The 56,709-nt window shown below is 66.7% G+C and carries 51 protein-coding genes, 1 tRNA gene and 1 pseudogene (2 of these 53 running past the window's edge); 36 read left to right on the top strand and 17 right to left on the bottom strand.

The annotated features are described in order from the left end of the window. Positions 1-650 carry the 3' portion of a tyrosine-type recombinase/integrase gene (locus QE379_RS10140; protein ID WP_307003164.1) on the top strand. 247 nt of this gene lie to the left of the window's left edge, so the window shows 650 of its 897 coding nt (coding positions 248-897); the start codon falls outside the window, past its left edge; its stop codon occupies positions 648-650. An 11-nt stretch (positions 651-661) separates the two neighbouring features. Continuing rightward, on the top strand, positions 662-1,612 hold the full coding sequence (locus QE379_RS10145) for an acetyl-CoA carboxylase carboxyltransferase subunit alpha (RefSeq protein WP_307000118.1): 951 nt from the start codon (positions 662-664) through the stop codon (positions 1,610-1,612). 296 nt (positions 1,613-1,908) lie between these two features. Here the strand turns inward: QE379_RS10145 and QE379_RS10150 are convergent, their stop codons facing one another. Further along, on the bottom strand, positions 1,909-2,082 hold the full coding sequence (locus QE379_RS10150; protein ID WP_307000120.1) for a Flp family type IVb pilin: 174 nt from the start codon (positions 2,080-2,082) through the stop codon (positions 1,909-1,911). Positions 2,083-2,208: 126 nt separating this feature from the next. Next, positions 2,209-2,400, bottom strand: a complete 192-nt coding sequence (locus QE379_RS10155) for a Flp family type IVb pilin (protein WP_307000122.1) — start codon at positions 2,398-2,400, stop codon at positions 2,209-2,211. A gap of 33 nt (positions 2,401-2,433) precedes the next feature. On the opposite strand from QE379_RS10155, the gene QE379_RS10160 reads away from it, so the two are divergent. Beyond that, positions 2,434-2,913: a (deoxy)nucleoside triphosphate pyrophosphohydrolase gene (locus QE379_RS10160; RefSeq protein WP_307000125.1), complete on the top strand. Its 480-nt coding sequence runs from the start codon at positions 2,434-2,436 to the stop codon at positions 2,911-2,913. Here QE379_RS10160 and QE379_RS10165 read toward each other — a convergent pair. Next, a complete protein-coding gene (locus QE379_RS10165) occupies positions 2,859-5,606 on the bottom strand; it encodes a DUF5695 domain-containing protein (RefSeq protein WP_307000127.1) in 2,748 nt (915 codons plus the stop codon). The two genes, QE379_RS10160 and QE379_RS10165, sit on opposite strands and share 55 nt — an antisense overlap. 100 nt (positions 5,607-5,706) lie before the next feature. On the opposite strand from QE379_RS10165, the gene QE379_RS10170 reads away from it, so the two are divergent. The 9 genes from QE379_RS10170 to QE379_RS10210 all read left to right on the top strand — a co-directional run bounded on the left by QE379_RS10170 (position 5,707) and on the right by QE379_RS10210 (position 16,025). Further along, positions 5,707-8,082 (top strand): glycoside hydrolase family 127 protein, encoded by a 2,376-nt coding sequence (locus tag QE379_RS10170; protein ID WP_307000130.1) that lies wholly within the window; start codon positions 5,707-5,709, stop codon positions 8,080-8,082. Positions 8,083-8,093: 11 nt separating this feature from the next. Then, complete coding sequence (locus tag QE379_RS10175) at positions 8,094-9,089, top strand: Ldh family oxidoreductase (protein ID WP_307003165.1); 996 nt, start codon at positions 8,094-8,096, stop codon at positions 9,087-9,089. A gap of 16 nt (positions 9,090-9,105) precedes the next feature. Then, complete coding sequence (locus QE379_RS10180) at positions 9,106-10,911, top strand: DUF885 family protein (RefSeq protein ID WP_307000131.1); 1,806 nt, start codon at positions 9,106-9,108, stop codon at positions 10,909-10,911. A gap of 69 nt (positions 10,912-10,980) precedes the next feature. Beyond that, on the top strand, positions 10,981-11,895 hold the full coding sequence (locus QE379_RS10185; RefSeq protein ID WP_267432605.1) for a dihydrodipicolinate synthase family protein: 915 nt from the start codon (positions 10,981-10,983) through the stop codon (positions 11,893-11,895). An 8-nt stretch (positions 11,896-11,903) separates the two neighbouring features. Then, positions 11,904-12,605 (top strand): GntR family transcriptional regulator, encoded by a 702-nt coding sequence (locus tag QE379_RS10190; RefSeq protein ID WP_307000133.1) that lies wholly within the window; start codon positions 11,904-11,906, stop codon positions 12,603-12,605. Between the two features lie 51 nt (positions 12,606-12,656). Continuing rightward, positions 12,657-14,060: an amino acid permease gene (locus QE379_RS10195; protein WP_307000135.1), complete on the top strand. Its 1,404-nt coding sequence runs from the start codon at positions 12,657-12,659 to the stop codon at positions 14,058-14,060. A gap of 80 nt (positions 14,061-14,140) precedes the next feature. Next, positions 14,141-14,749, top strand: a complete 609-nt coding sequence (locus QE379_RS10200; protein WP_307000137.1) for a TetR/AcrR family transcriptional regulator — start codon at positions 14,141-14,143, stop codon at positions 14,747-14,749. 186 nt (positions 14,750-14,935) lie between these two features. Continuing rightward, entirely contained in the window at positions 14,936-15,355 is a 420-nt protein-coding gene (locus QE379_RS10205; protein WP_307000139.1) for a hypothetical protein, read from the top strand. A 76-nt stretch (positions 15,356-15,431) separates the two neighbouring features. Continuing rightward, positions 15,432-16,025 carry an alpha/beta hydrolase gene (locus QE379_RS10210; RefSeq protein WP_307000141.1) on the top strand — a complete coding sequence of 198 codons (594 nt, stop codon included), beginning with the start codon at positions 15,432-15,434 and terminating at the stop codon, positions 16,023-16,025. A gap of 111 nt (positions 16,026-16,136) precedes the next feature. On the opposite strand, the gene QE379_RS10215 is transcribed toward QE379_RS10210, so the two are convergent. Then, positions 16,137-16,364: a hypothetical protein gene (locus QE379_RS10215; RefSeq protein WP_307000144.1), complete on the bottom strand. Its 228-nt coding sequence runs from the start codon at positions 16,362-16,364 to the stop codon at positions 16,137-16,139. Positions 16,365-16,434: 70 nt separating this feature from the next. On the opposite strand from QE379_RS10215, the gene QE379_RS10220 reads away from it, so the two are divergent. The 3 genes from QE379_RS10220 to QE379_RS10230 all read left to right on the top strand — a co-directional run bounded on the left by QE379_RS10220 (position 16,435) and on the right by QE379_RS10230 (position 20,042). Beyond that, positions 16,435-17,682 (top strand): hypothetical protein, encoded by a 1,248-nt coding sequence (locus tag QE379_RS10220; RefSeq protein ID WP_307000146.1) that lies wholly within the window; start codon positions 16,435-16,437, stop codon positions 17,680-17,682. Between the two features lie 64 nt (positions 17,683-17,746). Continuing rightward, on the top strand, positions 17,747-18,751 hold the full coding sequence (locus QE379_RS10225; RefSeq protein WP_307000148.1) for an NAD(P)-dependent alcohol dehydrogenase: 1,005 nt from the start codon (positions 17,747-17,749) through the stop codon (positions 18,749-18,751). Positions 18,752-18,761: 10 nt separating this feature from the next. After that, positions 18,762-20,042 carry an NAD(P)/FAD-dependent oxidoreductase gene (locus tag QE379_RS10230; protein ID WP_307000150.1) on the top strand — a complete coding sequence of 427 codons (1,281 nt, stop codon included), beginning with the start codon at positions 18,762-18,764 and terminating at the stop codon, positions 20,040-20,042. Positions 20,043-20,047: 5 nt separating this feature from the next. On the opposite strand, the gene QE379_RS10235 is transcribed toward QE379_RS10230, so the two are convergent. After that, positions 20,048-20,692 carry a GntR family transcriptional regulator gene (locus QE379_RS10235; protein ID WP_307000152.1) on the bottom strand — a complete coding sequence of 215 codons (645 nt, stop codon included), beginning with the start codon at positions 20,690-20,692 and terminating at the stop codon, positions 20,048-20,050. Between the two features lie 105 nt (positions 20,693-20,797). After that, a complete protein-coding gene (locus tag QE379_RS10240; RefSeq protein ID WP_307000156.1) occupies positions 20,798-22,852 on the bottom strand; it encodes an NAD(+) synthase in 2,055 nt (684 codons plus the stop codon). A gap of 855 nt (positions 22,853-23,707) precedes the next feature. On the opposite strand from QE379_RS10240, the gene QE379_RS10245 reads away from it, so the two are divergent. From QE379_RS10245 to der, 5 genes are all read left to right on the top strand, one after another. Next, positions 23,708-24,052, top strand: a complete 345-nt coding sequence (locus QE379_RS10245; protein WP_307000158.1) for an ArsC family reductase — start codon at positions 23,708-23,710, stop codon at positions 24,050-24,052. Between the two features lie 51 nt (positions 24,053-24,103). Continuing rightward, positions 24,104-24,970, top strand: a complete 867-nt coding sequence (gene panB / locus QE379_RS10250) for a 3-methyl-2-oxobutanoate hydroxymethyltransferase (protein ID WP_307000160.1) — start codon at positions 24,104-24,106, stop codon at positions 24,968-24,970. Positions 24,971-25,086: 116 nt separating this feature from the next. Then, entirely contained in the window at positions 25,087-25,755 is a 669-nt protein-coding gene (locus tag QE379_RS10255) for a tetratricopeptide repeat protein (RefSeq protein WP_307000161.1), read from the top strand. Beyond that, on the top strand, positions 25,752-27,074 hold the full coding sequence (locus tag QE379_RS10260; RefSeq protein WP_307000164.1) for a PQQ-binding-like beta-propeller repeat protein: 1,323 nt from the start codon (positions 25,752-25,754) through the stop codon (positions 27,072-27,074). Before QE379_RS10255 ends, QE379_RS10260 begins: the two co-directional genes overlap by 4 nt. An 83-nt stretch (positions 27,075-27,157) precedes the next feature. Then, the gene (gene der, locus QE379_RS10265; protein ID WP_307000166.1) at positions 27,158-28,528 is read left to right on the top strand and encodes a ribosome biogenesis GTPase Der; all 1,371 of its coding nucleotides are present in this window, start codon (positions 27,158-27,160) and stop codon (positions 28,526-28,528) included. Between the two features lie 293 nt (positions 28,529-28,821). Here the strand turns inward: der and bfr are convergent, their stop codons facing one another. The 4 genes from bfr to QE379_RS10285 form a co-directional block, all read right to left on the bottom strand. Next, positions 28,822-29,343 carry a bacterioferritin gene (gene bfr / locus QE379_RS10270; protein WP_261267856.1) on the bottom strand — a complete coding sequence of 174 codons (522 nt, stop codon included), beginning with the start codon at positions 29,341-29,343 and terminating at the stop codon, positions 28,822-28,824. Between the two features lie 512 nt (positions 29,344-29,855). Further along, positions 29,856-29,931: transfer RNA gene (locus QE379_RS10275), tRNA-Ile, on the bottom strand. 144 nt (positions 29,932-30,075) lie between these two features. Continuing rightward, the gene (locus tag QE379_RS10280; RefSeq protein ID WP_307000168.1) at positions 30,076-30,342 is read right to left on the bottom strand and encodes a hypothetical protein; all 267 of its coding nucleotides are present in this window, start codon (positions 30,340-30,342) and stop codon (positions 30,076-30,078) included. A gap of 203 nt (positions 30,343-30,545) precedes the next feature. Continuing rightward, positions 30,546-31,943, bottom strand: a complete 1,398-nt coding sequence (locus tag QE379_RS10285; RefSeq protein WP_307000171.1) for a M20/M25/M40 family metallo-hydrolase — start codon at positions 31,941-31,943, stop codon at positions 30,546-30,548. Between the two features lie 105 nt (positions 31,944-32,048). Here QE379_RS10285 and ettA point away from each other — a divergent pair, with 105 nt between their 5' ends. Beyond that, positions 32,049-33,728: an energy-dependent translational throttle protein EttA gene (gene ettA / locus QE379_RS10290; RefSeq protein WP_307000174.1), complete on the top strand. Its 1,680-nt coding sequence runs from the start codon at positions 32,049-32,051 to the stop codon at positions 33,726-33,728. 179 nt (positions 33,729-33,907) lie between these two features. Continuing rightward, positions 33,908-35,092: a sensor histidine kinase gene (locus tag QE379_RS10295; RefSeq protein WP_307000176.1), complete on the top strand. Its 1,185-nt coding sequence runs from the start codon at positions 33,908-33,910 to the stop codon at positions 35,090-35,092. Between the two features lie 104 nt (positions 35,093-35,196). Here the strand turns inward: QE379_RS10295 and QE379_RS10300 are convergent, their stop codons facing one another. The 4 genes from QE379_RS10300 to QE379_RS10315 all read right to left on the bottom strand — a co-directional run bounded on the left by QE379_RS10300 (position 35,197) and on the right by QE379_RS10315 (position 39,021). After that, positions 35,197-35,982 carry an NYN domain-containing protein gene (locus tag QE379_RS10300; protein WP_307000178.1) on the bottom strand — a complete coding sequence of 262 codons (786 nt, stop codon included), beginning with the start codon at positions 35,980-35,982 and terminating at the stop codon, positions 35,197-35,199. A gap of 25 nt (positions 35,983-36,007) precedes the next feature. Beyond that, complete coding sequence (locus QE379_RS10305; protein ID WP_307000181.1) at positions 36,008-36,388, bottom strand: DoxX family protein; 381 nt, start codon at positions 36,386-36,388, stop codon at positions 36,008-36,010. A 113-nt stretch (positions 36,389-36,501) separates the two neighbouring features. Next, positions 36,502-36,987: a transcription elongation factor GreB gene (gene greB, locus QE379_RS10310; RefSeq protein ID WP_307000184.1), complete on the bottom strand. Its 486-nt coding sequence runs from the start codon at positions 36,985-36,987 to the stop codon at positions 36,502-36,504. 27 nt (positions 36,988-37,014) lie between these two features. Then, positions 37,015-39,021 carry a lytic transglycosylase domain-containing protein gene (locus tag QE379_RS10315; RefSeq protein WP_307000186.1) on the bottom strand — a complete coding sequence of 669 codons (2,007 nt, stop codon included), beginning with the start codon at positions 39,019-39,021 and terminating at the stop codon, positions 37,015-37,017. 91 nt (positions 39,022-39,112) lie between these two features. Here QE379_RS10315 and dapA point away from each other — a divergent pair, with 91 nt between their 5' ends. From dapA to QE379_RS10370, 11 genes and pseudogenes are all read left to right on the top strand, one after another. Next, positions 39,113-40,012: a 4-hydroxy-tetrahydrodipicolinate synthase gene (dapA, locus tag QE379_RS10320; RefSeq protein WP_307000189.1), complete on the top strand. Its 900-nt coding sequence runs from the start codon at positions 39,113-39,115 to the stop codon at positions 40,010-40,012. Positions 40,013-40,040: 28 nt separating this feature from the next. Then, positions 40,041-40,412 (top strand): hypothetical protein, encoded by a 372-nt coding sequence (locus tag QE379_RS10325; RefSeq protein WP_307000191.1) that lies wholly within the window; start codon positions 40,041-40,043, stop codon positions 40,410-40,412. A gap of 78 nt (positions 40,413-40,490) precedes the next feature. Further along, entirely contained in the window at positions 40,491-40,970 is a 480-nt protein-coding gene (smpB, locus tag QE379_RS10330; protein WP_007403364.1) for an SsrA-binding protein SmpB, read from the top strand. Then, positions 40,970-41,545 (top strand): DUF2062 domain-containing protein, encoded by a 576-nt coding sequence (locus QE379_RS10335; protein ID WP_373461766.1) that lies wholly within the window; start codon positions 40,970-40,972, stop codon positions 41,543-41,545. Before smpB ends, QE379_RS10335 begins: the two co-directional genes overlap by 1 nt. 95 nt (positions 41,546-41,640) lie before the next feature. Next, entirely contained in the window at positions 41,641-43,698 is a 2,058-nt protein-coding gene (locus tag QE379_RS10340) for a M13 family metallopeptidase (protein ID WP_307000201.1), read from the top strand. 75 nt (positions 43,699-43,773) lie between these two features. Beyond that, positions 43,774-46,179: a response regulator gene (locus QE379_RS10345; RefSeq protein ID WP_307003166.1), complete on the top strand. Its 2,406-nt coding sequence runs from the start codon at positions 43,774-43,776 to the stop codon at positions 46,177-46,179. A 43-nt stretch (positions 46,180-46,222) separates the two neighbouring features. Next, positions 46,223-46,573: a response regulator gene (locus QE379_RS10350; RefSeq protein ID WP_307003167.1), complete on the top strand. Its 351-nt coding sequence runs from the start codon at positions 46,223-46,225 to the stop codon at positions 46,571-46,573. A 199-nt stretch (positions 46,574-46,772) separates the two neighbouring features. Continuing rightward, positions 46,773-48,498: pseudogene (gene ilvD, locus QE379_RS10355) on the top strand (dihydroxy-acid dehydratase). Then, positions 48,485-48,862, top strand: coding sequence for a hypothetical protein (locus tag QE379_RS10360; protein WP_307000204.1), 378 nt, complete (start codon positions 48,485-48,487; stop codon positions 48,860-48,862). The pseudogene ilvD and the gene QE379_RS10360 overlap by 14 nt, the downstream one beginning before the upstream one ends. Beyond that, positions 48,859-50,241, top strand: coding sequence for an NAD(P)H-hydrate dehydratase (locus QE379_RS10365; RefSeq protein WP_307000207.1), 1,383 nt, complete (start codon positions 48,859-48,861; stop codon positions 50,239-50,241). The genes QE379_RS10360 and QE379_RS10365 overlap by 4 nt, the downstream gene beginning before the upstream one ends. A gap of 4 nt (positions 50,242-50,245) precedes the next feature. Continuing rightward, positions 50,246-51,442 carry a class I SAM-dependent RNA methyltransferase gene (locus QE379_RS10370; protein WP_307000210.1) on the top strand — a complete coding sequence of 399 codons (1,197 nt, stop codon included), beginning with the start codon at positions 50,246-50,248 and terminating at the stop codon, positions 51,440-51,442. Here the strand turns inward: QE379_RS10370 and truA are convergent. Both truA and fmt read right to left on the bottom strand, forming a co-directional pair. Beyond that, positions 51,424-52,173, bottom strand: coding sequence for a tRNA pseudouridine(38-40) synthase TruA (truA, locus tag QE379_RS10375; protein WP_307000213.1), 750 nt, complete (start codon positions 52,171-52,173; stop codon positions 51,424-51,426). The two genes, QE379_RS10370 and truA, sit on opposite strands and share 19 nt — an antisense overlap. Then, positions 52,170-53,075: a methionyl-tRNA formyltransferase gene (fmt, locus tag QE379_RS10380; RefSeq protein ID WP_307000217.1), complete on the bottom strand. Its 906-nt coding sequence runs from the start codon at positions 53,073-53,075 to the stop codon at positions 52,170-52,172. Before fmt ends, truA begins: the two co-directional genes overlap by 4 nt. Before the next feature lie 54 nt (positions 53,076-53,129). Between fmt and recR the strand changes: the two genes are divergently transcribed. From recR to rmuC, 3 genes are all read left to right on the top strand, one after another. Continuing rightward, the gene (gene recR, locus QE379_RS10385) at positions 53,130-53,726 is read left to right on the top strand and encodes a recombination mediator RecR (RefSeq protein ID WP_307000221.1); all 597 of its coding nucleotides are present in this window, start codon (positions 53,130-53,132) and stop codon (positions 53,724-53,726) included. A gap of 45 nt (positions 53,727-53,771) precedes the next feature. Further along, on the top strand, positions 53,772-54,293 hold the full coding sequence (def, locus tag QE379_RS10390; protein ID WP_307000223.1) for a peptide deformylase: 522 nt from the start codon (positions 53,772-53,774) through the stop codon (positions 54,291-54,293). Between the two features lie 99 nt (positions 54,294-54,392). Next, positions 54,393-55,859 (top strand): DNA recombination protein RmuC, encoded by a 1,467-nt coding sequence (rmuC, locus tag QE379_RS10395; RefSeq protein WP_307003168.1) that lies wholly within the window; start codon positions 54,393-54,395, stop codon positions 55,857-55,859. 305 nt (positions 55,860-56,164) lie between these two features. Here the strand turns inward: rmuC and QE379_RS10400 are convergent, their stop codons facing one another. After that, positions 56,165-56,709, bottom strand: the 3' portion of a protein-coding gene (locus tag QE379_RS10400) for an RNA methyltransferase (RefSeq protein WP_307000226.1). Its footprint extends 268 nt past the window's final position; 545 of the gene's 813 nt are visible here — the last part of the coding sequence; the start codon falls outside the window, past its right edge — the gene reads right to left on this strand; the stop codon is at positions 56,165-56,167.

Below are 56,709 nucleotides of genomic sequence, written 5' to 3' on the forward strand. Positions count from 1 at the left end.
AGGGGCTGCGCCAGGACGATCCCTCGACCGCCTTGCCGCGCCCCGGCCAGCGCCGGAGGCTGCCCAAGGTGCTGAGCCATGCCGATATCGACCGGCTGTTCGCCGCCATTGCCGAGCGGACCTCCATGCCGCATCCCTTGCCCAATGATCTGCGACTCGGGGCGCTGATCGAACTGCTTTACGGGTCGGGACTGCGCGCGAGCGAACTGGTCGCGCTGCCGCGCAACGCGGTCCATCCCGACCGGCCTTTCCTGATCCTGAAGGGCAAGGGCGGGGCGGAGCGGATGGTGCCGATCTCCGACCGCGCGCGCGCGGCGGTCGCCGCGTGGCGGAACCATGTACCCGCCGACACGCCATGGCTGTTTCCCGGCGGCAAGAAGCATCTGACCCGCATCCGCCTCTATCAATTGGTCAAGGCGCTGGCGGTGGAGGCCGGGATTCCGCCCGACCGGGTCAGCCCGCACGTGCTGCGCCACGCCTTTGCCACGCATCTGCTGGGCGGGGGGGCGGATTTGCGCGCGGTACAGGCGATGCTGGGCCATGCCGATATCGCCACCACCGAAATCTACACCCATGTCGAGGCGGCGCGATTGGTCGAACTGGTCAACGCACGCCACCCGCTCGTTGATTTTCGGAACAAGCGCCCTTAGGCGCTAGGCCCATGTCAACGACCTTCCTCGATTTCGAGAAACCGATCGCCGAGCTTCAGAGCCGGATCGACGAACTGCGCGACACGACCGCCGAAGGGACGGTCGATATCGGCGCGGAGATCGCCAAGCTTCAGGCCAAGTCGGACAAGCTGCTGCGCGACACTTTCGCCAGGCTGACCCCCTGGCAGAAGACTCAGGTAGCGCGCCACCCGCAGCGCCCGCACTTCAAGCATTATGTCGCCGGGCTGTTCGACGAATTCGTGCCGCTGGCAGGGGACCGCGCGTTCGGCGACGATCAGGCGATCATGGGCGGTTTCGCCCAGTTCCGCGGCCAGCGCGTGATGGTGCTGGGCCATGAAAAGGGCGAGGATACCGCCAGCCGCCTCCGTCACAATTTCGGCATGGGCAAGCCCGAGGGCTATCGCAAGGCGATCCGCCTGGTCGAGCTGGCCGACCGATTCGGCCTGCCCATCGTGACGCTGGTCGACACGTCCGGTGCGTTCCCCGGCATCCAGGCCGAAGAGCGTGGCCAGGCGGAGGCCATTGCGCGTTCGACCGAAGCCTGTCTGGCGGCGGGCGTGCCGGTCGTCTCGGCGATCGTCGGCGAGGGTGGCTCGGGCGGTGCGGTGGCGCTGGCGGCGGGCAACCGGGTGCTGATGTTCGAGCACGCCGTCTATTCGGTGATCTCGCCGGAGGGCTGCGCCTCGATCCTGTGGCGCACGGCGGACAAGGCGGCGGAAGCGGCCGAGGCGATGCGCGTCACGGCGCAGGATCTGAAGAGCTTCGGCGTCATCGACACCATCGTGCCCGAGCCGGTGGGCGGCGCCCATCGCGACCCGGCGGGCGCGATCACCAATCTCGGCGATGCGATCCAGAAGGCGCTGGGTGATCTGGGCGGCGTCGGTCGCGATGAGCTGAAGCGCGGTCGGGCCGCGAAGTTCCTGGCGATGGGTCGTCTTTAAGCGGATCGGGGACGGATGACGCCGCGCGCGTCATCCCGGACCTTGCCGGGGCGGCGCCGTAACGCGCGAACATTTCGACAGGCCCCAGACAAAACTTCGGTCGCTGGTGACGATCGCATCACCGCGATCGGTCGGGCGGGGGATATCTCGACCCGTTGCTCTGTCTTAAAAAACACTTCGGCCGGATTGCGTGCTGTCCGTAAAGGCGCAATCCGACCGAAGGGAATTTCCGCAATGTGGCGGACCCGGGCTGAACCGATGGCGACGACGTCAAGCCATGCGGTCAGCCCACCGGATCAGCCCGTCGGATTCGCCAGCTTGCCGCTGATGTTGTTGAACGAGGTGTTCAGCTGGGTACCGAGACCCTTCATGGCGCCGATGGCGGCGACGGCGATCAGGGCTGCGATCAGGCCATATTCGATGGCCGTCGCACCCTTGTTGTTCTTCAACATCTTGCGGATCGTCTTCATTCCGGTCTCCGTTGTCTCTAGTGCTTTGTCGATCACCCGGCTGAGCCGGAGAGCCGGATCAGCTTCGGGCCATTTAAGCGCTAAGTGGTTGACGAAGGCTTAAGTTTGCAGCCTTCGTCATGAAATCTAACCGGTGGCGTTCTGGAGGTGATCGGTCAGCGTCTGCATGACGCCTTGCAGGCTTATCCCCAGTTGAGACAGGCCCACGATCAGGACCAGCATGATGCTGGCGATGATGAGGCCATATTCCACAGCGGTCGCGCCGCGCGTATCGGCGCAAACACGTCGCATGGTGCGGAGGATCGTGAACGCTTTCATGGTGTCACCGGCATAAGGGGGAAGAGTTAAGAAATGGTCGATAGAGCCGAAGCGGAGCCGATCGCGGCCACGCCTCTGTTTCCCGTCGTGGCCGCGGCCCTGGTCGATGAAGCAGGACGGGTCCTGCTGCAACAGCGTCCGGCGGGAAAGAGTTTGGCCGGGCTGTGGGAGTTTCCGGGGGGCAAGATCGAGTCGGGGGAAAGTCCGGAGGCGGCGCTGATCCGCGAACTTCACGAGGAACTGGCGATCACGGTCGAGCCCGTCGCCTTGGAGCCCGCCGGGTTCGCGACCGAGCCGCTGCCCGGTCGCCATCTCCTGCTGCTTCTCTATGTCATACGACGCTGGTCGGACACGCCGGTCGCGCTGGAGGCGGACGGCCTGATCTGGTGCGAGCCGGCGGCGATGGACGCATGGCCCATGCCGCCCGCCGATGTACCGCTGGTCCGCCAGCTTAGCGCCTACCTTGCCGACAGCACCAGTTGCGTCGGCGACGTGGACAGCGGAACGCTGTAACCGCCGCGCTCCATCATGCCGCGATCGGGGCGATAGGTCCGGCCACCGGGCGTCGTCGTCTCGACGAACAGCCGCGCTGTCGGTGTCGCGGGATCGGCGGGGTCCAGGGTCAGGCGAACCGTCCGCGTCGCCGGATCATAATCGACCGCCGCGATCTTGCCCGCTTCCAGCGTCAGCCAGAGTCCGGCGGGCGCGACGAAGAAGCGGCTGCGCGCTCCGTCGCGTGGCTCGACATGGATCGTACCGCCGCTCTGCGACAGATTGCCGCCATAGCTCAGCCAGCCGAGCGCGGGGTCGTCGACCAGATAGGTCGCCGCCGCATAGGCATGGCCGAAAAAGCCCATGCCGTAGTCGCCGCTATACGGGTCCCACTCCATCCGGTCGGGCCAGCTATGGAAGGCCGCCGAAGAGGCGCCCTGCTGATCGATATTGGTAATCCCGCCGAGCAGCCCGCCATAGGCGACGCGCAGCAAATGCGTGTCGCGCGGATCGCGGCGGAAGGAATCGAACAGCGGAATGGCGTTCAGCGTCGATCCGTAATGATGGATCTGCCGCTCCAGCCGGGGATATTTGCCGCCGTAGAGAAAGTCCCAATAGCGGCGCGCATTGCCGTTATAGCCCCAATGCGGGATCGACGGGTCATAGCCCAGTATCACCTCGCGCGTGACGTCCGCCTGCGGTCCGTATCCGAAATAGCGCATCCAGGCATAGACTTCCGCCTGGCCGGTCGAGTCCCAGGCCATCTCGCTACCGAACGGATATTTCAGGGTGCGCCAATGGTCCGCGCGCCCCTTCATCAGCCGCTCGACCCCGTCCGCCTTGGTCGTCCAGCCTTCGCGTTTCAGGTCGGTCAGGATGTCGACGAAGACATCGCCCTCCATCAACCCGAACTGCGCATAATGCGGCGCGTCGCGCATCATCGCGACGATGGTTTGATAGGCATGGTCGAGATACCAGTCCCAGCCATGCACCTTGGTCATGCCGGGATGGTTGCGGGCGATGCGGTACAGCACCCAATGCCCCGCCGCGACATGGGGGTAGTTATAGGCGCGACCCAGATCGTCGGCCTGATCCTTCTTCCATGAGGTCCAGCTCTGCCAGTCCTTGGCGGGCTGATAGCGATCGGGGAAGGCGGCGGGGTCGTAATAGAACAGGCTCTTCTTCACCCCGCCCGCATGGGGGCCGTCGGCGACCTGGAGGCGGCCGACCACCGTCTTGTCGACCAGCTGCTCGATCCGCGCGATCTCGGCGGCATCGGGATTGTCGAGCTGCTTCATCACCGCCGCGACCCAGCTTCCCGCGCCGCCCTCGTCGCTCATTCCCGAAATCCAGACGCGGGGATCGTCGGTGACGATCCGGTTCGCCTCGCGGTCATAGGTCAGGATGGCGGGGGAGCGGCCAAAGGGGTCGCCCTTGCCCTCGAACCACTGTCGCGTGGTCGAGAAGCGGCCCAGATCGGCCATGGTCCGCTCGAGCGGCTTGGTGACGAAATACTGCACCGTCTGGACGCTGCCATCGGCATAGTTGAGGGTCAGGCGCGCGCGGCCCCATCGCCGTCCGCGCACCGACAGCCTGGTCCAGCCGGGCTTGCCGGTCTGGCGCGTCACCTCCAACGCACCCGCCGGATAGCTGGCGATGTTGGTGATGGCGGAGGCTGCGCGGACGAACAGCGTGGCGTCGAGGTCGGTCGGTACGACATAGCCGGGCACGCCGACCACCACCGGGCGCGCCTGCGCCGTCAGCGTTTGCTCTATCCCGCGAATGCTGGGCGAGGCGGCGAAGCGCAGGCCGATCTGGCGGCTCTCGCCCGGCGCCAGGCGGAAGCTGGTCGCCTCGTTCCAGGGTTGCCCCGCCTTGGCCCAGTCGGTCCGGGCATAGGCCGCGCTGGCGACCGTCCAGTCGTAAAATCCTTCCGAGGTCTGCGCACGCGGGCTCGCCTCCACGATCACCGCCTTGCCGCCTGTCTCCCGCATCGTCGGGACGGGGACATAGGCCTCTAGCGGAGTGTTCCGCTCGGGCAGGACCAGCAGCGCGGGGCCCGCGCCGTTCAGGCGAGTGACCTGAACATAGCCCGCATCCTGCCCGATATAGGGATCGGCGAAGCTCGCCTGGGCATGGGCCTGTTCCAGCGTGCGATCGGAGATGATGTTGTCGAACACCATCGGCATACCCAGTCCGCCGACCTCCACCGGATCGCGCGATGCGTTGGTCAGGATGAAGCGCAGGGCGGGCACGCCCCCTTCATTCACCCATTCGCGGGTGATGCGCAGCGGCAGGCCGGTGCCCATCGTCGCGGTGATGTCCGCCGCCGCCAGCACCTTGCCGCGCGCCGGGAGAGGCCGCACCGGCTTGCGGTCGCGAGAGGAGGAATAATCCTGCCACGGTCCCGCGCGGGTGCGGAGCCGCAGATGGATATCGCCCAAGTGATTATAGCCATTGCCCGCCCGCTCCTTCGACCGGCCGACCGGGAGGAAATCGAAGCCCGGCGTGCCGATGGGCGACAGGCTGCGCGCCGTCTGGCTGGCCGGGTCGAGCCGCAGGCGGAACGCGCCGACACGTAAGGTGGATGTGGCGGAACGCGTCGGAACCGCGCGGCGCTTGGGCGTTTCCGCCGACCCCGCGCCCTGCCAGGCCGCCGCCATCGACAGGGTCGCCAACGTGACCGGCAGGATCCGCAAGATCTTGTGACGCATCGAAATTCTCTCCCTATCGGGGTTCGCCGCGCCGCTATTCGTCACGATTGACCCCCATGTCATCGCCCGATATGGTATACAGTATAGGCTGGAGAGCAAGATGCTGCGGACAAATAGACGCGATTGGATGCGGGGAGCGGCGACGGCCGCATTACTGGGTGCGGCACCCCGTGCGGTGGCGGCGGGCGCCTCGATATTGCCGTCCAAGGCGGAGCCTCTGCCGCTGACGGCGGTACGGCTGCGCCCCTCGGTCTATGCGACCGCGGTGGAGACCAACCGCCGCTATCTCTATCGCCTGAGCCCCGACCGGCTGCTCCACAATTTCCGCGTCTATGCGGGGCTGGAGGCCAAGGCGCCCATCTATGGCGGGTGGGAAAGCGACACGATCGCGGGCCATACGCTGGGCCATTACATGTCGGCGCTGGTGCTGACCTGGCAGCAGACGGGCGATCCCGAGATGCGCCGCCGCGCCGATTACATCGTGACCGAACTGGCCGAGGCGCAGGACAAGCGCGGCAATGGCTATGTCGGCGCGCTGGGGCGCAAGCGGCCCGACGGCAAGGTCGTCGATGGCGAGGAAATCTTCCCCGAGATCATGGCAGGCAAAATCAAGTCGGGCGGCTTCGACCTGAACGGAAGCTGGTCACCGCTCTACACGGTGCACAAGCTGTTCGCGGGGCTGCTCGACATTCATGGCGGCTGGGGCAACGCCCAGGCGCTGGACGTCGCGGTCAAGCTGGGCGGCTATTTCGCGCGGGTCTTCGCCGCGCTGGACGATGCCCGGCTGCAAGAGGTGCTGGGTTGCGAATATGGCGGGCTGAACGAGAGTTTCGCCGAACTCTATCAGCGGACGAACGACCGCCAGTGGCTGGTGCTGGCCGAGCGCATCTATGACCGCAAAGTGCTCGACCCGCTGGTGGCGGGGGAGGACAAGCTCGCCAATTTCCACGCCAATACGCAGGTGCCCAAGCTGATCGGGCTGGCGCGTATCCATGAGATCACCGGCAAGGCCGAACCGGCCAAGGGCGCCAGCTTCTTCTGGGAAAGGGTGACCGGGCATCACAGCTATGTCATCGGCGGGAACGCCGACCGGGAATATTTCTCCGCTCCCGACACGATTGCGCGCCACATCACCGACCAGACGTGCGAGCATTGCAACACCTATAACATGATGAAGCTGACCCGGCATCTGTACGGGTGGAAGCCGGATGGGCGGCTGTTCGACTATTATGAACGCGCGCATCTGAACCATGTCATGGCGGCGCAACATCCGGAGAATGGCGGCTTCACCTATATGACGCCGCTGATGTCGGGGGCGGCGCGCAGCTTCTCCTCGACCGCCGACGATGCCTTCTGGTGCTGTGTCGGCTCGGGGATGGAGGCGCATGCCAAGCATGGCGAGTCCATCTTCTGGCAGGGCGGAGAGACGCTGTTCGTCAATCTCTACATCCCCTCGGAAGCGCGTTGGGAAAAGCGGGGGGCGCTGGTGACGCTCGACACCGCCTATCCGATGGAGGGGAGCAGCGTCGTGACCTTCACCCATCTGGCGCGGCCGGGGCGTTTCCCGCTGGCGCTGCGCGTGCCGGGCTGGACGAACGGACAGGCGGAGATTTCGGTCAACGGCCAGCCGGTCACGCCGGTGATGGAGCGCGGCTATGCCGTGGTCGATCGCCGTTGGAAGGCGGGGGACAAGGTGGAAATCCGCCTGCCGCTCGAATTGCGGCTGGAGACCACGCCGGGCGATGATACGGTCGTCGCGGTGGTGCGTGGGCCGATGGTGATGGCCGCCGACCTCAGCCCTTCGGAAACGCCGTGGGATGCGCCCGACCCGGCGATGGTCGGGGCCAATCCGCTGGCGTCCTTCACCGCCGCCGATGCGGCCAAGCCGCGCTATGCGGTGGGCGATGCGTTCCGCCCTAGGGGGCTGACCTTCGTTCCCTTCTACAGCCAGTATGACCGACGCAGCGCCGTCTATTTCAAACGCTTCACAGAAAGCGGCTGGAAGGCGGAGGAGGCCAATTACCTCGCCGAACAGGCGGCGGCGCGCGATGTCGCGGCCCGCTCGGTCGACGTCATGTATCTGGGCGAGATGCAGCCCGAGCGTGACCATGGGCTGACCTCGGATATTTCCTATCCGGTCTCCTATCTCGGCAAGCAGGGGCGCGATGCCCGCTCGGGCGGCTATTTCGAGTTCACCATGGCGGTGCGGCCAGGCCCGCTGATCCTACAGGCGACCTATTGGGGCGAGGAGCGCGCGCGCGACTTCGACATATTGGTCGACAATGTGAAGATCGCGACCCAGCATCTGGAGAATGACAAGCCGGGCAAGTTCTTCAACGTCGACTATCCGCTGGCCGAAGCCCTGACCAAGGGGAAGAAGAACGTCCGCATCCGCGTGGTGCCGCACGACCGCAGCACTGCCGGACCGATCTTCGGCATGCGCCTGTTCACCGCGAAGAAGGCGACGACCGCGTGACCGGTATCCGCATGACGCTGGACGAATTGCGGACGCTCGCCCGTGCCAAGCTGCTGGGCGCGGGGCTTGCCCCCGCTCATGCCGAGGCGGTGGCGGAGACGATGGTGGCGGGCGAGCGGGACGGTTGCGCCTCGCACGGGATCTACCGCCTGCTGGTCGCGGTTTCCAGCATCGACAAGGGCGTCGTCGTGCCCGATGCCGAACCGGTCCTGTCCGAACCGGCGCGTGCGCTGGTGCGGGTCGATGGCGGCGGCGGCTTCGCGCAACTCGCCTTCCAGACCGGCAAGTCGATGCTGGTCGAAAAGGCCAAGGCGAATGGTATCGCGGCGCTGGCGCTCAACAATGTCGTCCATTTCGCCGCGCTCTGGCCCGAGGTTGAGGAACTGGCCGAGGCGGGGTTGGTCGCCTTGGCCTTCACCCCCAGCCATGCCTGGGTCGCGCCGTCGGGCGGGGCGGAGCCGGTGTTCGGCACCAACCCGATCGCCTTTGGCTGGCCACGCCCCGATGGCCCGCCCTTCGTCTTCGACTTCGCGACGAGCATGGTCGCGCGGGGTGAGATCGAGCTTCACCGGCGCGCGGGCAAGTCGGTTCCCGACGACTGGGGCGTGGATGCGGACGGCCATGCGACGACCGATCCGGCTGCGATCCTGTCGGGCGCGATGCGGACCTTTGGCGGGCATAAGGGATCGGCGCTGGCGGCGATGGTCGAGCTGCTCGCCGGGCCGCTGATCGGCGACATGACCAGCCGCGAGTCGATCGAATGGGACGCGGGTCGGGGCGGTTCGCCCTTGGGTGGCGAGCTGATCATCGCCATCGATCCCAAGGGCTTTCTGGGCGATCTTCTGCCGGAGCATCAGGCGCGGGCGGAGGCGATGTTCGGGGCGATCACGGAGCAGGGGGCGCGTCTGCCCTCGGCGCGCCGCTATGCCGCGCGGGCGGTGTCACTGGTCGAGGGGGTGGAGATTTCCCCCGACCTGCACCGCGACGTGAGGGCGCTGAACGGTTGAAAAAGGGAAATCGAGCATGACGAACCGGACCATGATGCTGCTGACCGGTGTGGCGCTGGCGATCCTGCCGGTCGGGATCGCCGATGCGAAGGTCGCGGCTCCGGCGCGGTCGGGCAAGACGGTGGCGAAGGCGGGAGAGACGGCGGCGGACGCCCGCTTCCGCACGCTGGCGGAGGCGGAGTATAAATGGCGGATCAGCCAGAGCGCCGCCGATGATGACAGCGGCAGCGCCGGTTCGCGCAAGCTCCCCGATGTCGGCCCCGCCGCCCAGGCCGCGCGGCTGGCGCGGTGGGAGGCGACGGCCAAGGCGCTGGAGGCGATCGATCCCGCCGGCCTCTCGCCCGATATCCGCACCGATTACATGGTCTATCGCGGTCAGATCGACGCGCTGCTCGCCGCCCAGCGGTTCCGCGAATATGAAAAGCCGTTGAACGCCGACACCAGCTTCTGGGGCAATCTGGCGAGCTGGGCGCGGGGCAGCTTCACCAAGGAAAGCCAGTATCGCGACTATATCGCCATGCTGCACCAGATGCCGCGCTATTTCGATCAGCAGATCGCGAATATGCGCGCCGGGCTCGACCGGGGCTTCACCGTGCCGCGCGTCACATTGAAGGGGCGGGACATCGGCGTTGCGCAGGTGATCGATGCGGGAGCGGGCGAGGGCCAGCCCTTCTACGAACCGTTCAAGACGATGCCCGCCAATATGGCCCCCGCGACGGCGGCGGCGCTGAGGGCCGAGGCGAAGGCGGCGATCCGCGACGATGTGCTGCCCGCGCATCAGCGGCTGCTGACCTTCCTGCGCAACGACTATATGCCGCGCGCGCAGGTCAGCACGGCGGCCTATGACCTGCCCGATGGCAAGGCCTATTACCGGTCCAAGATTCGTGAATATGTGACCGCCGACATGACGCCCGAACAGGTCCACGCCATCGGCCTGTCGGAGATGCAGCGCATCCGCGCGCGGATGGACGGCGTAATGAAGGAAGTGAAGTTCAAGGGTGACTTCCCCGCCTTCCTGACCTTCCTGCGGACCGACCCGCAATTCTACGCCAAGACGCCGCAGGACCTGCTCGACCGGGCGGCCTGGCTCGCCAAGAGTTTCGACGGGATCGCGTCGGACTGGTTCGGACGCCTGCCGCGCAGCCGATTCGCGATCAAGCCGGTGCCCGCCGACCTCGCGCCCTTCTACACCGCCGGGCGTGGCGGGACGGGCATCTATCTGGTCAACACCTATGACCTGCCGTCGCGCTCGCTCTATGCGCTGCCCGCGCTGACCCTGCACGAAAGCGCGCCGGGTCATGCGTTCCAGATGCCGCTCGCCGCCGAGAACAAGGACCTGCCCGCCTTCCGCCGCGACAGCTATCTGTCAGCCTATGGCGAGGGCTGGGCGCTCTATTGCGAGGCGTTGGGCGAGGATATGGGTTTCTACAAGACGCCCTATGACCGGTTCGGCATGCTGTCCTATCAGGCGTGGCGCGCCGCGCGGCTGGTCGTCGATACCGGCATCCACGCCATGGGCTGGAGCCGGGAAAAGGCGCAGGCCTATCTCCACGACAATACCGCGCTGTCGGATCATGAGATCGAAACCGAGGTCGATCGCTATATCGCCTGGCCGGGACAGGCGCTGTCCTATTATATGGGGCAGCTCGCCTTTCAGCGGGCGCGGGCCAAGTCGGAAAAGGCCTTGGGGGCGAAGTTCAATATTCGCGCCTGGCACGATGCGATGCTGCAACTGGGATATGTGCCGCTCGGCGTGATCGACCAGCGGAACGACCGCTTCATCGCAGAGGGCGGCAAGGGGCCTTATCCCGATGAGGAATGACGATTGACCTGAGGCAAGCGCCGCGCTAAACAGTATACGATATCTAAAACAATAGCAGGAAGACAGATTGTGAGCATCGGCTGGCGCGGCGTATTCCCCGCAGTGACGACCCAAATCCGGGAAGATCTGTCGATCGACCTCGCCGATACGCAGCGCGTCGTCGACGACCTGATCCGCGACGGCGTGACCGGCGTGATCGCGCTGGGCACGGTCGGCGAGAACAACTCGCTCGACTATGATGAGAAGGTCATGGTGCTGACCGGGATCGTCGAGGCGGTGGCGGGCCGCGTGCCGGTCATCACCGGCGTGTCCGAGTACGACACCCGCCGCGCGGTCCGTTACGCGCAGGCCGCCGAAAAGGCCGGTGCCGACGGCCTGATGCTGCTGCCGCCGATGGTCTATGTGCCCAAGGCGCATGAGCTGGTGAACCACTTCAAGGGCGTGGCGGACCAGACCGGCCTGCCGATCATGCTCTATAACAACCCGCCCGCCTATCGCACGGTCATCGACCAGACGGTGCTGGAAGCGCTGGTCGATGTGAAGAACATCGTCGCGGTCAAGGAATCGGCCCCCGACACGCGCCGCTTCACCGATTTCCGCAACGCGTTCGGCGATCGCTACACCCTGTTCGCCGGGTTGGACGATGTGGCGCTGGAGGGGCTGTACCTCGGCGCTCAGGGTTGGGTCTCGGGCCTGACCAACGCCTTTCCGAAGGAGTCGGTCGAACTGGTCGCGGCGTTCGATCGCGGCGATCATGCCAAGGCGATGGAAATCTATCGCTGGTTCATGCCGCTCCTCCACCTCGATGCCGAGCATGATCTGGTCCAGTCGATCAAGCTGGCCGAGCAGGTCATGGGGCGCGGTTCGGAGCGCGTGCTGCCGCCGCGCTACGTGCTGGAAGGCGAGCGCCGCGCCGAGGTGATCGCGATGGTCGAAAAGGCCGCCGCGACCCGTCCGACGCTGGGCCAGGCCAAGGCCGCCTGATGGCGACGATGCCCTCGCCCCTGGACAATGCGCTCGATGACGGGCGTCATCGGGGCGAGGGCGTCATCGTCGTCCAGACGCTGGCGGACCGTATCTTCGCCATCGTCCGGGAACGGATCATCGCGGGGGCGATCCCGCCGGACCGTCCGATCCGTCAGGACGCGCTGGCCGCCGAACTGGGGGTCAGCAAGATTCCGCTGCGCGAGGCGATGGCCCGGCTGGAGCAGGAAGGGCTGCTCCACGGTGTCGCCAATCGCGGCTATATGATCGGCGCGCTGTCCGTCGAGCAGGCCGAGGATATCTACGGCCTTCGCCTGAAGATCGAGCCGATGGCGGCGGCGCAAGCCTCACTGATCGCCGATGACGAGGATCGCGCCAAGCTGGTCGCAGCCTTCGAGGCGTTGGACCAGGCCGCGACCAGCGACCTCGCGCGCGTCGCCATCTGCAACCGCCAGTTCCACATGGCCATGGTCCGCCCGGTGCGGCGGCCCCTGACCATCCAGCTCGTGCGCCAGCTCGCGGTCCTGGCCGAGCGTTACGTCGTCGCCCATCTGCAACCCGCAGGGCGCGATGCGCGGGCACATCTTGAACATCGCGAACAACTTGACGCCTTCATGGCGCGCGATGCGGAACGGCTTCAGGGATTGCTTGATGCCCATATCCGGTCCACGCTGATCGACTTGAAAGGCGGGTTCGCACCCGTCGTCTGACAATCATAAGCCCATGGGACATGGAGCCTTGGGGCGGGGGGATTTCCAACGATGTTCGGACCGTTGAAACCGCTGGGCAGCGCGACCCAGCATGGCGAGGGGCAGGCGCTGGCCAAGACGCTCAGCTGGCCGCACCTGATCGCCTTGGGGGTCGGCGCGATCGTCGGCACCGGCATTTACACGCTGACCGGCGTCGGCGCGGAACGGGCGGGGCCCGCCGTCATCCTGGCCTTCGCGATCGCGGGTGCGGTGTGCGCCTGTGCCGCGCTCGCCTATGCCGAACTGGCCACGCTGATCCCGGCGGCGGGCAGCGCCTATACCTTCAGCTACACCGCGCTGGGCGAGACGCTCGCCTGGATCGTCGGGTGGAGCCTGATCCTCGAATATTCGCTGGCCTGTTCGACCGTGGCGGTCGGCTGGTCGGGCTATCTGGTCGGCTGGATACAGGCGGCGGGGGTCCATCTGCCGCCCGAACTCCTGTCAGGGCCGCATGGCGGCGGCATCATCAACCTGCCCGCCGTGCTGGTCGCGCTGTCGGTCATGGGGATGCTGGTCGCGGGGACGCGGGAGAGTGCGACGCTCAACATCATCCTGGTCATCGTGAAGCTGGTCGCGCTGGGCGTGTTCATCGCCTTCGCCATGCCCGCGTTCAACGCCGACAACCTTCATCCCTTCATGCCCTATGGCTTCGCCGCGCATGAGGTGGACGGAGCCAAGCGCGGTGTGATGGCGGCGGCGGCGATCGTCTTCTTCGCCTTTTACGGGTTCGACGCGGTGGCGACCTCGGCCGAGGAAGCCAAGAATCCCGGCCGCGACCTGACCATCGGCATCGTCGGTTCGATGCTGGTCTGCACCCTGATCTACATGGCGGTCGCGGTCGCCGCGATCGGATCGCTGCCCTTCCAGCAACTCGCCAATTCGCCCGAACCGCTGGCGCTCGTCCTGCGCTCGCTGGGCCAGCCGACGGCGGCGCATCTGATCGCGCTCGCCGCCGTCATCGCGCTGCCCTCGGTCATCCTGGTCATGATGTACGGGCAGAGCCGCATCTTCTTCACCATGGCGCGCGACGGGTTGCTGCCCCAGTCGCTGGCGGTGGTCAGCAAGCGGAGCGGCGCGCCGACCCGCATCACGCTGGTCACGGGCGTGTCGATCGCGCTGGTCGCGGGCATCTTCCGTCTGGACGAGATCGCCGAGTTGGCCAATGCGGGCACGCTATTGGCGTTCATTTCGGTGGGCGCCTGCCTGATGGTGCTGCGGCGCAAGGCGCCCGAGGCCAAGCGGCTGTTCCGTTGCCCGCAACCCTATCTGGTCGGCACGCTGGCGATCCTGGGCTGCCTCTATCTGCTGTTCAGCCTGCCCAGCTCGACCATCGTCCGTTTCGCGATCTGGAACGCGGCGGGGCTGGCCTTCTATTTCGCCTATGGGCGGCGGCGCAGCGCCCTGGCGCGCGGCTGATCCCGATCGGGACGATCACCGGCGGGCCAGTCGCTCGCCGGGGCTTTCCAAACCGCTCGGATAATTCTATACCGAGTGTTATGAAAAACCTATTGCCCGTATGCAAGGGGCGGCCACGCGAATTCTGCACCGACAAGGCCCTGGCGGCCGCGCTCCGGGTGTTCTGGAGCAAGGGCTATGAAGGCGCGTCGATGGCCGACCTGACCGAGGCGATGGGGATCACCAAACCCAGCCTATACGCCGCGTTCGGCAACAAGGAAGCCTTGTTCCACAAGGCGCTGGACCTCTACGAAGCCGAAAAGCTCGCTTATATCCGCGAGGCGCTGGAACAGCCGACCGCGCGGACGGTGGCCGAGAATCTCTTACGCGGCGCGCTGGAGGCGATGACGAGCAGTAGCGAACCGCAAGGGTGCCTGGGTGTGATTCATTCGGTCGCGTGCGGGACGGAGGCCGAATCGATCAAGGCCGAGGTCGTGGCGCGCCGGGCATCGGCACAGGCTGCGCTTCTCGCGCGGTTCCAGCGGGCCAGGGACGATGGCGACCTGCGTGACGGCGTCGATCCCGAGGGGCTGACCCAATATCTCTACGCACTGTTTCAGGGGATGGCGGTGCAGGCCGGTTCCGGCGCGACGCGCGCGGAGCTGGAAACGCTGATCGAAACCGGCATGGCGCTCTGGCCGTCGCGTTAAGTACCATCCGGTATGAAAGTGCTTGACGGGCTTTCGATCCGTTAATATACCACTCGGTATGGAAGGCGCTTCGGGTCTTCCGGTTCGATAACAGGCGAGACAGCACGGCGGCGGACGAAGGACTGCCGATCGCGGCGGGCACATGGCCCGGCGTGCGGGATGTCGCGCGACGCAAGGGGAAGTCTCATGGCCTATGTCGCTTTTCAGGAAATCGGTGCAGCCCGCGTCGCGGTCGATGTCGCGATCGCGCAGCGGGGCGCATCCGCGATCCGCCCCGATGCCCGCCTCTCCGCGCTGGAGTGGCAGGTCGTGGCGCTGGCCCGGCGCGACCGCATCTCCAGCCTGCGCGCGCCGTCCAAGCTGGGCCGCGCGCTGGGCAGTATCTTCGGCGACACGCGCAACCCGCGCCTGGCCGATCCCTCGCTGGAGGCGCTGCGCCGCATGGCGGTACTGAGTTGGCATCACGGCTATAGCGTTCCCTCGCACGAGGTTCGGGCGTTTCTGGCGGCGGGCTATACTCCCGATCAATATGAGTTGATGGTCGACAGCATCGCCACCGCGCTGAGCAGCGCACGGCGTCCGGCGCGGCTCGCCACGTCGGAATGACCCTGGGATAAGGCGACGCCCTCTTGCCCTTCGTGGCGAGAGGCGTAGCTTAGGGGGCCCATCGACGGAGCAGACCATGACGGCCGTACTGCGTCTGAACGACCCCTTTTCGATCATCACCCTGCCGATGGCGGGGCCCGTGGCGGCTGCCGAGCGGGCCATGCCCTGGGAAAACCTGTTCGCCTGGCCGCGACAGGGCGATGTCCAGCTTCACTTCGATGATTCGTCACGAGAGGCGCGGGATATCTGGGCGACTCGGCTCGATCATGCGGTGGCGCAGGCCGACAAGGCGGTGCTGCTGGTCGCGGAAGGGGCGGCGTGCCTCGCCAGCATCTGGTGGGCGCGATTGTCGCCCAGCCATTACGTTTCCAAGGTTGCGGGAGCCTTGTTCTTCCAGCCTCCGGAGACGGCGGCGCTGGATCGCACCGGCGGGCATTTGTTCGCATCGCCCGAGGCGGCACTGCCCTTTCCCTCGCTGGTCGTCGATGGCGCGGACCATGGTTCCGCGCTGGCGACCATGTGCGGCGGGCGGTTGCTTCAGGCGCCCGCCACGGCCCCGCCGCCGACCGGCATGTGGCGTCAGGCCCAGCGTCTGATCGAGCGCTTCTCAGCGGGGGTCGTCGAGCAGGACCTTCGTGTCTTGCGTACCCTGGGTCATCCGGAACGCTGACAAAAAAAGGCCCGGCGGGTTCATCCGCCGGGCCAGTCGATCGCCGCTGGGAGCTTCCTTTGGCGAGCAGGAGCAGTGTGAGGCCCGGTCAGGGCCCGCCACCGAGGCAAATCAGTTGGCGTTGAGGGCGTCGGCCTCTACGGCATTGTCGCCCGCCACGTTGCCCAGCGCATCACTGTCGAGCAGGGCACCCTCGTCATTCGCCAGAACCTCATTGGTCAGCGCCGCCGACGACTCATTGTCGGTTGCCGTGATGTTCCCGGACCCGGAGGGGGAGCAGCCTGCCACGCCGACGGTGGCGGCGAGAAGGATCAACGGAAAGGCATGGCGTCGCAACATCGTATCGGTCCCCTGTGTTATCCGTGTATCGCCGCTTTCCGGCTTCCACTGAGTAATACATATCAAATCGATGGGATATAACCAACGCTATTCTTTTCGTGCCGATAGCTGGGCTTTGCCGTGGCTGATCGTGATGGTGGCCGTCGCGCTGGTTTGGGCAGGGCGGGCATCGGCGCAAGAGCCGGCGTCGGCTCCCCTGGGCAGTGCCGCCTCGCTGGCGCTAGACGCGGCGCAATATGGTTCGGTGTCCGGCCTGTCCGCCACGCAAGGCTTGCAGGAACTGGCGGTGCAGGAGGCGTCGGTGCCGGTGACCGATGCCTTGGCGGTCGAGTTCGCCGATCGGCTCGCGGGCCTGTCGGTGGGACACACGCCGTTTCGGATCGATGTTCTCCTGACCGGCGATGCACCGGTGGCGGACCGCATCGTGCCCTTGGCTGGCCAGCCGGTCGCCATCCGGTTCCGTACCGGCGCCTATGCGACGCATCACCAACTGGTGGTCGCGCTGGCGCTGCACCAGACCGAAATCCGCGCCAGCCTGACCCAGCCGCCGGGGATCGGTGTCGATCCGCGCATCGGGGCACTCGTCGTCATGGTCGGCCAGGCGGACCTGCTGGCCGAGCCGGTCGAGGCCATGCGCGACCGGATCGCGCGGATCGCGGGCGTGCCGGTCAAGATCGCCACGCTGGAGACGCCCGATATCGATCTCGCCGATCTTCAGGGCGGCATGCGGCTGGTCGGCGTCGATCCGGCCGATGGGCGACGCTATGCCTGTACCAGCGGCTTCGTCGTGCGGCGCGGTGTGGAGAGTGCGATCGTCACCGCCGCGCATTGTCCCGATGACCTGTCCTGGATCGACGCGGCGGGGGCCGCGCATCCGCTGCGCTATGCCGGGCAATGGGGCTGGGGCTATCAGGACGTGCAGGTGAATGTCGCCGACCATGGGCTGCCGCCCGCCTTCTGGAGCGATACGGCCAAGACGATCAGCCGGACAGTCACCGGCTCGCGGCCCCGCACCTCGACGCGCGCGGGCGATGTCGTCTGCCATCGGGGCGAGCGGACGGGCTATAGTTGTGCCGAGGTCTGGATGCCCGACTTCGCGCCCGCGGGCGATTTGTGCGGCGGTGGCTGTACCCCGACATGGGTCGCGGTGCGCGGTCCCACCTGTCGTAGCGGGGATAGCGGCGGCCCGGTCTTCCTGGGCGGCACCGCATTCGGAATCGTGAAGGGAGGCAGTTATCGCGGCGACGGCGGCTGCGCCTTTTATTATTATATGTCAGTCGATTTCCTGCCCAATGGGTGGGTGCTGGCGACCGGTTGAGGGATCGCATCGCGCCGCGCCCGCGTTTTTGCGCCATCCATATGACAGTGATGAAGGCGATGGCATGAAAGCGATGATCCTCGACGCGCCCGGCGGGCTGGACCGGTTGCGGATGGTCGAGCGGCCCGATCCCGGCGCGCCGGGGCCCGGCATGATCCGCGTTCGCCTGCACGCCACCTCGCTCAACTATCACGACTATGGCGTCGTCGCGGGCAAGATGCCGACCGAGGATGGCCGCATCCCGATGGCCGACGGCGCGGGCGTCGTCGAGGCGGTCGGGGAGGGCGTGGCCGACTTCGCCTCGGGCGACGCGGTGGTTTCGTGCTTTTTCCCCGATTGGCAGGAGGGCCCGCCGCGCGTCGGCGACTTTTCGCGCGTGCCGGGGGACGGGATCGACGGCTATGCCTGTGAGTTGGTGGTCGCCCCCGCTACGGCCTTCACCCGCGCGCCCAGGGGCTATGACCATGCCGAAGCGGCGACGATCACCACCGCCGGGCTAACCGCCTGGCGCAGCCTGGTGGTCGATGGCGGGCTCAAGGCCGGGGATACGGTGCTGGTCCTCGGTACCGGTGGCGTGTCGATTTGGGCGCTTCAGATCGCGCGGATGATGGGCGCTCGGGTGGTCGTGACCTCCTCGTCGGACAAAAAGCTGGCGCGCGCCCGCGAACTCGGCGCGGCGCATGTCATAAACTACCGGACCCATGAGAATTGGGGGCAGCACGTCCATGACTGGGCGGGCGAGGGCGTCGACCATGTCATCGAGGTCGGCGGTCCGGCGACGCTCACCCAGTCGATCGACGCGGTTCGGATCGGTGGCCATATCGGGCTGATCGGCGTGCTGACCGGGATCGCCGGGGACGTGCCGACCGCCACGCTGATGCGCAAGCAGGCGCGGTTGCAGGGCTTGATCGTCGGCAGCCGACGGATGCAACTGGAGTTCGTCCGGGCGCTGGACGATGCCGCCCTTCGCCCCGTGGTCGATCGCCGCTTCGACCTTGCCGACCTGAGCGAGGCGTTCCGCCTGCAGGAGCGTGGCGGCCATTTCGGCAAGATCGCGGCGACATGGTGAGGGGAAGGGGATGAGCACCGCGACCGTCGATCCGAACTGGCCGCATGTCGTCATCGTCGGGGCGGGCTTTGGCGGGCTCGCCGTCGCGCAGGGACTGGCGAACGCCCCCGTCCGCGTGACGGTGATCGATCGCAACAATTATCATCTCTTCGTGCCGCTCCTCTATCAGGTGGCGACCGCCGCCCTGTCTCCGGCGGACGTGGCCGAGCCGATCCGCCATGTGCTGGGCCGCTATCCCAATATCCGCGTCGTGCTGGGCGAGGTGGCGCAGGTCGATACGGACCGGCGCGAGGTGGCGCTCGCGACCGGCGAGACGCAGACTTATGATCGGCTGGTCGTCGCGACGGGATCGACCAGCAGCTATTTCGGCCATGACGAATGGCGGCCCTTCGCCCCCGCCTGCAAGTCGATCGAGGAGGCGCGGGTCATCCGGTCGCGCGTGCTGGGCGCATTCGAGGAAGCCGAGCGCGACGGCACGGCGGATCGTCAGGCGCTGATGACCTTCGTCATCGTCGGCGGCGGCCCGACCGGTGTCGAGCTGGCGGGATCGGTGGCGGAACTGGCCCGCTATGCCCTGGCCTCCGATTTCCGCCGTATTCGCCCCGAAACGGCGAAGATCATCCTGGTCGAGGGCGGTCCGCGCATCCTGTCCGCCTTTCCCGAATCGCTCGCCCGCTATGCCGAGCGTGCGTTGGGGCAGTTGGGCGTGCAGGTGATGACCGATACGCCGGTCGAAGCGATCACGGCCGAGGGCTTGAGGGCTGGCGGACACTTCATCCCCGCGCGGACCGTCCTGTGGGGAGCGGGGGTGGCGCCGACCGGGGCCGCCAGGCTGCTGGGTATCGCGCCGGGGCCGGGCGGGCGGGTCCCGGTCGGCCCCGACCTGAAGGTCGAGGGGACGGACGGCGTCTATTCGCTGGGCGATGTCGCGGCCTGCCCGGACGAGGATGGCAAGCCGCTGCCCGGACTGGCGCAGGTCGCGCAGCAGCAAGGGCAGTATCTGGGCAAGGCGCTCCGCGATGAACTGACCGGGGGGCGGCCGGCCAAGCCCTTCCGCTTCCACAATCGCGGCAATGCGGCGATCATCGGCCGACACGCGGCCATTTTCGATTTCGGTCGATATCGGATGAAGGGCTATCCAGCCTGGATGCTCTGGGCGATCGTCCATGTCGTGCTGCTGGTCAGTTTCGCGCAGCGCATCCGGGTCGGCCTGCAATGGCTATGGCGTTACCTGACCTATCGCCGGGGTGCGCGGATCATCACCACGCCGTTCGTCCGTCCCCCCGGCTGAGCGGATCAGCGGCCCAGTTGCGCGCGCAGATCGACCAGCGTCGCGCCGATATGCTCGGTCAGGAAACCGGCGACCCGCGCCTCGTCGCGCGCCAGCCAGGCGTCGAGCAATTCCTGATGTTCCTTGTGCGCGCGGGTCTCGCGCCCGGCTGGCTTGAGATGCTGGACGACATAGCGCTCGGCCAGCACCTGCAACCGCTCGATCAACTGAAAGGTCAGCGCGGCCCCCAGCGGGCGGACCAGCGCCAGATGGAAGGCCCGGTTGCGCAGGGCGACCTCATGCAACGCCTCATGCGCCGCAACGTCCAGCGCAGCCAGCGCGTCCCTCGCGACCTGATGATCGGCGGCGGTGGCGACCCGGCTGGCGCGCGCGGCGGCATCGGGTTCGAGCGCCAGGCGGAGCTCATAGATTTCCTCCGCCTCGCTGGCCCCCAGCGAACGGACGAAGAAGCCGCGATTGGCCTGGCTGGTCAGCAGCCCTTCCTGCTCCAGGCGGGCCAGCGCCTCGCGCAGCGGGATCTTGCTGACGCCCAGTTCGTTGGCGAGCGCATCCTGGCGGATCGGCTGATCTTCGGTCAGGTCGCCGCTGATGATCCGTTCGCGAATGATCGTGAAGATCTGTTCGGACAGGGTGCGAACGACAAGGCTCATGATCTCTCTCGTGCCGACAGGCCAGGAGGAGCCTGTAATTCTGGAATAAATGTGACGAACAAGACAGCATAGACCTGTTCTAGGCCCACTGCCAAGTGTGTGATGTCAGTGGGGCGGCAGCGCGTCGCTCAACTCCGCCAGCCAGACCGATGCGCGACCGTCCGACGGCGCCCGCCAGTCGCCGCGCGGCGACAGTGCGCCGCCGGGCGAAACCTTCGGCCCGTTGGGCAGGGCGGAGCGCTTGAACTGGCTGGTCTGGAAGAAGCGGGTCAGGAACCGCTCCAGCCAATGCCGGATCGTCGGCAGGTCATAGGCGACCCGCGCGTCCGCCGGCAGATCCTCCGGCCAGCCGCCCGCCTCGACATCGCGCCACGCATGCCAGGCGAGGAAGGCGATCTTGGACGGCTTGAGGCCATAGCGGATGACATAATGCGCGAAGAAGTCGTTGAGCGCATAGGGGCCGATCATTGCCTCGGTCGACTGCATCGCGCCGCTGGCATCGGCGGGAACCAACTCGGGCGAGATTTCCTGCGCCAGGATCGCGGCGAGTACCGTGTTGGTCGCCACGTCATATTGCCCGGTTCGGATGCACCAGCGGATCAGGAACTGGATCAGGGTCTTGGGCACGCCCGCATTGACGGCATAATGGCTCATCTGGTCGCCCACGCCATAGGTGCACCAGCCCAGCGCCAGCTCGGACAGGTCGCCGGTGCCCAGCACGATCCCGCCCCGCTGATTGGCCAGCCGGAACAGATAATCGGTGCGAAGGCCCGCCTGGACGTTCTCGAAGGTGACGTCGTGGACCGGCTCGCCTTGCGCAAAGGGGTGGCCCATGTCCGCCAGCATCCGCTGTGCGGCGGGGCGGATGTCGATCTCCTCCGCGCTGACGCCCAGCGCGCGCATCAGCGACCAGGCATGGGCCTTGGTCCCTTCGCCCGTCGCGAAGCCCGGCATGGTGAAGGCCAGGATACGCTCGCGCCCCCAGCCCAGCCGGTCGGTCGCCTTGGCCGCGACGATCAGCGCATGGGTGGAATCGAGCCCGCCCGACACGCCGATGACCAGCGTCTTCGCACCGCTGGCATCGAGGCGCTTCGCCAGCGCCTCGACCTGGATATTATAGGCTTCGTAGCAATCCGCATCGCGCCGCGCGGGGTCGTCGGGCACGAAGGGGAAACGATGCACCGCCCGGCGCAGGCCTTGATCGGCGGGCTCGGCACCATGGACGAAGCCGATCCGGCGGAAGCGCTGCTCGGGATGGCCCGCAAAGGCGGCGGCATCGTTGAACGTCCCAAAGCGCAACCGCTCCTGCACGATCCGCTCGACATCGACATCGGCGATGGTCAGCGCAGGCTCGCGCAGGAAGCGTTCGGACTCGGCCAGCGCCTCGCCCAGTTCGTGGACCAGACCCTGTCCGTCCCAGGACAGGTCGGTAGTGCTCTCCCCGATCCCGGCGGCGGAATAGACATAGGCGCAGGCGGCGCGCGCCGACTGGGCGGCGGCCAGCATCGCCCGGTCCCGCGCCTTGCCGATGACGATATTGGACGCCGACAGGTTGCAACAGATGGTCGCCCCCGCCAGCGCGCCCGCGGTCGAGGGCGGGGTGGGGGCCCAGTAATCCTCGCAAATTTCGGCATGGATGACGAAGCCCGGCACGTCCTCCGCCGCGAAGATCAGGTCGGTACCGAAGGGCACGCTCTGCCCGTCCAGTTCGATGGTCAGGCCGGTCAGCCCGGCACCGCTGGCGAACCAGCGCTTCTCATAATATTCGCGGTAATTGGGCAGGAAGGTCTTCGGCACAACGCCCAGGATGCGCCCGCGCGCGATGACGACGGCGCAATTGTAGAGCCGCCCGTTGCGCGGCAGCGCCGCCCCGACCAGCATGACCGGCGACAGCGCCGCGCTGGCATCCACCATCTCGCCCAGCGCCTCCAGCGTCGCGGCGTGCATCGCACCCTGAAGATGCAGGTCGTCGATCGCATAGGAGGTCAGCGACAATTCGGGAAAGACGATCAGGTCGACCCCGTCCTCATCCGCGACCCGCGCCAGATCGAGCATCGCCGCCGCATTGGCATGCGCATCGCCGACCGAGGCGGCGGGCGTGGCGGCGGCCACGCGGATCAGACCGTGGGTGTGAAGCGCGTAGAAGGGATGGTCCTGCATGCGGACGGGATAGCCGGATGGGGGAGGGGGCGCCACCCCATGCGGCTTGCCACGGGTTAGGATGGCGTGGGGAGGTTCGCCCTTGGCCTTCGACTTCGCTCAGGCTGAACGGAGCGAGGGAGATGGACCATCCCACCAGCCGTTCAGCCTGAGCGAAGTCGAAGGCCACGCCCCACCCGATGCTGCTTTTTCCAGACACCCCGATTATGGACCGCGCATCCATATCATCCCGAGGCGCCTCATGACCGTCCAACTCTACGGCATCCCCAACTGCGAGCAATCTGCCATGGTTGTATGCAAAGGCGAATGTCGCACTTGCCTGCGATGCGGATGGATTGTCGCAATCTGCTGAAGCTGCCAACATACCTTTATGCCCCGATACGAACCGATCGAGACTGGCGTTCGAATCAACGCCATTGCCAGCGACCTGCTGTCCTTCCGTTGGCAAACAAACGGGGTATCGGCAGATTTCATCCTCCCAGGGGATGACGAGCATCTTCTTCGCGTGTCGTTCGATGGCCCCTGCATCGTTCGCTTGTTGGATGAAATGGCGTTGTCTACAGAGGCGGACGACACACCAGATAGTGGTCTCATCCCCAATCATTTTGCCTATCGACTGGGAGATGCACGGTTCGCTCGGTCTCAATCCGAGACATGGCGCGAAGTGAGCGCGCCTGTGGGCCAATCGGTCGCCCATTATCGCTTCGTCACTGGCTGGGCCTGTATGGACGTCTTATGCGGCGCAGCGCCCGTTTTCTCACTGGTCGACAAGACTGCTAGAATGGACGCGGATCGGTAGCGACGCAGCTGTTTTACGTACTCGCGCTGCCTCTGTCTTTGAGCAATGGGGTCATAATGACAACTACGGTATATGGGATTGTTAACTGCGACACGATGAAGAAGGCCCGTACTTGGCTGGACCAGCACGGCGTCGCCTATCGCTTCCACAACTACAAGACCGATGGCATCGACGAGGCCACCCTGCGTCGTTGGGTCGATCGGGTCGGGTGGGAAGTGCTGCTCAACCGCGCCGGCACCACCTTCCGCAAATTGGACGAAGCGGACCGGCAGGACATCGACGCAGGCAAGGCGATCCGGCTGATGCAGGCGCAGCCTTCGCTCATCAAGCGCCCCGTTCTCGACCGCGACGGCACGCTGACCGTCGGGTTCAAGCCGGAACGCTACGCCGAAATCTTCTGAGCGGAGCCAAGGGGGTGGAGCCGTTTGCGCGGGGGGAGTAAGGCCCGGTCCATGTCCACGACCTACACGCTCGACACCGCGACGAGTCGCGCCACGCCTACGCCCGCCCCGATGAAGCGGCTGACCGTCCCGGCCATCCGGCGCGCCAAGGGGGCGACGCCGCTGGTCATGCTGACCGCCTATACGGTGCGGTCGGCGCAACTGCTCGATCCGCATTGCGACATGCTGCTGGTCGGCGACAGCCTGGGGCAGGTGATCTATGGCCTGCCCTCGACCGTGCCGGTCACGCTCCAGATGATGGCGGCGCACGGTGCGGCGGTGGTGCGGGGCAGCTATCATGCGGTCGTGGTCATCGACCTGCCCTTCGGCAGCTATGAGGCGAGCCCCGAAAAGGCGTTCGAGAATGCCGCCTGGCTGCTCAAGGAAACCGGCGCGGCGGCGGTCAAGCTGGAGGGCGGCGTGGCGATGGCGCCGACCGTGCGCTTCCTGGTCGAACGCGGCATCCCGGTGATGGGCCATGTCGGCCTGACGCCGCAGGCGGTAAACGTGCTGGGCGGCTATGGCGCGCGCGGTCGTACGCCCGAGGAAGCGGAAAAGATCGTCGCCGACGCCGTCGCCATCGCCGACGCGGGGGCTTTTTCCGTGGTGATCGAAGGCGTGGTCGAGCCGATCGCGATCGAGATTACCGACCGCATCGCCTGTCCGACGATCGGCATCGGCGCATCGGCGCAGTGCGACGGGCAGGTTCTGGTCGGCGAGGATATGCTGGGCCTGTTCGATCGCACCGCGCGCTTCGTCCGCCGGTACGAGACGATGGGCGACCGGATCGGCGAGGCCGCGCGCGCCTATGCCGAGGATGTCCGTACCCGCCGTTTCCCCGGACCGGAGCAGATCTATGCCCCGCGTGACGGTGGATAAACCAAGGCCGCTTCCCACCGGGCCCGCTCCTCGCTAAAGGTCGCGGCTTCCAATTGCCTTGATCCAGAATAGCGGAGCCCGTCTTGGCCCTAACGCCCCAATCCAGCCAGGCCTTTATGAGCGAGGTCGACGACGAACTGCGTCGCGATCGGCTGACCCGTTTCTGGACCCGCTGGGGCCTTATCGTCGGTGCGCTGGTCGTCATCGTGCTCGCGGCATTCGGCGGCTATCTCTATTGGCAGCATCACCGGACCCAGGCGGCGGCGGCCGATGGCGAGCAGTTGCAGTCGGCCTACGACGCGCTGGCGGAGAACGACACCAAGACGGCCGACGCCAAGCTGAAGACGCTGGCCGCCTCGAACGTCGATGCGTACCGCGCGCTGGCGCAGTTCACCCAGGCGGACATTCTTCTCCAGAAGGACGACCTGAAGGGGGCTGCCGCGCGCTTCGCGACGATCGCCAACGACGCCTCGCTCGCCAAACCGTTCCGCGACCTGGCGCTGGTCCGCCAGACCATGGCCGAATATGACACCCTGAAGCCCGAGTCCGTGATCGCGCGCCTTGGCGGCATGGCGGTGCCCGGCAACGCCTGGTTCGGCAGCGCGGGCGAGATGGTCGCCATCGCCTATCTCCGCCAGAACAAGCGTGCCCAGGCCGGTCGCCTGTTCGGGCAGATTGCCAGCGAGAAGGATGTGCCCGATACGTTGCGGCAACGTGCGGTTCAGATGGCCGGCGTATTGGGGGTCGATGCCGTCGGCCAGAGTGAGGACACCAAGACCCAATGACGAAGCATTTCCGCACCTCGGCCGCGCTCGCCGCGTTGATCGCGCTCGGCGCCTGTGGGGTGTTCAAGAGCGCGCCGAAAAAGACCCCGACCGTGGGCAACCGGGTGCCGATCCTGGTGTCCGAAACCGGGGTCGAGGCGGACAAGACGATCGCCGATGTGCAGGTCCTGCTACCCGCGCCCGAAACGAACCCCGAATGGGCGCAGCCCGGTGGCAATGCCGCCAAGTCGATGGGCCAACTGGCGCTCGGCGAGCAGCCGCAGCGTCTGTGGGAAGCGACGATCAACGGCGGTTCGGCGCGCGACCCGCTGGGGGCCGCGCCCGTCGTCGCCGAGAACAAGCTGTTCGTCGTCGATGTCGAGGGCAATCTCCAGGCGCTGAACGCCGAGACCGGTGCGAAGCTGTGGTCGGCGGGGATTACCGAGGGCGACCAGAACCGGCTCGCGCGCTTCGGCGGCGGTGCCAGCTATGACAGCGGCACGGTCTATGCCACCGATGGCCTGGGCGACGTGATCGCGGCCAATGCCGCCGATGGCAAGGTGCTGTGGCGCGCCAAGCCGGGTGGTCCGCTGCGCGGATCGCCGACCATCGCCAATGGCAATGTCTATGTCCTGACCCAGGACAATCAGCTCTACGCGATCAACCAGGCGGATGGTAAGATCGTCTGGGCCGGGCAGGGAACGCTGGAAACGCAGGGCGTGTTCGGCGTCGCGGCCCCCGCCGCCAGCCAGGGCACGGTCGTCGCCGGATTCTCCAGCGGCGAACTGAACGCCTATCGCTACGAGAATGGCCGCATGTTGTGGCAGGACGCGCTGTCGCGGACCAGCATTTCGACCTCGGTGTCGACCTTGTCGGACATCGACGCCGCACCGGTGATCGATCAGGGCCGCGTCTATGCGCTGGGCCAGGGCGGCCGCATGGTCGCGCTGGAACTGTCGACCGGCCAGCGTCTGTGGGAACAGAATTTCGCCGGCATCTCGACGCCCTGGATCGCGGGCGAGTGGATCTTCCTCGTCACCGACGACGCCCGTCTGGTGGCGCTGGCCCGGTCGAGCGGCAAGGCGCGCTGGATTTCGCAGCTTCAGCGTTTCCATAACGAGAAGAAGAGGAACGGCGCCATCACCTGGTTCGGCCCGGTGCTGGCGGGCAATCGCCTGATCCTGACCAATTCGGAAGGGCAGATCGTCTATGCCAATCCGGGCGACGGATCGGTGCAGGCGACGGTCGAGGCCAAGACGCCCTTCGCCCTGCCGCCGATCGTGGCGAACGGCGTGCTGTACGTCCTGGATCAGAAGGGGCGGATCGCCGCCTATAAGTGATGGACGGCCGTCCCTCCGTCGCGCTGGGGGGACGGTATGTTTTGTACCGTGACGAAAGGCTCGCCTTTCGCTAACGGACGGCGATGGCAAAACTCCCTATCGTCGCGATCGTCGGCCGTCCCAATGTCGGCAAGTCGACGCTGTTCAATCGTCTGGTCGGAAAGAAGCTGGCGCTGGTCGATGACCGGCCCGGCGTGACGCGCGACCGGCGTGAAGGCGACGCGCATCTGCTGGGTCTCGATTTCCGTGTGATCGACACGGCGGGCTATGAAGACGAAGACCCCGATACGCTCCCCGGCCGCATGCGCCGCCAGACCGAGGCGGCGGTGGGCGAGGCCGATGTCGCCTTGTTCCTGGTCGATGCCCGCGCCGGGATCATGCCGCTGGACGAGGAAATCGCGCGCTGGCTGCGCAGTTCGGACACGCCGATCGTCCTCGCCGCGAATAAGGCCGAGGGGCGTGCGGCGGAACAGGGCATTCTCGAGGCGCTGGCGCTCGGCTTCGGCGATCCGGTCCAGCTTTCCGCCGAACATGGCGAGGGCGTGGGCGATCTGTTCGAGGCACTGCTGCCCTTCATCGATGTCGAGATCGAGGAAGAAGAGGAAGTCGACCTCGAAAACCCCTTCGCGCCGCTGAAGCTGGCGATCGTCGGGCGGCCCAATGCGGGCAAGTCGACCCTCATCAACCGTTTCCTCGGGCAGGATCGCCTGATCACCGGGCCGGAGGCGGGGATCACCCGCGATTCGATCGCGATCGACTGGGAATGGCGCGACCGCGACGGCGAGGTGCGGCAGGTTCGCCTGATCGACACGGCGGGGATGCGCAAGAAGGCCAAGGTTCAGGACAAGCTGGAAAAGCTGTCCGTCGCCGACGCCCTGCGCGCGGTGGACTTTGCCGAGGTCGTGGTGCTGCTGCTCGACGCGACCCTGGGGCTGGAGTCGCAGGACCTGCGCATCGCCGACCGCGTGCTGGAAGAGGGGCGGGCGCTGCTCATCGCGCTCAACAAATGGGATGTGGCGGAGAATCCGTCCTCGCTGTTCAACGGTGTTCGCAAGGCGCTGGAGGATGGGCTTAGCCAGGTGAAGGGCGTGCCGTTGCTCGCGGTGTCGGCGGCGACCGGCAAGGGGCTGGACACGCTGATCGAGGCGGCGTTCGAGACGCGCGCGGCCTGGTCGAAGCGCGTGCCGACCGGGGAGCTCAACCGCTGGTTCGAAAAGGCGGTCGACGCCAACCCGCCGCCCGCGCCCGGCGGCAAGCGGATCAAGCTGCGCTACGTCACCCAGATCAAGTCGCGTCCGCCGAGTTTCGTGATCTTCGGGACACGGGTGGACCAGTTGCCCGCGAGCTATGAGCGTTATCTGGTCAATTCGATGCGGCGGGAACTGGGCTTCGGCGCGGTGCCGGTGCGCCTGACGCTGCGGGCACCGAAGAACCCGTTCGCGAACAAGGACTGAGGGCAGGGGCGCAAGCCCCGCCTGATGCTCATTCCACCCTTGGGCTAGTCCGCACTTCCGCTCCGCTCCATACCCACCTCTGTTCCGTTCCAGCCCCACCTCCGTTCAGCCTGAGCGAAGTCGAAGGCCATGGGATGGCCTCGGCCAAGCTTGGAAGGGGCTTTATGGCGAAGGGTTTTCCGTGGCCTTCGACTTCGCTCAGGCTGAACGGGGGTGAGGGGATATGTGGGTTGGACGGGGAGGGAGTCCGAAAGCCGGAAGGGGGCGGGCTATCAAACCCGCCCCAGCCGCCATTACCCCTGCAGGTGCGGCGCTGCGCCCGACTTCGGGGCGTCGTTTTCCGCCATGGCGTTCAACTGGACATAGTTCTGGATGCCCATGCGCTCGATCATCTCGAACTGGCGTTCCAGGGTGTCGACATGCTCTTCCTCGCTGGCGAGGATGCGCTGGAACAGGTCGCGGCTGACATAGTCGCGGACTTCCTCGCAATAGGCGATCGCTCCCTTGAGCTGCGCCACCGCCTCGATCTCGATGGCGAGATCGCCCTTGAGCACCTCTTCCACCGTCTCGCCGATGCGCAGGCGACCGAGCAGCTGAAAATTGGGCAGGCCGTCCAGATACAGGATACGCTCGGCCAGCCAATCGGCGTGGCGCATCTCGTCGATCGACTCCTTATACTCGAACTGGGCGAGCTTGTAGACGCCCCAATGGTCGAGCAGACGGTAGTGCAGGAAATATTGATTGATCGCGGTCAGCTCGTTCTTGAGCGCCTCGTTCAGAAACTCGATGACCTTGGGGTCGCCCTTGACTGCCATTGCCTTCATCCTTCGTAAATCGGCTCGCTCGCCACATTACGGGAATATCCGTAAGGACGGCAAGGGGATTTTCACAAGTAAAACTGAGAACCATTTTCAGGCAATAAAAGTTGTGAGATTTGCGATTGAAGTTGAAAGGCGTTCGCAGCTTCCGGTGAGTGGCGGACCGGAGAAATTGAGTGGATTGCCGGAGATATTTCTCGAGGGGCTCATGATCGTTGATCGGAACGATCGGGGTTCTTCAGCCTGCCAATATCTCCCGACCGTGCGCGGTAGCTCGGCAAACACTATGTCTGCGGCGTTATCTCTGAACGGGGATTCCATTGGTTTGCGGCTGGCCAGAGCGTCGCGGAGATCGAATATGTATTGCGCGGGCCTATCGCGACGCCGAACGGTCGCCGGTGGCGGCCTATCGTGGGAGACCTCGGAAGTGCCGGTCGAGCAGGACAACGCGCAGGACGTCATTGGCCCAGGATGCACGTGGCCAGTGCGGATGATGCGCGAATGTGGATTGGTGGGCCCGGCAGGACTCGAACCCGCAACCTAGCCGTTATGAGCGGCCAGCTCTAACCATTGAGCTACAGGCCCCACCGAAAATGTCCGTAGCGTGACGGCGTGCGCGTTCGCAACGGGGGATTGGCGATCCCATAAAAGAAAAAGGGCACCTTCGCGAGGAAGGTGCCCTTTTCCGACAAGCAGTCGGCGCTTCGGACCCGAAGGTCCGAGGCGACATTACTGCATGTTGTCCGCCTTGGCGTCGGCAGCGTCACGGACGTTGTCGGCAGCGGCGTTCATGTTGTCGGCAGCGTTCTCGAGGGTCGCAGCGGCAGCACCGTTCGAGGTGTTGTCGGCAACCGCTTCGAGGTTGTCGGCCTGCATTTCCATGTTGTCAGCCAGCATGTCCGCGTTGTTTTCAACAGCGGCCGCCTCAGGCGACTTCGTGCAGGCGGCCACGGACATCAGGCCGGCGGCAGCGAGAACAAAGGCAATCTTCTTCATTCGAATGCTCCCAAGCATAAGCAATCATCGCGGCCGACCCGAATGCCGTCGCGAAGCGGCTCAAATAACGCGCGGTTCATCGCGGTCAATCCGCAAAATTCACATGACCGCAAGGTTCGCGACGAACCGATGGCACGGATCGGGCTTTTTCAAGGCGTTGGCGTTACCAAAACGTTACCGGCACAGAGCGATGCCAGCGGCCATCAGCGCGGCGTAACCGGGCCGATCGCCTCGGGCGCGTTGGCGACGACCGCCAGCATCGCGGTCCACGCCGCCACATTCTGCCGCAATGCCGCCGGATCGACCCGGTCCAGCACGTCGTCAGGCGTGTGATGGGTGTCGAAATAATCCCATCCCGACTGGTTCAGGTCGATCGCACCGGTGCCCAGCTTCAGCGTCGGGCCGATATCGGTGCCGTCGCCGCCCAGGCCGCTGCCCCGCGTGATGCCAAGCGGCGCAAGCGCGGTCTGGAGCCGGTCCGCAACGGGCTGTGCGGCGGCGGGCAGGTTGACCTCGAACCGCCAGACCCGGTCCGCGCCGAAGTCGCTCTCCGACGCCGTGGCGTGACGCTCATCGGCGTGCGCCTTGGCATAGGCCGCGCCCCCCATGCCGCCGACCTCTTCCGCGCCGAACCAGACGACGCGGATCGTGCGGCGCGGCGTGCCCGCGTCCATGATCCGCTTGGCGGCCGCTGCGGTGATCGCCACGCCGCTGGCATCGTCGATCGCGCCGGTGCCCAGGTCCCAGCTGTCGAGATGGCCGCCGACCAGCACGATGCCCGCCGACGGATCGCTGCCCGGCACCTCGGCGATGACGTTGCCCGATTCGCGCGTGCCCACCATGCGGGGGGTGAGGACCAGCTTCATGCGCACCGGCTGCCCCCGGCTGGCGATTCGCTCCAACTGCTCGGCATCGGGGACGGACAGCGCCGCCGCCGGGATCGGCTTCACGCCCTCGGGAAAATTGGTGGTGCCGGTGTGCGGGAAGCGGTGATGATCGGTGCCGATCGAGCGGATGACGATCGCCACCGCACCGCGCTGGGCCGCCAGCGCCGGGCCGGTGAAGCGCGCAGTGCCATAGGCGCCGTAGCCTGCGCCGTCCTGCGTCCGGGGCATGGCGTTGCCGATATAGACGATTCGCCCCTTGATCGCGCTGTCCGGCGCGGCCTGGAACGCGGCCATGCCGGGGAAGACGGCGACTTCGGCGGTCAACCCTGCCGCCGGGGTCGCCCCCGAATTGCCGAGCGCGGCGAGCGTCAGCTTCTGCGGGAAGGGGGCGAGGATCTCGGCGCTTTCCGCCCCGCGTTCCCAGACCGGCATTCGATAGGGTTCGATCCGCACATTCTTGAAGCCCAGCGCGGTCAGCCGCGCGACGGCCCATTGCCGGGCGCGCGCCTCCGCCTCGGTGCCCGCGAGACGCTGGCCGACCTCGGTGGTCAGCCCCTCGACAATGTCCCAGGCGACCGTGTCGGTCAGCGCGGCGTCGCGCAACCGCTCGACCTCCGGCGCGACCGTGGCGGGCATCGGCGGGGGCGTCCGCTGTGCCAGAACGGGAGAGGTCAGGGCGGAGGCGGCAAGGGCCGCAAGGAGAAAGCGCTTCATGATCCCGACTGTTGCCCAGCCAGTCCCGTTTGCCAACCGCCCGCCCACCGACTACATGGGCGCTAAACCATCCTACAGTCGAAAAGCACGGAGCCCCGCGCCGCCATGGCCGTCCAATATACCTATGTGATGAAGGGTCTGACCAAGACCTTCCCCGGCGCCAACAAGCCTGTCCTCAACAATATCCACCTCCAGTTCCTGCCGAGCGCGAAGATCGCGATCATCGGTCCGAACGGCGCGGGCAAGTCCACGCTGATGAAGATCATGGCGGGCATGGATACGGACTTCACCGGCGAGGCCTGGGCCGCCGAGGGTGTCCGCGTCGGCTATCTGGCGCAGGAGCCGCAGCTCGATCCGTCGAAGGACGTGATGGGCAATGTGAAGGACGGCGTGCGCCCGGTCGCCGATCTGGTCGATCGCTTCAACGCCATCTCGGCCGAGATGGGCGATCCCAAGGACGACACCGATTTCGACGCCCTGATGGAAGAGATGGGTGAGTTGCAGGCCAAGATCGATGCGGTTGATGGCTGGTCGCTCGACAGCCAGCTCGAACAGGCGATGGAAGCGCTGCGCTGCCCGCCGGGCGATGCCGATGTCACGCGCCTGTCGGGCGGTGAGAAGCGCCGCGTGGCGCTGTGCAAGCTGCTGCTCGAAAAGCCCGACGTGCTGCTGCTCGACGAACCGACCAACCACCTCGACGCCGAAAGCGTGTCGTGGCTGGAAAATTACCTGAAGGAATATGCGGGTAACGTCATCCTCGTCACCCACGACCGTTACTTCCTGGACAATGTCGTCAACTGGGTGCTCGAGCTCGATCGCGGTCGCTACTACACCTACGAATCCAACTATTCCGGCTATCTGGAAAAGAAGGCCAAGCGGCTGGAGCAGGAAGAGCGCGACGAGGCGGGCAAGCAGAAGGCAATCGCCGACGAACTCGCCTGGATGCGTCAGACGCCCAAGGCTCGCCAGACCAAGTCGAAGGCGCGTATCCGTGCGTTCGAGGAACTGATGGAGAAGCAGGAAAACCGCGTCGCGGGCAAGGCGCAGATCCTGATCCAGATTCCCGAGCGGCTGGGCGGCAAGGTCATCGAGGCCAAGGGGCTGACCAAATCCTATGGCGACAAGCTGCTGTTCGAGAATCTCGACTTCATGCTGCCGCCGGGCGGGATCGTCGGCGTGATCGGGCCGAACGGCGCGGGCAAGTCCACGCTGTTCAAGCTGATCACCGGCCAGGAACAGCCCGATGCGGGCACGATCGAGATCGGCTCGACGGTCAAGCTCGGCTATGTCGACCAGAGCCGCGACGACCTCGATCCCAACAAGAATGTCTGGCAGGAAATCTCCGACGAGCTGGAGGTCTTCCGCTTCGGCAAGCAGGAACTGGGCACGCGCGCCTATGTCGGCGCGTTCAACTTCCGTGGCCCCGACCAGCAGAAGAAGGTCGGCCAGCTTTCGGGCGGTGAGCGCAACCGCGTCCACATGGCCAAGATGCTGAAGGAGGGCGGCAACGTCCTGCTGCTCGACGAGCCGACCAACGACCTCGACGTGGAAACGCTGCGCGCGCTGGAAGAGGCGCTGGAGACGTTCGCGGGCTGTGCCGTGGTCATCAGCCACGATCGCTTCTTCCTCGATCGCCTCTGCACCCACATCCTGGCGTTCGAGGGCGACAGCCATGTCGAATGGTTCGAGGGCAATTACGAATCCTATGAAGAGGACAAGCGTCGCCGCATGGGCGATGCCGCCGACCGCCCGACCCGGTTGGCGTACAAGAAGCTGACGCGCTGATCGGGCGACAGGCTTTGCCGCGCCGTGATGCCCTTCCCGGGCGATCGGGGAGGGCATCATGCTATGGGCGATCGGGATTGCCGATGGCTCCGGAAGGGATTTTGATCGGGTTTAAAACGGTTAAGCGAATACCTACTCTCGGGCCGTGCGCAAAGGGGCGATAAGGGATTCGATGGCGAATGGCGGTGGTGGAACAGGCGCAGGGCGAGGATTCGGAAGTCGACCGCGCGGGACAGTTGCATTACCGGCTTCGCCAGCAATCGGTCCTCGCCGCTTTCGGTATCGAGGCGTTGCGTGCGCGGGATCTGGACCCGATGCTGCAACGCGCGACCGAATTATGTGCCGAGGGCATGCGTTCGCGTTTCTGCAAGTTTCTGGAATATCGGCCCGACCGCGACACGTTGCTGGTCCGCACCGGCGTCGGCTGGGGCGAGGGCGTGATCGGATCGACCGAGATGCGCACCGATCTGGGCTCTCCGGCCGGTTTCGCGCTCCAGACGGGGCTGGGGGTCATTTCCAACCATCTCGACCGGGAAGAGCGGTTTCGCACCCCGCAATTCATGGCCGACCACGGGATTCGGCGCGCGATCAATGTGATTGTCGAGGCATCGGGCCAGCGTTACGGCGTGCTGGAAGTCGACAGTACGGACGAAGGGCGGTTCGAGGAGGCCGATCTGGCCTTCATGCAGGGTTTCGCCAACCTGATCGGCGTCGCGATCGAGCGGCAAGAGGCCGAGCGTCGTCTGGCCGAGGCGGTTGAGCATCAGCAACTGCTGACCCGCGAGGCCAGCCATCGGGTGAAGAACAGCCTGGCGCTGGTCTCCGCGATGCTGAACCTGCAAAAGCAGGAGGATGACGACCCCCGCGTGTTGCGGATGCTGAACGATGCGCAGGCGCGAATCACCGCGATCGCGCAGACCCACGACCAGCTCTGGCGCGGCGAGCGGGTGGGGATCGTGTGCCTCGACGATCTGGCCTGCGGCATCGCCGAACAACTGGCGCAGCAGGCGCAGAACCATCAGGTTCACTGCGATATCGCGGCGATCGAAATGAACGCCGATACCGCCATCCCGATCGGGCTGATGCTGACCGAATTGCTGACCAATGCGATCAAATACGCCTATGACGAAGGCGGCGGCGCGATCGACGTGCGGCTCCACGCGCGGGACGGGCAGATCATCCTGTCGGTCCGCGACCGGGGCAGGGGCCTGCCCGAAGATTTCGACATGAAGGCGGCGTCGCGACATAGCCTGGGCATGCGGATGATCGCCAGCCTGGCGCGCCAGTTGCGCGGCGAGGTGCGGTTCGAGGATGCGGGGCCGGGCACTTGCGCGACGCTGACCATGCCCGATCCCAGGGACTAAAATCCTCCCCTGTAAGGGGAGGGGGCAGGCTGAAGGCCGGACGGAGGGGGGCTTTCAAACAGGTTGCCCTTCGCGGCGCTCCCCATCCCCGTATCTGGGAGGATTTAACGCATCCGCTTGACGAAGGTGCGCCCGTCCTCGCGCCGCTCGGTCTGGAAATTGGGGACCGCCTCGATCAGGTCGGACAGCCGCTTGAAGCCGTAATTGCGCGTATCGAAGCTGGAGCGATTGCCGGCAAGCTGCCCCATGGTGGACAGGCTGGCGAAACCCCGTTCGTCGCGCTTCACGTTGTTATAGGCGTCGACCAGCAGCTTGAGCAGTTCCTCGTCGATGGGGCGCGGCGTACCGGCGGTCCGCTTGGACGCCTCGATCGAAGGGGGCAGCGAATCGGCCAGGGGCACGTCGGCGGCCGTCGGCTTCGTCGCGGAGACGGCGGCGGAACGAGACGCTTCGCCGATCAGCGCGCCGACATCGATGAAGCGGCTGCACGCCTGCTGGAACGCCTCGGGCGTGCGGCTGTTGCCGAAGCCATAGACGGGGAAGCCGTCCTGCCGGATGCGGGTGGCCAGCGGCATGAAGTCGCTGTCGGACGACATGATCCCGAACCCGTCGATCCGCCCCCGAAACAGCAGGTCCATCGCATCGATGGTCATCTTCATGTCGGTGGCGTTCTTGCCCTTGGTCAGATCGAACTGCTGCTGCGGCTCGATACCATGTTTGACCATGACGTCGCGCCAGCCCTTCAGACCAGGCTTGGACCAGTTGCCATAGGCACGGCGGACATTGACCGTGCCCAACTCCGCCAGGACGGTGAGTACGGGGTCGATGGCCGCCGACTGGGCATTGTCGGCATCGATGAGCAGCGCGATATTGCGGGTCAGTGCGTTCATGCGCCCTGACTATCAGAGCGCCGCGTCAGCTTCCACGCCGCATTGCATCGACCCCGATCGATCCGCCGCCCGCCGCCGCGAGGTACAGGAAAGCGAAGCAATAGAGGATGGCCGCCTCACCGCCATTGGCGAGTGGCAGGAACCCTTGCGGCGCGTGCGCCATGAAATAGGCGACCGCCATCTGGCCCGACAGGATGAACGCCACCGGACGGGTGAACAACCCGATCAGCAGCAGCGCCCCGCCGACCAGTTCCAGCACGCCCGCCGCCGTCAGCAATGGGTTGAGCGGCATGGGGAAGGGCGGGAGCGCGAAGAATTTCGATACGCCGTGCGACAGGAAGACCAGCCCAAATACGGCCCGGAACACCGACAGCAGGGGGGCGGACCAGCGGGCGGGAATGGGCATGATCGATGACTTTCGCAAGCAGCCGCGCCGATCGCGGCCGCATGGCTCCATCATGGCCCATCCTTGATCCAAGGCAAGTATCGGTTGCGAAACGATTCGTTGCCTTACTGGGTTCAAGGGTCGGGATAGGTGATTGCGATCACCTCATATTCCCGCTCGCCCGCCGGCAATACGACCCGGCGGAGGTCGCCGACGCCTGCGCCCCGCAGCGCGCGGACGAGCGGCGCGTTCCAGCCGACCCGGCCCTGGCCCGCATCCGCCTCGTCGTTGCCGACCAGGGTCAGCACCCGTTCGTTGTCATCCTCATCGGCGATGGTGACGGTCGCGCCGAACCACACCTTGCTGCGGTCCTCCTGGCGCGCGGGGTCGATGACCTTGGCGGCCTTCATCCGCTTGGACAACCAGCCCAGCCGCCGGTCGATCTCGCGCAGCCGCTTGCGACCATAGATATAGTCGCCATTCTCCGACCGGTCGCCATTGCCCGCCGCCCAGGCGATGGTGTCGACCAGCTTGGGCCGCTCGACCGCGAACAGCGCCTCATATTCCTGGCGCAGCGCGGAATAGCCCGCAGGGGTGATATAGTTGGGACGGTCCATCATCCCGCTCTATCGCCTGGACGCCCCCGATCAACCCGGACGCGACTTGCCGAGATACCAGCTGAGCGGCGTCGTCCCCCGGCTGGTGGCGCGGCTGGGATTCATCAGGTCATAGACGACGGCATTCTCCAGCACGCGCTGCACATAGTTGCGCGTCTCGGAATAGGGAATCGCCTCGATCCAGTCGACAATATCGACCGCGCCGGTCCGGGGATCGCCGTTGAGCCGCAGCCATTTGTTCACATTGCCGCCGCCCGCATTATACGCGGCGATGGCGAGCGGATAGCTGCCGTAATTGTTGCGGATCCGCTCGAAATAGCTGGCGCCGAGCTGGATCGACAGGTTCGGATCGGTGGTCAGCGAGGCGGGAGAATAGGCGAGCCCGATCTTGCCCGACTGCTCGGCGGCGGTGGCGGGCATCAATTGCATCAGGCCGCGCGCACCCGCATGGCTGACGGCGGCGCGGTCGAACTGGCTTTCCTGCCGTGCGATGGCATGGATGATCGTCCAGCTCGATTCATAGCCCGACGGGACCGGCACGATGGGGAACCCCGCCGCCGAATAGTCGGTCAGCCCGTTCTGCATCGCGCTGCGCCCCACCATCACCGCCAGATCGGGGCGGTTGATCGTGCGCGACAGGTCGGCGGCGAGCAGGTGATCGCTCTCGCTCTCCGCATCGGCGGCGATCTGGCGGACAAAGGCGCTCTGGTCCTGCCACTGGCCGATATTGCCCAGGAACCTGACGGCGCGCACCGTCTCGCGCGCGTCGAAGGCGGCGCGGGTCGCGGGCGGCACGTTGGTCGCCGCGATGGCGGGCGGGGCGACCAGCGGGCGGCCGGTCCGCTCCAGCGCCAGTTGTCCGTAGAACTGATCGCGATACTGCGCCGCGCGATTATAGAATCCCGCCGCTTCGGTCGAGCGCCCCGCCGCCTCCGCCGCGCGCCCCGCCCAGTAAAAGCCCTTGGCCCGCGTCTGTGGCGACTGGCTGCCCCGGCCATAACGGTCGAACAGCGTCATCGCATCGGCGGGCCGCGCCAGCTTCATCGCGCTCTGCCCGGCCAGCCAGACCAGGCTGGTATAATCGTCCCGCTCGCCATAGGGCTTGGTCGAGACGTCGGTCCCGACGGGATAGGCGTCGTCCACCTGCCGCGCGATGTCATAGGCGGTCTGAAGCTGATTGTCGGACGCCGCCGCGCGGGCGTTGAGCAGCAGCGTTTCGTAGAATTTCTCGACATTGCCGGGGCGGATGCTCAGATTCCGCGACCGTGCGAGCCAGGAGCGCGCGGTCAGGCTGTCGCCGGTATCGCGCAGCCACATGGCCCGGTCCGCGACATAGCCCGCGTCGTTCGCATAAAGCTCGGCGGTCGAGGCCGACAGGCTGGCCGCCTCCGCCGACTTGGTGCGGAAGGCGAGGCGGGCGGCGAAGACCGGGCGTCGCGCCGAACTGGTATAGCCGAGCTGCCGGGCGGCGGCGCTGGTCTGTCCGCTCCACAGCAGCGAGTCCATCCGCGCGTCATGATCCTCGGGCGTCAGCGAGGCGGCGAAGGTCGACATGACCAGCGCTTCGTCGGTTGGCGACAGCGTCCCCCGCCGCCACGCGGTCCGCGCCGCCTGTGCCGCTTGGCCCGGTGCGCCGGTCGCCAGCAACGCGCGGGCATAGGCGACGCCGCCCGCCGCCGACAATGGCGGGAAGCGGCGGAAATAGGCGACCATGCTGGACGGCGCGGCGGTGAAGTTCGCCGCCTGCCGCTCCGCCGCGCGTCGGAAGCCTGCCTCGCCCGGCCAGCCGGGATGCGCCATCAGGAACCCGGCATAGCTGTCGAAGGGCAGCGAGTCGGTCTGTTGCAGTGCTCGCCACTGCGCCAGAGCCGCCGCGATGGCGCCGTCGGCGGGGCTGGGCATTCCTGCCGCGCTCTGGTTGGGGCTCATATTCGCCATCTGGGTGCGATAGCGGTCGAGCTGGTCCTGCCCGCCCGGTGCGACCATCGATCCCGCCAATGTCGCGAGGAGCGCCCCCGCCTTCGTCAATGCCATCATAGTGGACAGAATAGGGACTCTACCCGTACATGTCCTGAACAAATTCCCTCATCCGGCCTAATTTCGGCGCAGCAGGAGCGCGTTTCCTCTCATGTTTTCAGGGTCCATCCCGGCGCTTGTGACGCCGTTCGACGATCGGGGCGATCATGTCGGCGGAGCATTCGACGAAGCGAAATTCCGGGATTTCGTCGAATGGCAGATTGCGGAGGGATCGTCGGCGCTGGTCGCATGCGGCACCACGGGCGAGGCGGCGACCATGCCCAAGGACGAGCATTTCCATGTCGTCCGGGTCTGCGTCGACCAGGCGCGCGGGCGGGTGCCGGTGATCGCCGGGGCGGGCTCCAACGATACGATCGTGGCGATCGAGAATCTGAAAGCCGCGCAGCAAGCGGGCGCCGATGCCGCGCTGATGGTGCCGCCCTATTACAACCGCCCCAGCCAGGAGGGGATCGCCCGCCACTTCGCCGAGCTGGCCAAGTCCGCCCCGCTGCCGATCGTGCTCTATAACGTGCCGGGGCGCACGGTGACGGATATCCAGCCCGCGACGCTGATCCGCATCGTCCAGGCCGCGCCGGAGGTGTTCGTCGGCGTCAAGGATGCCAGCGGCGCGCTGGCCCGGGTGTCGCATCATCGCGGTGCGCTCGGCGGCGATTTCTGCCAGCTTTCGGGCAATGACGATCTGGCCCTGGCGTTCAACGCGATAGGCGGGGTGGGCTGTATCTCGGTCACCGCCAATGTCGCGCCGCGCCTGTGCGCGCAGTTTCAGGCGGCGTGCGCGGCGGGGGATATGGCGCGCGCGCTGGAACTGCACGACCGGCTGTTCCCGCTGCACGAGGCGATGTTCGGCGATGCCTCGCCGGGGCCCGTCAAATATGCGCTCAGCCGGATCATCGGGCATTTCCCCACCGGCGTCCGCCTGCCCATGACCTGGCCGTCCGAAGCGGCACGTGCGCAGGTCGATGCCGCCTTGGCACATGCCGGACTGATCTGACCCGGCCTTTCTCGCGCCGCAATCCCCGATGAACCTCGGCGTCGCCGATTGGCGGCGTTGGGAGAGTCGGGCGATGTGGACGCTGGTGATGATCGCACTTCAGTCCGGCGCGGTGGCGGGGCCGGTGCTTCCGGCGCCTCGGCGGCCGCAGACGGCGAGGCGTTGTCCACCCAGCGATGCGGGTGACGATGTGGTCGTGTGCGGTCGGTCGTCCGACGCCTACCGGATCGGCACGCTTCCCGACTATTCTTCGCCGACGAGGCTTCCCGACGCGCGCACCAAAATTCCCGGTTTGGGCACCCTTTCCGCCGAGACCGAGCAAGCCGGGGTCGGCGGCTTTCCCAGTAACCGGGCGATGATCCGGCTGAAGATTCCGCTGGGCGGTCGTCGCAAGCCCTGACCGTTCCATTCCGGAAACGAGACAAAGGCCGAACAGCGGCTTTTCATGTTCGGTTCGAGCGCCTACATCGGCCCATCCATGCGCCCGAAACCCCAGACATTCGACAAGAAGAAGATCGTCGCCGAGAACCGGCGCGCCCGCTTCGATTATGCCATCGAGACGACCTATGAGGCCGGTATCGCCCTGACCGGGACCGAGGTGAAGTCGCTCCGCTTCGGCGAGGGCTCGATCGCCGAATCCTATGCCGAGGTGCGCGGCGAGGAGGTGTGGCTGGTCAATTCCAACGTGCCCGAATTCAGCCATGGCAACCGCTTCAACCACGAAGCGAAGCGCCCGCGTAAATTGCTCCTTCATGAGCGCGAAATAAACAAGCTGCACGGTGCGGTGGCGCGCGAGGGCATGACCCTGGTGCCACTGATGATCTATTTTAACTCGCGCGGTCGCGCGAAGGTGGAGCTGGCGTTGGCGAAGGGCAAGAAGGCGCACGACAAGCGCGACTCGATCAAGGAACGCGATTGGAAGCGTGAGCAGGGCCGGATCCTGCGCGATCGCGGCTGATGGCCTCGGCCGTGCCCACCCTGTGGGGCCGATCCATGGCCTGGGTCCGGCGCAACATGCCGACCCGCGATTCGATGGAGAAGAACCGGCTGCTCCGGCCGGTCGCGCACCGCGTGCTCGCGCCCGAGCTGTGGCGCTTCACCCGGCGGTCGGTGCCGCGCGGCGTGGCGCTGGGCGTCGTGGCGGGCTTCCTGTTTCCGGTGGCGCAGATCGCCATCGCCGCCGTCTTCGCGCTGCCGTTCCGCGCCAATGTGCCGGTCGCGGCGCTGACCACCTTCATCACCAATCCGCTGACCACGCCGATCCTGTGGTTGATCGCCTATCGCATCGGCACCTTCCTGCTCCGCAGCGAGACGCCGCTCAACACCCAGCCCGTGGCCGAGGCGGCGACCGGCTGGCTGCAATGGGCGTTCAGCGCCTTTCACTGGTTGTGGGAGCAGGGCCCGGCCTTCGGCCTGGGCCTCTGCGTCCTGACCGGCGGATGCGCGGTGGTCGGCTATGCGGCCTCGGCGCTCGGCTGGCGGCTGTGGATCGGGCGCAAGTGGCGTAACCGCCCGAGATCGCCTGCGATTTGATAGCGGTATCGCGCTTCGACGCGTGTTTCTAACGGTTTGACTGGGCGTATCGGCTCGCTACAACAGCGTCATCCATCTCCTTTTCGGGAATTCCGATGCGCTCTCTGCTGATCGCCGCACTCCTCACGACCGCCATTTCCCCCGCCATCGCCCAAACGAAGAACCCGGTCGACAAGGCCGCCGTCGGTCCGGTCAAGCCCAATGCCAAGAACGGCCCGGAGATCGGGGACTTCGGCTTCGACATGGCCGGTCGCGATACCGCGGTGAAGCCGGGCGACGACTTTTTCGATTATTCCAACGGCACCTGGTACAGGGCGACGACGATCCCCGCCGACCGCTCATCCTATGGCATGTTCCACGTCCTTCAGGACCGCTCGCTGGAGCAGACCCGCACCATCCTGGATGACGCGGCAAAGCAGCCGGGGAACAAGGCCGGCGACTTCTATGCCAGCTTCATGGACGAGGCGGCGGTCAATGCGAAGGGTGTGACCCCGGTCAAGCCCTGGCTCGACCAGCTTCGCGCGACCAGGGATCGCGACGCGCTGGCGATCGAAATCGCCAAGCTTCAGCGGCAGGGCGTCGGTTCGCCCTTCGGTGTCTATATCGGCCAGGACGACAAGGCGCCCGACACCTATATTCCCAATTTCGGCCAGAGCGGCCTGGGCCTGCCTGATCGCGACTATTATCTGAAGGACGACGCCAAGCTGGCGACGATCCGCACCGCCTATCAGGCCTATCTCGCCCGGATGCTGACGCTGGCGGGCGAACAGAATGCCGAGGCGCGCGCCGCCGCCGTGTTCAACTTCGAAAAGGCGCTGGCGAATGTCCACTGGACCCGGATCGAAAGCCGCGACGCGGACAAGACCTATAACAAGTGGCTGGCGGCGGACTTCACCGCCAAGGCGCCGGGCTTTCCCTGGGCGCGATATATGGAGACGCTGGGCGTCGCGGGCCGTCCGGCCTATCTGGTGTCGCAGCCCAGCGCGATCACCGGCGAGGCCAAGATTTACAGCGAAACGCCGCTGAACGTCCTTCAGGATTATGCGATGCTCAAGGTGCTGCGCAGCTATGCCAGCTATCTGTCGAGCGATTTCGACAAGACCAACTTCGCCTTTTACGGCACCACCCTGTCGGGCACGCCGCAGCAGCAGGCCCGGTGGAAGCGCGGCGTGGGCCTGGTTTCCGAAGGGCTGGGCGAGGAAGTCGGCAAGCAATATGTCGCCAAATATTTCCCGCCGGAATCGAAGGCCGCCGCCGACGCGCTGGTCAAGAACCTGATCGCGGCGATGGGCGACCGGCTGCGCAATCTGGAATGGATGGCGCCCGAGACCAAGCAGAAGGCGCTGGCGAAGCTCGCCGCCTTCACCCCCAAGATCGGCTATCCCGACAAGTGGAAGGATTATTCCGCGCTGACCATCCAGCGCGGCGATCTGGTCGGCAATGTCGCCCGCGCCAATGCCTTCGAGTTCCAGCGTGACCTGAACAAGCTGGGCCAGCCGATCGATCGCGGCGAATGGTTCATGACGCCGATGACGATCAACGCCTATGCCAACCCGCCGATGAACGAGATCGTGTTCCCGGCGGCGATCCTCCAGCCGCCCTTCTTCGACCCGAAGGCCGATCCGGCGGTGAACTATGGCGGTATCGGCGCGGTGATCGGGCATGAGATCAGCCATCACTTCGACGATCAGGGCCGCAAATATGATGCGACCGGCAAGCTGACCGACTGGTGGACCGAGCAGGACGTGGCGCGGTTCAAGACCTTTACCGATGCGCTGGTGAAGCAATATGACGCGTACGAGCCGCTGCCCGGCCAGCATGTCCAGGGCGGCCTGACGCTGGGCGAGAATATCGCCGATCTGGCGGGGCTGACGGTGGCGCTCGATGCCTATCACAAGTCGCTGGGCGGCAAGCCCGCACCGGTGATCGACGGCACGACCGGCGACCAGCGCTTCTATTATGGCTGGGCGCAGGTGTGGCGGACCAAGTGGCGCGAACCCGCGCTGCAACAGGCTCTGCTGTCCGATCCGCACTCGCCGGGGCATCAGCGGGTGCTGACGGTCCGCAACCTCGATCCCTGGTATGCCGCCTTCAAGGTCCAGCCGACCGACAAGATGGCGCTGACCCCCGAGCAACGCGTGCGGATCTGGTAAAGTCCTGTCGGGAGACGCGTTCGGGCGCAGGATCGCGCTTGACCCATGCCGGGTCGCCGGATGAAGAGTTTCATCATGGCGATCGCGTCTCCCGAAAGATTTACCCCGGTCCGTATCGCGGGCCTCGTCTCGTTGGTGAGCGGGGTGGGGGCGGCGTCGCTGCTGTTCCTGGCGATCGGCAACTGGATCGTCGCGGCGGGATTTCTGGCCGCCGCGCTGCTCGCCTTCGGGCTGATCCTCGTCTGGCGCATCCTGACCCCCAGGGTCGAGCAGACGCGGCGGAGCGTCGACTGGGATTTCGCGCGGGTCGTTGCCGATGCCAGCCATGATGCGATCGCGGTGACCGACCGGGCCGGGCGGCTGGTCTGCGCCAACGACGCCTATGCCTCGCTCTTCCCGATGATGCCGACGCCGCCCGGCGTGCCGCTGGATGCGCCCTCGGTCGAGGCGCTGGCCCAGGCGGGGCGGGCGGCGTGGCGCGACGGGCTGGGCCGGGCGGACCGGATCGCGGTGATGGGGACCGAATTGTCGGTGCTGGTGACGCGCGCGGGCGACGAGGCCGACTTGCTCGTCTGGCGTTTCGCGGTCGCGCAGGAACAGGATCTGGCCGAAACGGTCGAGCGGCTGATCGGCGGTATCCAGGGCGACCGGCTGGGCGCGGCGGGGATCATGGCGGCGCTGATCGCCCCCGATGGCCGGGTGCGTGCCGCCAACCGCGTGCTGTGCGCCCGCGCCATGGGCGGCGAGATGATGTCGATCGTCGGCCGCGACTTCGCGACCTTCCTGATGCACGATCCCGGCGGTCAGGTCCGCTTCGCTGCCGAACTCGGCAAGGGCGATGGGCGTCGCTTGCGCATCCTGCAAATCCCCTTCGTCGAGGGGGAGGGCGCGCCGATGCTGGTCGTGCTGCTCGACGAGGAGGAGCAGCTCGTGGCTCCCGCCGGGGCCAGTGCGGGCAGCCATGTGCGGGGGCTCGTCTCGCTGATGCCCTTCGGCATCGCCCTGGTCGATCGGGACGGGCGCTTCATCCAGATGAACTCCGCCTTCATGCGCGCCGCCGGGGTGAAGGGAACGACCCCGCCGCTCTATCCCGGCGATCTGGTGGTGCGCGAGGACAAGGCGGCGGTCGCCGATGCGATCCGGCGCTTCGCCGGGGGCGCGACCCACAGCGCCGACATGGCCGTCCGCCTGAAGGACCATCCCGAGGAGCCGGTGGCGCTGACCATCGCGGGCGCGCGGGGGCTGGGCGATGCGGCGGTGTTGCTGAGCCTCAAGGACAATTCGGAGGAGAGCCGCCTGAAGCGCGAAGTGGCGCAGGCGACCAAGATGCAGGCGGTCGGCCAGCTCGCGGGGGGCGTCGCGCACGACTTCAACAATATCCTGACCGCGATCATCGGGCATTGCGACCTGATGCTGATGCGCCATGCGCCCGGCGACAGCGACTATGACGATATCCAGCAGATCCGCACCAATTCAAACCGTGCGGCCAGCCTGACGCGGCAGTTGCTGGCCTTCTCACGGCAACAGACGCTGCGCCCCCAGATCCTGCAACTGCCCGATGTCGTCTCCGAGGTATCGAACCTGCTCAAGCGACTGCTTGGCGAGCGGGTGCGGCTGGATGTCACCCATGGCCGCAATCTGGGGCCGGTGCGCGCCGATCCGGGGCAGCTGGAGCAGGTCGTCGTCAATCTGGCGGTCAATGCGCGCGACGCGATCCTGGAGAACGAGCCGGCGGGCGGTGGCATCCTGACCATCCAGACGCGGGCGGTGTCGATGGCGGATGCGCGCGCGCTGAACAACGACATCCTGCCCGCCGCCGATTACACCGCACTGATCATCAGCGACAACGGGACGGGCATTCCGCCTGAAATCCTGCCCAAGATTTTCGAGCCCTTCTTCACCACGAAGGAACTGGGCAAGGGCACCGGGCTGGGCCTGTCGACCGTCTATGGCATCATCAAACAGTCGGGCGGCTATATCTTCGCCGACTCGCCGCCGGGTGGGGGTGCGAAATTCTCGATATACCTGCCCGTCCATGCCGCGCCCGCCATGCCGACCGCCAAGGCGATCCCGGAAAAACCGGCGGCGCGCGCGACCACGCCATGGGGGTCGGGCACCATATTGCTGGTCGAGGATGAGGATATGGTCCGCGCCGTCGCCGAGCGGGCCTTGTCGCGCCAGGGTTATACGGTGATCGCGGCGGAAAATGGCGAAGCGGCGCTGGAGATGCTCGACAAGCATGGCAAGCCCGACCTGCTGATCTCCGACGTGGTGATGCCGACGATGGACGGCCCGACCATGGTCGGCCTCGTCCGCAAACGCTATCCCGACCTCGCCGTGCTGTTCATGTCGGGCTATGCCGAGGAGCAGCTTCGCAAGTCGATCACGCTGCCCAATGTCGGCTTCCTGCCCAAGCCCTTCTCGGTCCAGCAACTGGCCGAGGCGACGCAGGCCGCGCTCTCGCGGGACGGCGGATCGTAACAAGCGGCTGGCGGATGGCGCAAAGCATGATATGGCGGTGCCGATGACAGAGCCCGTGCAGATCCTCATCGTCGAGGACGAACCCCTTATCGCCATGATGCTCGAGGATTTCCTGGACGTCCTCGACAAACAGGTCGCGGGCACCGTCGACAGCGTCGATGACGCGCTGGCCCGGGTGGCTCAGGGCGGTATCGACGCGGCCATCCTCGACGTCAACCTGCGCGGCGGCCAGAAGAGCACCCCGGTCGCCGAAGCGTTGGCGGAACGCGGCGTACCCTTCGTCTTCGCCACCGGCGGATCGGATGAATCGGTCGACGAACGCTTTCGTGACCGCCCGCGCCTGCAAAAGCCGTTCACCATGGACGGCGTGGCCAAGGCGCTGGGTTCCCTCTAAAAAATCCTCCCCATCATCGATGGGGAGGGGGACCGCCGCGAAGCGGTGGTGGAGGGGCGTCGCCACAAAGGGCTCCGCTGAGGAAGCCCCCTTTGCCAAACCTTCGGTCCGTTACCCCCTTGCCGGGGAGGACCGCCGAAGCCCGTCACGATGAAATTTGCTTGCGTCAAAGGCCCGTCTCGCGACATAGGCCTGCGTCATGACACGCCAATTCGACAAGTCCCGCCTGCCGTCCCGCCACGTTTCCGTGGGCCCGGAGCGTGCGCCGCACCGCAGCTATTATTATGCCATGGGTATCCAGGAAGAGGATATCGCCAAGCCCTTCGTCGCGCTGGCGAGTGCGGGCAACAATTCCGCGCCCTGCAACACGACGCTGGATGCGCAGGCCGATGCCGCGCAGGGCGGGGTGATCCGGGGCGGCGGCATGCCGCGCCGCTTCAACACCATCACCGTGACCGACGGCATCGCCATGGGCCATCAGGGCATGAAGTCCTCGCTGGTCAGCCGCGAGGTCATCGCCGATTCGGTCGAACTGTCGGTGCGCGGCCATTGCTATGACGCGCTGGTCGGCTTTGCGGGGTGCGACAAGTCGCTGCCCGGCATGATGATGGCGATGCTGCGCCTGAACGTGCCGTCGATCTTCGTCTATGGCGGCTCGATCCTGCCCGGTCGGCATCAGGACCGACCGCGACGTTACCGTGGTCGACGTGTTCGAGGCGGTGGGCCAGCATGCGGCGGGCAATTGTCCGCTCCACGACCTGATCGCGCTGGAAAAGGTCGCCTGCCCCGGTCACGGCGCGTGCGGGGGCCAGTTCACCGCCAACACCATGGCGTGCGTCGGCGAGGCGATCGGCCTGTCGCTGCCCAACAGCAACATGATGCCCGCGCCTTTCCTCGATCGCCACGGCATCGCCGAGGCGGCGGGCGAGCAGGTGATGGAGCTGGTCGCGCGCAACCTGCGCCCGCGTGACATCTGCACTCGCCAAGCCTTTGAAAACGCAGCGCGTGTCGTGGCGGCGACGGGGGGCTCGACCAATGCGGGGCTTCACCTGCCCGCGATGGCGAACGAGGCGGGAATCGACTTCGACCTGTTCGACGTGGCCGAGATCTTCAAGACCACCCCCTATATCGCCGACCTGAAGCCCGGTGGCCGCTATGTCGCCAAGGACATGTACGAGGCGGGCGGCGTCTATATGCTGATGAAGACGCTGTTGGCAGGCGGCTTCCTGCACGGCGACTGCATGACTGTCACCGGCAAGACGCTGGCCGAGAATATCGACGAGATCACCTGGAACCCCGACCAGAAGGTCATCTATGACGTGAAGACGCCGCTGTCGCCGACCGGCGGCGTGGTGGGTCTTCGCGGCAGCCTCGCGCCCGAGGGGGCGATCGTGAAGGTGGCGGGCATGAAGCGCCTCCAGTTCGAGGGCGTCGCCCGCGTCTTCGATTGCGAGGAAGAGGCCTTCGCCGCCGTCGAGGCGCGCGACATCGCCGAGGGTTCGGTCATCATCATCCGCTATGAAGGGCCCAAGGGCGGCCCCGGCATGCGCGAGATGCTGTCGACCACCGCCGCGCTTTATGGACAGGGGCTGGGCGAGAAGGTCGCGCTCATCACCGATGGCCGTTTCTCGGGTGCCACGCGCGGCTTCTGCATCGGCCATGTCGGCCCCGAGGCGGCGGATTGCGGCCCGATCGCGCTGGTCGAGAATGGCGATCTCATCCGCATCGATGCCGAAGCCGGGACGATCGACCTGGAAGTCGAACCCTCGGTGCTGGACGAGCGCCGCGCCCGCTGGACCCCGCGCGTGAACGATTACCAGTCGGGCGTGTTGTGGCGCTATGCCCAGAATGTCGGCCCCGCGCATCAGGGCGCGGTTACCCATCCCGGCGCCAAGTGCGAGCGCCATGTCTATGCGGATATCTGATCCCCGCTGGCTGGCCGGTGCCCTGACGCTGGCCGGCTGTTCGGGTGGGCAGGGGGCGGAGCAGTCCGACACCCCTGCCGCTGCCGAAAAACCCGGCCTGCCGATCGATTGCGCGCTGGCGGGGGCTCAGGCCTTTCGCCGCGACTGCACGGTCGAGCAGTCCGCGGCGGGGGCGGGCGTGATCCTGACGCTGCGCCATGCCGATGGCGGCTTCCGGCGGCTGCGGGTGACGCAGGACGGGCACGGCGTCGCCAGTGCCGACGGCGCACTGCCCGCCCAGGTCGCCCTTGCGGGCGGCGATCAGATCGAGGTTCGGGTCGGCGACGACCGATACCGCCTGCCCGCGACGGTCGGCACACGATGATCCCGATCGATGGCGCGCCTGTCCTGACCGCTGCACAGATGCGCGCGGCGGAAGGCCAGGCCATGGCCGGGGGCGTATCCGAGGCGGAACTGATGCAGCGCGCCGCGGAAGGAATCGCCCGCGCGGTCGCGCTGCTGGCGGCGGGGCGTGAGACGCTGATCTTGTGCGGTCTCGGAAATAATGGCGGCGACGGCTATATCGCGGCGGCGGCGTTGCGGCGGCAAGGCTTGAGTGTCCGTATCGCAGCGCCAGGCGAGCCGCGCAGCGACGGCGCGCGTCGTGCCAGGGCGGCCTGGAACGGTACCGTCGAAGCCATGGCCGATGCCGAACCCGCGCCCGTGCTGGTGGACGCGGTGTTCGGGACCGGCCTTTCGCGCGCTCCCGATGCGGCGGTTCAGGCGGCCTTGCGCCGATTGGCGTCGGCGGCGTGGCTGCGCATCGCGGTCGATCTGCCGAGCGGGATAGCCAGCGACGATGGCACGCCGTTGGGCAATGTGCCGGGCTTCGACGTGACGCTGGCGCTGGGCGCGGTCAAACCCTCTCATCTGCTCCAACCCGCCGCCGCGCTGATGGGGCAGGTCCGGTTGATCGAGATCGGCGTCGCGGCAGATACGAAAATCCGCGTGATGAAGCGGCCCGATCTGCCTCAGCCCGACGCCACGTCGCATAAATATAGTCGCGGGATGGTCGCGATCGTGGGGGGCAGCATGTCGGGCGCATCCGAGCTGGCGGCGATGGCGGCATTGCGCGCCGGGGCGGGCTATGTCCTGCATCTGTCGTCCGATCCGCCGAGTGGCTCGGCGCGTCCGCATGCCGTCGTCCGCCGGGCCTATGCCCCCGATGCGCTGGGCGAGGATCGGATCGGTGCGGTGGTGATCGGCCCCGGGCTGGGCCGGGATGAGGGTGCACGGGATCGGCTGGAAACTGCGCTGGCGAGCGGACGGCCTCTGGTGATCGACGGCGATGCGCTGCGGCTGGTCGATATCGAGACGCTGCACCGGCATGACGGCCCCAAAATCCTTACCCCCCATGGCGGTGAGTTCGCGCATCTGTTCGGCGAGATGCCCGAGGGCAAGCTGGCTGCCACCCTGCGCGCCGCCGAGCGCAGCGGGGCGGTCGTCGTCCATAAGGGCGCCGATACCGTCATCGCCGCCCCCGATGGTCGCGCGATCCTCTGCCCCGAGGCGAGCCCCTGGCTATCGACCGCCGGGACCGGCGATGTGCTGGCCGGGGCGGTCGGCGCGATGCTGGCGGCGGGGATGGAGCCGTTCGCGGCGGCGGAGGCGGGGGTGTGGCTCCATGCGCAGGCGGCGCGGGCCTGCGGTGCCGCTTTCATCGCGGACGACTTGGCAGAAGCGCTTTCCGCCGTCAGAGGCTGATCGCATGAACGATATCATCATCCGCGTCGCCGCCCGAGGCGACGGCGTGACCGAAAATGGGCGACATGCCGCTTTTGCCGCGCCCGGCGATACCCTGTCGGCGGACGGCGCGGTCATTCCCGGCCCGCATCACCAGACGCCGCCTTGCAGCCATTTCCCCCGCTGCGGCGGATGTCAGCTTCAGCATCTGGACGACGAAAGCTATGCGGGCTTCGTCACCGACCGCATCGCTGCCGCGCTGGACGCGCAAGGGTTGACCGCGCCGCTTCGCCCCGCGCATCTCTCCCCGCCGCGCAGTCGCAGGCGCGCGACGCTGCATGCCGAGGCCAAGGGGGGGCGCGTGCTGATTGGCTTTTCCGAGGAGAAGAGCCACGCGATCGTCGATATCGCCGAATGCCATATTCTCGATCCCCAACTGTTCGCGCTGGTCGCACCCTTGCGGGGGTTGTTGCAGCGTCTGGGGTTCAAGCGGCGGGGTGATGTTCATCTGGCGCTGGCGGATCAGGGCGCGGACGTGCTCGTCACCAATTTCTCGCCCGATGGGCTGGAAGCGGCGGAGACGATCATCGGCTTTTGCGAGCGGCACGGCGTCGCGCGCTTCTCGGTCGATGACGGGCTGGGTGCGGAGACGCGGTGGGAGCCGGAGCCGGTGACCATCACCCTGGGCGGAGTCGCCGTTCCCCTTCCGCCCGGTGCGTTCCTTCAGGCGACGCCGGATGGCGAGGCGGCCTTGGTCGCCGCCGTGCGCGAAGCGGTGGGCCAGCCACGCACCACCGCCGATCTGTTCGCGGGGCTGGGCACATTCGCGCTCGCGCTGCCGGGCAAGGTCTATGCGGCGGAGGGCGCGCGCGACGCGATCCTGTCGCTGAAGGGGGCGGCCAATGCGCAGCACCGCCCGGTCTTCGCCGAGCATCGCGACCTGTATCGTCGCCCGCTCACCAAGGCGGAGTTGGACCGGTTCGACGCGATCGTCCTCGACCCGCCGCGTGCGGGGGCGCGGGATCAGGTGGATGCGCTGGCCAGCGCCGATGTCCGCGCTGTCGCCTATGTCTCGTGCAACCCGGCGAGCTTCGCCCGCGATGCCAAGGCGATGGTCGATCAGGGCTGGCAACTGCAATGGGTGCAGCCGGTGGGGCAGTTCCGCTGGTCGACCCATGTCGAACTGGCGGCCAGCTTCGTGCGTCAGCCCGCGTCCGGGTAATCCGCCGCCACGAAGAACAGCCCGTCGGACGGCGCATTGAGCCCCAGTTGCGCGCGGTCGCGCGCCGCCAGCGCCGCCGCGACATCGTCGGGCGACCAGCGGCCCATGCCGACCAGCGCGAGGCATCCGACCATCGACCGCACCTGATGATGCAGGAAGGAGCGGGCGGCGGCGCGGATATAAAGGCGCGCGCCGTCCCGCTCGACCGACAACAGGTCCAGCGTCCGCACCGGGCTGTCCGCCTGGCAATGGACCGAGCGGAAGGTGGTGAAGTCGTGCCGCCCGACCAGATGCGCAGCGGCCTGAGCCATCGCGGCCTCGTCCAGCGGCTGAGGCACCTGCCATGCCAGCCCCGCCTCGAAGGTCAGCGGCGCGCGGCGGTTGACGATGCGATATTCATAGGACCGGCGGATGCACGAGAAGCGCGCGTGCCAGTCGTCCGCGACCTCGACACAATCCAGCACTGCCACCGGCGCAGGCCGGGCGCGGGCGTTGATCGCCTCCATCAGCCGAAAGGGCGCGATCGGCTTGGCGATATCGACATGCGCGCGCATCGCCAGCCCATGGACCCCCGCATCGGTCCGGCCCGCCGCATGGACGGCGGTCCGCTCGCCCGTCACGGCATGGATCGCGTCCTCCAGCGTCTGCTGCACGCTGGGTCCGTGCGACTGGCGTTGCCAGCCCATGAAGGGCCGCCCGTCATATTCCACCGTCAGGGCGAAGCGCGTCAAAGCCGGGTGCCCGCCGGGATCGGAAAGCCGCGCAGCAGATCCTCCGCGCTCGACACGCCGCGCCCGGCACGCTGGACGGTGACGGGGCGGATCGCACCGTCGCCACAGGCGATGGCCAACCGGTCGTCCAGCACCTCACCAGCGGGGCCCGCCCCGTCCTCGACCTCGGCGGACAAGACCTTGATGCGTTCCCCCTGATATTCCAGCCACGCGCCGGGGGCGGGGTGGAAGGCGCGGACCTGTCGCTCCAGTTCGACCGCGCTTCGGGTAAAGTCGAACCGTGTTTCGGCCTTGTCGATCTTGCTGGCATAGGTGACGCCCTCGACCGGCTGGGGGCGGGGCGGATAGCGTTCCGGATCGGCGAGCACACGGACCATCAGTTCGGCTCCCATGGCGGCGAGTTCTTCGGTCAGTTCACCGGTGGTCTTGCGCCCGATCGGGGTCGATCCCTCCAGCCGCACCGGACCGGTGTCGAGCCCCGCCTCCATCTGCATGATCCCGACGCCGGTCACCGCATCGCCCGCCAGGATCGCCCGCTGGATCGGCGCCGCGCCACGCCATCGGGGCAACAGCGAGCCATGGACGTTCAGGCACCCCAGGCGCGGCGCGGCCAGGATCGGCGGGGGCAGGATCAGGCCATAGGCCGCCACGACCGCGACATCGGCCCCGAAAGCCGCAAAACGCTCCTGTTCCTCGGATGAGCGCAGGCTGACCGGGGTCAGGACCGGAATGCCCAGCGCCTCCGCCGCCTGCTGCACGGGCGACGCCACCAATTGCCGCCCGCGTCGCCCGCCGGGGCGTGGCGGTTGGCTATAGCTGGCGACGATCTCGTGCCCGGCCCGTGCCAGCGCTTCCAGAACCGGGACGGCGAAGCCCGGCGTACCCATGAAGATGATCCGCATGGCGCATGTCTCTCTTCGCTGGCGGGATGGCGCGCAACCCCCTATCTGTTCGTCATGGCATCCCCCGAGATCGAGGCGCTGACCCAGGCGCTGGCGCGTATTCCCGGCCTTGGCCCCCGATCGGCCCGACGCGCGGTTCTGCACCTGCTCAAGAAGCGCGAGGCGGCGTTGACCCCGTTGCTGACGGCGCTGGCGGCGGTGGAGGAGCGGCTGGAAACCTGTGCCGTATGCGGCAATATCGACACCGCCAATCCTTGCGCCATCTGTGTCGATCCCCGGCGCGACGCGGGCGCGCTGTGCGTCGTCGAGGAGGTGGCCGACCTGTGGGCGCTGGAGCGGTCGCGGCTGTTTCCGGGGCGCTTCCATGTGCTGGGCGGACGGTTGTCGGCTCTCGAGGGCATCCGGCCCGAGGATCTGGCGATCGACGCGCTGGTCCGCCGGATCGAGGAGGGCGGGATCGACGAGGTCGTGCTCGCCATGAACGCCACGCTGGAGGGGCAGACCACCGCGCATTACATCGCCGAGCGGATCGAGCGTTTTCCGGTCCGGGTGACCCAGCTGGCGCATGGCCTGCCGGTCGGGGGCGAACTCGACTATCTGGACGAGGGGACGCTGGCACAGGCGCTGCGGGCGCGGCGTCCGGTGGTCTGATGCGCCGTCTTGACGGTCCACGGCCCGCACCGTAGCGAAACCGTCATGGCCATTCTTCCGATCGTCGAAGTTCCCGACCCCCGCCTGCGTCTCGTCTCCAAGCCCGTGGAGGCGGTCGATGACTCGATCCGTCAGCTCGTCACCGACATGATCGACACCATGTACGACGCGCACGGCATCGGGCTGGCCGCGATCCAGGTGGGCGTCGACAAGCGCGTGCTGGTCATCGATCTTCAGGAGGAAGAGGATGAGGAGGGCAAACCGGTCAAGAACCCGCGCGCCTATATCAACCCCGAAATCCTGTCGGTCAGCGAAGAGCTATCAACCTATAACGAGGGCTGCCTGTCGATCCCCGAGCAATATGCCGAGGTGAAGCGCCCGGCCAAGTGCCAGGTCAAGTGGCTGGACGAAAAGGGCGAGGCGCATGAGGCCGAGCTGGACGGCCTGCTCGCCACCTGTATGCAGCATGAGATCGACCATCTGAACGGCGTGCTGTTCATCGATCATGTCAGCCGGTTGAAGCGCGACATGCTGATGCGCAAGCTGACCAAGCTGCGCAAGGGCTGATCCCGGCCCGCATAAATCGGGCGGGGTCGATTGACCCTGTTCGATGCCCATCGTTCGTTCTATGTTCCGACCTGTCCTTGGTTCTGACAGGTTTACATGATGCCCGAATTGATCGTCGTCGCGCTTCTGGCGCTCCTGGTCGGGGGGCTGGCCGGTTGGCTGGCTGCAAAGCGTGCCGCCGATAGCCTCGCCGCCGAACTGGCCACTGCAAAGGCTCGCGCGGCGGAGGTCGATCCGCTGCGAGCCGCCCGCGATGTCGCCGAACGCGACAAGAGCGAGGCGCTACAGGCACTGGCCGAACTACGCGGTCGCGCCGCCGATCTGGACGTGATCCGGGCGGCGCGCGACGCGGTGGAGGCGGAGCGCAACGCCGCACTGCGTGAGCTGGCGGAATTGCAGGCGCGCGCGCAGGAACGCGAGGCGGCGCATGCCCTGACGCTGGAGGCGCTGGGCAAGGCGCGCGAACAGATCAACACGCAATTCGGCGAAGCGGCGGCGCGCGCACTGGAAGTCGCGCAGCGCCAGTTCCTCGAACGTGCCGAGGCGCGGTTCCGCCAGTCGGAGGAGGCGTCGGGGCAGTCGCTCAAGGCACTGCTCGACCCGGTCCACCAGCGGCTGCAACGCTATGAGGAGGGTGTGCGCAAGGTCGAGGACGAACGCCGCGACGCCTTTGGGGAGTTGAAGGGCCAGATCGAGGCGATGCGGATCGGGCAGGAGCGCGTCTCGGGCGAGGCGGCCAAACTGGTCAACGCACTGCGCAACGCCCCCAAGGCGCGAGGACGCTGGGGCGAACAGCAGCTTCGCAACGTGCTGGAAAGCTGCGGCCTGTCCGAACATGCCGATTTCCAGACCGAGGTCAGCGTGGCGGATGGCGAGGGCGGGCGGCTCCGCCCCGATGCGATCGTGCGCGTGCCGGGCGGCAAGGCGCTGGTTATCGATGCCAAGGTGTCGCTCAACGATTATCAGGACGCCTTCGGCGCGGTCGATGAGGTCGAACGGCTGGCGGGTCTGTCACGCCACGCCGCCGCGATGCGCGCGCATGTCAACGGCCTGGGCAACAAGAGCTATTGGAATCAGTTCGACGACGCGCCCGACTATGTCATCATGTTCGTGCCGGGCGAGCATTTCCTGTCGGCGGCGCTGGAGCATGATCCGACCCTGTGGGACTTCGCGTTCGACAAGCGGGTGCTGCTGGCGACCCCGACCAACCTGATCGCCATCGCCCGCACGGTCGCGGCGGTGTGGCGGCAGGAAAAGCTGGCGCAGGAAGCCCGGCAGATCGGTGCGCTTGGCAAGGAGCTTTACGCACGGCTCGCGGTGATGGGCGGCCATGTGTCGAAACTGGGCAAGAATCTCGACACCGCGATGACGGCCTACAACGCCTTTGTCGGCAGTCTGGAGAGCCAGGTGCTCACCAGCGCGCGGCGGTTCGAGGCCCTGAACATCGACACCGGCGGCAAGAGCATCGAACAGCCCCCTATCGGCGAACAGGCGACACGCCCGCTGACCAAGCTGATGCCGGTCGCGGAATTGACGGACGGCGGCGAGGGGGCGGACGTTTCCTGACCTTCGTCAATGGTTCGGGGGGCTCGGGCTCGCGATGGCGACCGCCGATCGCAACGAGCAAAGTCGAAGGGCATGAGATTGCGCTCGCGGTTAGGGCGCGGCGTGGCCTTCGACTTCGCTCAGGCTGAACGGGGGGATGGTTTCAGGCGCCTTTGCGTCGCTTGATCGCCACATTCAGAGTGCCCCCGCACTCCCGAACCTCCGTTCGCACTGAGCGAAGTCGAAGTGCACGGAGTCGCGCTCGCAACTAAGGCGTGGCGCGGCCTTCGGCTTCGCTCAGACCGAACGGAAGCCCAAAACGGCGGTCACCCCGCCTTTGCGCCACCTTGCTGGGCCAGCACTTCATAGGCCATCACCGCCGTCGCGACCGCAGCGTTCAGGCTGTCCGCCTTGCCGAGCATCGGAATCTTGACCAGCGTATCGCAGGCGGCGGCATAGTCGTCCGGCATCCCTTGCGCCTCGTTACCGGTCAGCAGGAAGGTCGGAGCCGAATAACGCGCCGTGCGGTAATCCGAATCGGTGTCGAGGCTCAGGCCGACCAATTGCCCCGGCCCCTGGCGCAGCCAGTCGAGGAAAGCCTGCCATTCACAACGCACGATCGGCACGGTGAACAGCGCCCCCATGCTGGCGCGCACCGCCTCGACCGAGAAGGGGTCGACGCATTCGCCGATCAGGATCAGGCCGCCCGCGCCGACCGCATCCCCGGTGCGCAATATGGTCCCCAGATTGCCCGGATCGCGTAAGCGTTCGGCCACCAGCCAGATGCCCGAGGACGACCGGTCGAGCGCGTCGAGCGTGACCGCGAGTTCCTCGAACACCCCGACGACCGCCTGCGGATTGTCCTTGCCGG

It is taken from the genome of Sphingomonas sp. SORGH_AS_0879, assembly GCF_030819175.1.
Taxonomy (GTDB): Bacteria; Pseudomonadota; Alphaproteobacteria; order Sphingomonadales; family Sphingomonadaceae; genus Sphingomonas.

What these genes read in the sequence shown, in the direction of transcription:
- QE379_RS10145 (WP_307000118.1), top strand. Translation starts at nt 662, where the DNA reads ATGTCAACGACCTTCCTCGATTTCGAGAAACCGATCGCCGAGCTTCAG.
- QE379_RS10150 (WP_307000120.1), bottom strand. Translation starts at nt 2,082, where the DNA reads ATGAAGACGATCCGCAAGATGTTGAAGAACAACAAGGGTGCGACGGCC.
- QE379_RS10155 (WP_307000122.1), bottom strand. Translation starts at nt 2,400, where the DNA reads ATGAAAGCGTTCACGATCCTCCGCACCATGCGACGTGTTTGCGCCGAT.
- QE379_RS10160 (WP_307000125.1), top strand. Translation starts at nt 2,434, where the DNA reads ATGGTCGATAGAGCCGAAGCGGAGCCGATCGCGGCCACGCCTCTGTTT.
- QE379_RS10165 (WP_307000127.1), bottom strand. Translation starts at nt 5,606, where the DNA reads ATGCGTCACAAGATCTTGCGGATCCTGCCGGTCACGTTGGCGACCCTG.
- QE379_RS10170 (WP_307000130.1), top strand. Translation starts at nt 5,707, where the DNA reads ATGCTGCGGACAAATAGACGCGATTGGATGCGGGGAGCGGCGACGGCC.
- QE379_RS10175 (WP_307003165.1), top strand. Translation starts at nt 8,094, where the DNA reads ATGACGCTGGACGAATTGCGGACGCTCGCCCGTGCCAAGCTGCTGGGC.
- QE379_RS10180 (WP_307000131.1), top strand. Translation starts at nt 9,106, where the DNA reads ATGACGAACCGGACCATGATGCTGCTGACCGGTGTGGCGCTGGCGATC.
- QE379_RS10190 (WP_307000133.1), top strand. Translation starts at nt 11,904, where the DNA reads ATGCCCTCGCCCCTGGACAATGCGCTCGATGACGGGCGTCATCGGGGC.
- QE379_RS10195 (WP_307000135.1), top strand. Translation starts at nt 12,657, where the DNA reads ATGTTCGGACCGTTGAAACCGCTGGGCAGCGCGACCCAGCATGGCGAG.
- QE379_RS10200 (WP_307000137.1), top strand. Translation starts at nt 14,141, where the DNA reads ATGAAAAACCTATTGCCCGTATGCAAGGGGCGGCCACGCGAATTCTGC.
- QE379_RS10205 (WP_307000139.1), top strand. Translation starts at nt 14,936, where the DNA reads ATGGCCTATGTCGCTTTTCAGGAAATCGGTGCAGCCCGCGTCGCGGTC.
- QE379_RS10210 (WP_307000141.1), top strand. Translation starts at nt 15,432, where the DNA reads ATGACGGCCGTACTGCGTCTGAACGACCCCTTTTCGATCATCACCCTG.
- QE379_RS10215 (WP_307000144.1), bottom strand. Translation starts at nt 16,364, where the DNA reads ATGTTGCGACGCCATGCCTTTCCGTTGATCCTTCTCGCCGCCACCGTC.
- QE379_RS10220 (WP_307000146.1), top strand. Translation starts at nt 16,435, where the DNA reads ATGGGATATAACCAACGCTATTCTTTTCGTGCCGATAGCTGGGCTTTG.
- QE379_RS10225 (WP_307000148.1), top strand. Translation starts at nt 17,747, where the DNA reads ATGAAAGCGATGATCCTCGACGCGCCCGGCGGGCTGGACCGGTTGCGG.
- QE379_RS10230 (WP_307000150.1), top strand. Translation starts at nt 18,762, where the DNA reads ATGAGCACCGCGACCGTCGATCCGAACTGGCCGCATGTCGTCATCGTC.
- QE379_RS10235 (WP_307000152.1), bottom strand. Translation starts at nt 20,692, where the DNA reads ATGAGCCTTGTCGTTCGCACCCTGTCCGAACAGATCTTCACGATCATT.
- QE379_RS10240 (WP_307000156.1), bottom strand. Translation starts at nt 22,852, where the DNA reads ATGCAGGACCATCCCTTCTACGCGCTTCACACCCACGGTCTGATCCGC.
- QE379_RS10245 (WP_307000158.1), top strand. Translation starts at nt 23,708, where the DNA reads ATGACAACTACGGTATATGGGATTGTTAACTGCGACACGATGAAGAAG.
- panB (WP_307000160.1), top strand. Translation starts at nt 24,104, where the DNA reads ATGTCCACGACCTACACGCTCGACACCGCGACGAGTCGCGCCACGCCT.
- QE379_RS10255 (WP_307000161.1), top strand. Translation starts at nt 25,087, where the DNA reads ATGAGCGAGGTCGACGACGAACTGCGTCGCGATCGGCTGACCCGTTTC.
- QE379_RS10260 (WP_307000164.1), top strand. Translation starts at nt 25,752, where the DNA reads ATGACGAAGCATTTCCGCACCTCGGCCGCGCTCGCCGCGTTGATCGCG.
- der (WP_307000166.1), top strand. Translation starts at nt 27,158, where the DNA reads ATGGCAAAACTCCCTATCGTCGCGATCGTCGGCCGTCCCAATGTCGGC.
- bfr (WP_261267856.1), bottom strand. Translation starts at nt 29,343, where the DNA reads ATGGCAGTCAAGGGCGACCCCAAGGTCATCGAGTTTCTGAACGAGGCG.
- QE379_RS10280 (WP_307000168.1), bottom strand. Translation starts at nt 30,342, where the DNA reads ATGAAGAAGATTGCCTTTGTTCTCGCTGCCGCCGGCCTGATGTCCGTG.
- QE379_RS10285 (WP_307000171.1), bottom strand. Translation starts at nt 31,943, where the DNA reads ATGAAGCGCTTTCTCCTTGCGGCCCTTGCCGCCTCCGCCCTGACCTCT.
- ettA (WP_307000174.1), top strand. Translation starts at nt 32,049, where the DNA reads ATGGCCGTCCAATATACCTATGTGATGAAGGGTCTGACCAAGACCTTC.
- QE379_RS10295 (WP_307000176.1), top strand. Translation starts at nt 33,908, where the DNA reads ATGGCGGTGGTGGAACAGGCGCAGGGCGAGGATTCGGAAGTCGACCGC.
- QE379_RS10300 (WP_307000178.1), bottom strand. Translation starts at nt 35,982, where the DNA reads ATGAACGCACTGACCCGCAATATCGCGCTGCTCATCGATGCCGACAAT.
- QE379_RS10305 (WP_307000181.1), bottom strand. Translation starts at nt 36,388, where the DNA reads ATGCCCATTCCCGCCCGCTGGTCCGCCCCCCTGCTGTCGGTGTTCCGG.
- greB (WP_307000184.1), bottom strand. Translation starts at nt 36,987, where the DNA reads ATGATGGACCGTCCCAACTATATCACCCCTGCGGGCTATTCCGCGCTG.
- QE379_RS10315 (WP_307000186.1), bottom strand. Translation starts at nt 39,021, where the DNA reads ATGATGGCATTGACGAAGGCGGGGGCGCTCCTCGCGACATTGGCGGGA.
- dapA (WP_307000189.1), top strand. Translation starts at nt 39,113, where the DNA reads ATGTTTTCAGGGTCCATCCCGGCGCTTGTGACGCCGTTCGACGATCGG.
- QE379_RS10325 (WP_307000191.1), top strand. Translation starts at nt 40,041, where the DNA reads ATGAACCTCGGCGTCGCCGATTGGCGGCGTTGGGAGAGTCGGGCGATG.
- smpB (WP_007403364.1), top strand. Translation starts at nt 40,491, where the DNA reads ATGCGCCCGAAACCCCAGACATTCGACAAGAAGAAGATCGTCGCCGAG.
- QE379_RS10335 (WP_373461766.1), top strand. Translation starts at nt 40,970, where the DNA reads ATGGCCTCGGCCGTGCCCACCCTGTGGGGCCGATCCATGGCCTGGGTC.
- QE379_RS10340 (WP_307000201.1), top strand. Translation starts at nt 41,641, where the DNA reads ATGCGCTCTCTGCTGATCGCCGCACTCCTCACGACCGCCATTTCCCCC.
- QE379_RS10345 (WP_307003166.1), top strand. Translation starts at nt 43,774, where the DNA reads ATGGCGATCGCGTCTCCCGAAAGATTTACCCCGGTCCGTATCGCGGGC.
- QE379_RS10350 (WP_307003167.1), top strand. Translation starts at nt 46,223, where the DNA reads ATGACAGAGCCCGTGCAGATCCTCATCGTCGAGGACGAACCCCTTATC.
- QE379_RS10360 (WP_307000204.1), top strand. Translation starts at nt 48,485, where the DNA reads ATGCGGATATCTGATCCCCGCTGGCTGGCCGGTGCCCTGACGCTGGCC.
- QE379_RS10365 (WP_307000207.1), top strand. Translation starts at nt 48,859, where the DNA reads ATGATCCCGATCGATGGCGCGCCTGTCCTGACCGCTGCACAGATGCGC.
- QE379_RS10370 (WP_307000210.1), top strand. Translation starts at nt 50,246, where the DNA reads ATGAACGATATCATCATCCGCGTCGCCGCCCGAGGCGACGGCGTGACC.
- fmt (WP_307000217.1), bottom strand. Translation starts at nt 53,075, where the DNA reads ATGCGGATCATCTTCATGGGTACGCCGGGCTTCGCCGTCCCGGTTCTG.
- recR (WP_307000221.1), top strand. Translation starts at nt 53,130, where the DNA reads ATGGCATCCCCCGAGATCGAGGCGCTGACCCAGGCGCTGGCGCGTATT.
- def (WP_307000223.1), top strand. Translation starts at nt 53,772, where the DNA reads ATGGCCATTCTTCCGATCGTCGAAGTTCCCGACCCCCGCCTGCGTCTC.
- rmuC (WP_307003168.1), top strand. Translation starts at nt 54,393, where the DNA reads ATGCCCGAATTGATCGTCGTCGCGCTTCTGGCGCTCCTGGTCGGGGGG.